Raw genomic sequence first — 56,878 nt, forward strand, 5'->3', positions numbered from 1 at the left:
AGGCCCGCGTTGGGCATGCAGGCCAGCGGGACACGGGAGTTGCGGGCCAGATAGCGCAGGTGCTCGCTCATCTCAGCAGGCCCGGTGGCGCAGTTGAGGCCGATCATGTCGATGCCGAGCGGTTCGAGGGCGGTCAGCGCCGCGCCGATCTCCGAGCCCAGCAGCATCGTCCCGGTGGTCTCCACCGTCACCGAGCAGATGACGGGGAGGCCGGCGCCGGTGGCGTCCAGGGCGCGGCGGGCGCCGAGGATGGCGGCCTTGGTCTGCAGGAGGTCCTGGGTGGTCTCCACCAGCAGCGCGTCGGCGCCGCCGGCGATCATGCCCTCGGCGTTCTGCTGGTAGGCGTCGCGCAGCTTGGTGTACGGGGCATGGCCCAGCGTCGGCAGCTTCGTGCCCGGTCCCATCGAGCCGAGCACCCAGCGCTGCTGGCCGGTGGCGGCGGTGAACTCGTCGGCCACCTCGCGGGCGATGCGGGCGCCGGACTCGGAGAGTTCGAAAACCCGCTCGGGGATGTCGTATTCACCCAGCGCCGCGAAATTTGCCCCGAAAGTGTTGGTCTCCACGCAGTCGACGCCCACCTCGAAGTAGGCCGCGTGGACGGAGCGGACGATGTCGGGGCGGGTGACGTTGAGGATCTCGTTGCAGCCCTCCAGCTGCTGGAAGTCCTCCAGCGAGGGGTCCTGCGCCTGGAGCATCGTTCCCATGGCTCCATCGGCGACCACCACCCGCGAGGCCAGGGCCTCGCGCAGTGCGTCGGCTCGGGATGTGCTGGTGGACGATGGCGTGAACGAGGCCATGGAGGTGCTCCCCTGGTTGCGACGGCTGTCGGCTTTGCACCTTCCGGTAGAAGGCGCACCGGGCCAGGGTAGCTGGCGGCACCCCGCATGGTCAGGTCGCGTCCCAGGGCGTGGACGGCCGTGGAGCGGGGGACGGCAGCGGCACAAGGGGGTAATCGGCTCCGGAGGAAGCCGGTCCGGAGCGCGGTCAAGATCATTGACAGACCTCGATGCGCTCCCCCAGGGTCGGCATCGACCTATATCGTTCAGCATTGTCGAACCGCTCACCTCGGAGGTTGCCCGATGGCACGGACCATCCAGTCCCTTGAGCGTGCCGCCGCGATGCTGCGGCTGCTGGCCGGCGGTGAGCGGCGACTCGGGCTCTCCGACATCGCCTCGGCGCTGGGGCTGGCCAAGGGCACCGCGCACGGCATCCTGCGCACGCTCCAGCAGGAGGGCTTCGTCGAGCAGGACTCCGCCTCCGGGCGCTATCAGCTCGGCGCCGAGCTGCTGCGGCTGGGCAACAGCTATCTGGACGTGCACGAGCTGCGCGCCAGGGCGCTGGTGTGGACCGACGACCTGGCCCGCTCCAGCGGCGAGAGCGTGTATCTGGGCGTGCTGCACCAGCAGGGCGTGCTGATCGTGCACCACGTCTTCCGGCCCGACGACAGCCGCCAGGTGCTGGAGGTCGGGGCGATGCAGCCGCTGCACAGCACGGCCCTGGGCAAGGTGCTCTCCGCGTACGACCCGGTCGCGCACAGCGAGGTGGCCGAGGCCGAGCGGGAGGCGTTCACGCCGCGCACGGTCACCGGCATGGAGGACTTCGAGGGCGTGCTGGACCTGACGCGGGCGCGCGGCTGGGCCGCGGACGTGGAGGAGACCTGGGAGGGCGTGGCCTCGGTGGCCGCTCCCATCCACGACCGGCGGCGGATGCCGGTGGGCTCGGTGGGCATCACCGGCGCGGTGGAGCGGGTCTGCCGGGAGGGCGAGCTGCGGCCGGAAATCGTCGCTGCGGTGCGCGACTGCGCACGCGCCGTGTCCAGGGATCTGGGTGCCGGACGGTTCTGAACCGGTTCCTGACCGCTTTGCCCCGTACGTTCACCTAAGTTTTCAGTCACAGAACCCTTGACGAGGTGCTGAGCGTAAACAAAACTGCCGAGCGTCGGTCGGCATTGTCGAACACCTAACGACAATTCGCGTATGGTGGACACTGCCGCGGGCCGACCAACGCCCTCTCGGAGGGCGCGGACCACCGGAGGGACCCGGGGTCCGCCTTCCCCTGGACCAAGGACAAAGGAGTCGCGGGTGTCCAGCTCCGACATCTTCATCAGCGAGACCATCGGTACCGCTGTTCTGATCCTGCTGGGCGGTGGCGTGTGCGCCGCCGTCACGCTCAAGCGATCTAAGGCGTTCAACGCGGGATGGGTCGCCATCACCTTCGGGTGGGGCTTCGCCGTTCTGACGGGTGCGTACATCGCCGCCAAGTCCGGCGCACACCTGAACCCGGCGGTCACCATCGGTCTCGCGATAAAGGGCGGCACCGAGTGGGGCGACGTTCCGGTGTACCTCGGCGCACAGCTGCTCGGCGCGATGATCGGCGCCGTGCTGGTGTGGCTCTCGTACTACGGGCACTTCCAGGCCCACCTGACCGACCCCGAGATCGTCGGCCAGAAGAGCGGCCAGGAGGGCATGGTCGACAAGGCCTCCGCCCCCAAGGCAGGGCCCGTGCTGGGCATCTTCTCCACCGGTCCGGAGATCCGGAACGTCGTGCAGAACCTCGTCACGGAGATCATCGCCACCACCGTGCTCGTGCTGGCGATCCTGTGCCTGGGACTGAGTGACAACGGCAAGGGCGTCGGCGTCATAGGCACGCTGCTGGTGGCGCTGGTCGTGGTCGGCATCGGTCTGTCGCTCGGCGGCCCGACCGGATACGCGATCAACCCCGTTCGCGACCTCGGTCCGCGTATCGTGCACGCGCTGCTTCCGCTGCCGAACAAGGGCGGTTCCGACTGGGGCTACGCGTGGATCCCGGTCGTCGGCCCGCTGATCGGTGGCGCCATCGCCGGCGGTCTCTACAACGTCGCGTTCGCCTGAGCCGCCCCGCCCGCACACATCAGACTTCTTGGAGCACAGACACACCATGAGCGACATCCACAGCACCGGCCCGTTCATCGCGGCCATCGACCAGGGCACGACTTCCAGCCGCTGCATCGTCTTCGACAAGGACGGCCGGATCGTATCGGTCGACCAGAAGGAGCACGAGCAGATCTTCCCGAAGCCGGGCTGGGTCGAGCACGACGCCTCCGAGATCTGGGAGAACGTCCAGCAGGTCGTGGCCGGTGCGGTCGTCAAGGCGGGCATCACCGCCAAGGACGTCAAGGCCATCGGCATCACCAACCAGCGCGAGACCACGCTGCTGTGGGACAAGAACACCGGTGAGCCCGTCCACAACGCCATCGTCTGGCAGGACACCCGCACCGACTCGCTGTGCAAGGAGCTGGGCCGCAACGTCGGCCAGGACCGCTTCCGCCGCGAGACCGGCCTGCCGCTCGCGTCGTACTTCTCCGGTCCCAAGGTCCGCTGGCTGCTGGACAACGTCGAGGGCCTGCGCGAGCGCGCCGAGGCCGGCGACATCCTCTTCGGCACCATGGACTCCTGGGTCATCTGGAACCTCACCGGCGGCGTCAACGGCGGCGTGCACGTCACCGACGTCACCAACGCCTCGCGCACCATGCTGATGAACCTCCACAAGCTGGAGTGGGACGCGCGCATCCTGGACTCGATGGGCATCCCGGCCGCCGTGCTGCCCGAGATCAAGTCCTCCGCCGAGGTGTACGGCACCACCGCCGACGGCGCCCTGGCCGGTGTGCCGGTGGCCTCCGCGCTCGGTGACCAGCAGGCCGCCCTGTTCGGCCAGACCTGCTTCGAGGCGGGCGAGGCCAAGTCCACGTACGGCACCGGCACCTTCATGCTGATGAACACCGGCGAGGAGCCCGTCAACTCCTACAACGGGCTGCTGACCACGGTCGGCTACCGCATCGGCGACCAGAAGACGGTGTACGCCCTGGAGGGCTCCATCGCGGTCACCGGCTCGCTGGTGCAGTGGATGCGCGACCAGATGGGGCTCATCAAGAGCGCGGCCGAGATCGAGACGCTGGCCTCCTCCGTGGAGGACAACGGCGGCGCGTACTTCGTGCCGGCCTTCTCCGGCCTGTTCGCCCCCTACTGGCGCTCGGACGCGCGCGGCGTGATCGCGGGCCTGACCCGGTACGTCACCAAGGCGCACATCGCCCGTGCCGTGCTCGAGGCCACCGCCTGGCAGACCCGCGAGATCACCGACGCCATGACCAAGGACTCCGGCGTCGAGCTGACCGCGCTCAAGGTCGACGGCGGAATGACCTCCAACAACCTGCTGATGCAGACCATCTCGGACTTCCTGGACGCCCCTGTGGTGCGCCCGATGGTGGCCGAGACGACCTGCCTCGGCGCTGCCTACGCGGCCGGCCTGGCCGTGGGCTTCTGGTCCAGCACCGACGAGCTGCGCGCCAACTGGCGCCGGGCCGCCGAGTGGACCCCCCGGATGGACACGGACACGCGTGACCGCGAGTACAAGAACTGGCTCAAGGCCGTCGAGCGGACCATGGGCTGGATCGAGGACGAGGAGTAATCATGAGCACCCTGCAGAGCGTCCCTGCCCTTGGGACGCATCCGGCTGACGGTTCGACCCCGAGCCGCGCCGAGACTCGGGAGCAGCTTTCCAAGGCGACGTACGACCTCCTGGTGATCGGCGGCGGCATCCTGGGCATCTCCACTGCCTGGCACGCCGCGCAGTCGGGGCTGCGGGTGGCCCTGGTGGACGCCGGCGACTTCGCCGGCGCCACCTCCTCCGCCTCCTCCAAGCTGCTGCACGGCGGCCTGCGCTACCTGCAGACCGGCGCGGTCAAGCTGGTGGCGGAGAACCACTTCGAGCGGCGGGCCGTCTCCCGTGACGTGGCCCCGCACCTTGCGAGCCCGCTCACCTTCTACCTGCCCGTCTACAAGGGCGGCCCGCACGGCGCGGCCAAGATGGGCGCGGGCGTCTTCGCCTACTCGGCGCTGTCCGGCTTCGGCGACGGCGTCGGCCGGGTCATCAGCCCGGCCAAGGCCATCCAGGACGTGCCCGAGCTGCGCACCGACAACCTCAAGGCGGTCGCGGTCTACGGCGACGGCCAGATGAACGACGCGCGCATGGCCCTGATGACCGTGCGGGCGGCCGTCGAGGCGGGCGCCACCGTCCTGAACCACGCCGAGGTCACCGGGCTGCGCTTCACGCAGGGCCGGGTCACCGGTGCGGAGCTCAAGGACCGTATGGAGGGCGAGGAGTTCGGCGTCAGCGCCCGCCTGGTCCTGAACGCCACCGGCCCGTGGGTGGACCACCTGCGCAAGATGGAGGACCCCAACGCGGCCCCCTCCATCCGCCTGTCCAAGGGCGCGCACCTGGTCCTCAAGCGCACCTCCCCCTGGAAGGCCGCGCTGGCCACGGCCATCGACAAGTACCGCCTGACCTTCGCGCTGCCGTGGGAGGACCAGCTGCTGCTGGGCACCACCGACGAGGAGTACGAGGGCGACCCGGGCGACGTCGCGGTCAACGAGAAGGACATCGCGCAGATCCTGGACGAGGCCTCGTACTCGATCCGCGACCAGCAGCTGTCCCGTGACCTGATCACCTACTCCTTCGCGGGCCTGCGGGTGCTGCCGGGCGGCCCCGGCGACACCTCCAAGGCCAAGCGCGAGACGGTGGTCACCGAGGGCACCGGCGGCATGCTGTCGGTGGCGGGCGGCAAGTGGACGACCTTCCGCCACATCGGCCGTACGGTCATGAACAAGCTGGCGGCCCTGCCCGGCCACCCGCTGGCCGACGACATGGAGCCGATGGCGCGGCTGCCCAAGAAGCTGCCGCTGCCGGGTATCGCCAACCCGAACGCGGTCGCGCACCGCCTCCTGGTCGACGGCGGCACCCCGGGTCCGCGGATGGCCCCGGAGACCGCCCGTCACCTGGCCACCCACTACGGCTCGCTGTCCTTCGACATCGCGCGGCTGGCCAACGAGGACGCGGCGCTGGCCGAGCGCATCCACCCGGACGCGCCGGAGATCTGGGCGCAGGTCGTCTACGCCCGCGACCACGAGTGGGCGCAGACCGAGGACGACGTGCTGCGTCGCCGCACCACCCTGACGATCCGCGGTCTGGACACCGAGGACGTACGGGCCAAGGTCAAGGACGTCCTGGCGCAGCGCAAGGGCTGATGGCCACGGCGTGAGTCAAAGGGGCGGCATCCGTTGCGGGTGCCGCCCCTCTCGCATGCCCACGCGGGGCCGTACGGGGTGCCATGCCGCGGACACACTTCGGCAACACGCGGCGGGGACAGTGGGGAAATGCCCTCCTCCGCGCCCGCCGTGCCCCTGTCCGTCCTCGATCTCGTGCCCATCAGCTCCGGCGGCAGCGCGGCCGGCGCGCTGCGCAACACCGTCGAACTCGCCCGCAGCGCCGAGGAGTTCGGCTATCACCGCTACTGGCTGGCCGAGCACCATCTGGCGCCGGGCGTCGCCGGGACCTCCCCCGAGCTGCTGATCCAGCTGGTCGCGCAGGCCACCGAGCACATCCGGGTGGGCTCCGGCGCCGTCCAGCTGGGCCATCGCACCGCGCTGTCGGTGGTCGAGCAGTTCGGGATTCTGGACGCGCTGCACCCGGGCCGGATCGACCTGGGGCTGGGGCGCTCGGGCGGGCGGGGCGAGCCGGGTGCGCGGCGGGAGGAGCCGGAGACGGCCGGCACCTTCACGGACAGCGGGCTGTACGTACCGCCGAGGTTCACCGGGTGGGACCGGCTGCTGGACTCCCCCGCGCACCGGCTGGCCAAGGCGCTGCTCCAGCAGCCCGGGGCGCACACCCCCGACTACGCCGGGCAGGTCCGCGACATCCTCGACCTGATCGCGGGCGGCTACCGCACGCCGGAGGGGACCCGGGCGCACCCGGTGCCGGGCGAGGGCGCCGGTGTGGCGGTGTGGGTCCTGGGCAGCAGTGGCGGGATCAGCGCCGAGGCGGCGGGCGCCAACGGGCTGCCGTTCGCCGCGAATTACCACGTCAGCCCCGGGACCGTGCTGGAGGCGGTGGCGGCCTACCGCGCCGCGTTCCGGCCCGGCGCGCTGGCCGAGCCGTATGTGGTGGTCTCCGCCGATGTGGTGGTGGGTCCCGACGACGACAGCGCCCGTGAGCTGGCCTCGCCCTACGGGCTGTGGGTGCGCTCGATCCGTACGGGCCGGGGCGCGCGGCCCTTTCCCACGCCGCAGGAGGCGGCCGCACACCAGTGGAGCGCGCAGGACCGGGCGCTGGTGGCCGACCGGGTGGAGACCCAGTTCGTGGGCGCGCCGGAGACCGTCACCGAGCGGCTGCGCGCGCTCCAGGAGGCCACCGGCGCCGACGAGTTGCTGATCACCACCATCACGCACGGGCACGCGGACCGGGTGCGCTCCTACGAGCTGCTGGCCCACGCGTGGTGCAAGCAGGCCTGAGAAACACGGACCGCACCCGCTCACCGATCGGTAAGAGGACATGACCGCACCACGTCGGCTGCGTCATCGAGCTGGACGGCGCGGGCGCCCACCCCACCGCGGCACACCGCTCGCTGCCCGCCCAGGAGTACGTGCGCCTGGTGCGCCGGGCCGAACAGGCGCTGCTGGACTTCGTGACCGTGGCGGACGGGCCGGGGCGGCTGGATCCCGCACTGCTGCTGGGGGCGGCCGCCACCGCCACCTCGCGCATCGGTCTGGTGCCGCTGGAGCCGCTGGCTGGCGAGCCGTCGGTGTACGCCGCCCGCGTCGCCACACTGGACCGGCTCAGCGACGGGCGGGCCGGGGTACGGCCCAGGGTGGCGGCGGACTCCGCCGAGCACGACCGCCTCCTGGAGCGGGCCCACACGCCGGAGGGAAAGCGGCACATCGCCGGGCTCTTCGCGGCGGCGGGCCGCTTCCTGGCCCGGGTCGGCGAGGCATGGGACGGCGCGGCCGAGGGGGCCCGCGCTCCTCAAGGGCGGCCTCCCGTCCTGGTGTTGGCCCATGAGTCGGTCCCCTACCGGCTCGCCGCCCGGCACGCCGACGCCGTCTTCGTCACTCCGGCCGACCCCCAGGCGCTGCGCCTGATCCGTACCGAGATCGGCGAGCTGCTCGCCGAGGCGGGCCGACCCGCCGACGCGCTGAAGGGAAGGCGGCGCCGACGGCTTCCGGCTGCGGCCCGCCGTACTGCCCCGGGATCTGTACGCGCTGGTGGACGCGACCGTGCCCGAGCTGGCGCGGCGCGGCCTGCTGCGCCCCGCCTACGAAACCCGCACGCTGCGCGGCCATTTGGGGCTCGCGGGCGGGCGGTGAACCCCGGAAGGGCGCCGCGTGGTGCGCAGGGCGGCGTCCGGTCCGCTGCGGGAGTGCGGCATCCGCTCCGCTGCGGGAGTCGGGAGTGCGGCATCCGCTCGGCCGTGGGAGTGCGGCGCCGGTGGCGTTGTCAGTGGGGCGCACTAGCATCGTTGTCGGATGGATGGCCGGGCCGATCCGGCACCGGTGGTGGAGCCGGGGAGGGGAGACTGCCGTGACCGTACTGACCAGTTGGGCACAGAGCGGACCGACGGCCGTGCTGCGCCGTACCGCCGACCCCGTGGAGATCGCGGCCGCGCTCGCGCCGCTGGGGGTGCGCTACGAGCAGTGGCCGGTGCGTACGCAGGTGCCCTTCGACGCGGACGGCGACACCGTGCTGGCCGCCTATCGCACGGACGTCGACAAGCTGGTGTCCGAGGAGGGCTTCGCGACGGTCGACGTGGTCGCGCTGCACCCCGAGGAGGGCGCGGAGTGGGAGCGCAAGGCCGCGGCGGCGCGCGAGAAGTTCCGCAGCGAGCACACCCACGACGACGATGACGAGGTGCGCTTCTTCGTCGCGGGCGCGGGGGTGTTCTATCTGCACATCGGAGCCGAGGTGCACGCCGTGCTGTGCGAGCGGGGCGATCTGCTGGGGGGGCCGCGCGCCACCGCCCACTGGTTCGACATGGGCGCCCGCCCCTCCTTCACCGCCATCCGCTTCTTCCACGAGGAGGACGGCTGGATAGGCACCTTCACCGGCAGCGACATCGCCGGCCGCTTCCCGGACTTCGACGCGCTGCGGGCCGCGTGAGCGCGCCGGGCGCGGGTGCGCCGCCTGTGGAGGTGGACGCGGTGGTGCTCGACATCGAGGGCACCGTCGGCGCCACCGGCTTCGTCGTGGACGTCCTGTACCCGTACTCCCGCGCACGCCTCGGCGCGCTGCTGGCCGAGCGGGCCCACGAACCGCGGGTGCGGCGCGCGATCGAGCAGGTGCGGGAGCTGACCGGGGAGCCGGAGGCGGACCTCGGCCGCGTCGAGAAGGCGCTGCACACCTGGCTGGCGGAGGACCGCAAGGCGACCCCGCTCAAAACGCTGCAGGGCATCGTGTGGGCCGAGGGCTTCGCGCGCGGCGAGCTGGTGTCGCACTTCTACCCGGACGTGCCGCCCGTGCTCGGCCGCTGGCGGGCCGCCGGGCTGCGGCTGTACGTCTACTCCTCGGGCTCGGTGGCCGCGCAGCGGGCGTGGTTCCGGCACAGCCCCGAGGGCGATCTGCTGCCCCTGCTCAGCGGCCTGTACGACACGGAGAACGCCGGGCCCAAGCAGGCGCCCGAGTCCTACCGCGCCATCGCGGCGGACATCGCAGCCGCGCCCGAGCGGATCGTTTTCCTCTCCGACCGGCGCTCGGAGCTGGACGCGGCGCGGGCGGCGGGCTGGCGGACGGTGGGGGTGCGCCGTCCCGGGGAGCCGTACTACGCGCAGGGGGTGGGCGATCATCCGCAGGCCGGGAGCTTCGACGCGATCCGCCTGGCGGGCGCCGAGGAGCCTTCGGCGGGCGCGGAGGACCAGGGAGCTTCGGCGGCGGGCCCGGGTGACCCGTCGGCGGACGCGGGGATGCCCGCAGCTGTCCGGCGGGAGGCGGGTGATGAGTGAGGTCGGCGGCGTGGAGCTGCGCGAGGCGGGGGCCGTGCTGGCCGCCGAGGCCGCCCGGTTCGCCTCCTTCGGCTGGATGCGCGGCACCTCCGGCAACCTCTCCCTGGTGCTCTCCCGCGACCCGCTGCGGCTGGCGGTGACCGCCAGCGGCCGGGACAAGGGCGAACTGACCGACCGCGACGTGGTGTTGGTGGACGGCGCGGGTCAGGCGGTGGCGGGCGGCAGGCCGTCCGCTGAGGCCGGGCTGCACGCCCGCGTGGCCCGGCTGACCGGCGCGGGCGCCGTGGTGCATGTGCACACGGTCGCGGCCGTGGCGATGGGGCTGCGCCGCCCCGGCGGGATCGTGCTGAGGGACCTGGAGATGCTCAAGGGCGTCGGGCACCCCGCCGAGGGCACGGAGATCACCCTGCCGGTCATCGGCAACAGCCAGGACATGGGGGTGCTCGGCGATCGCCTGGAGCAGGCCCGTGACCCGCGGATGCCGGCCGTGGTCGTCGCGGGACACGGGCTGTACGCATGGGGAGCGGACCCGCTCCAGGCCCGCCACCACACCGAAATAGTGCAGTGGCTGCTGGAGTTGGAGCTGGCCCGGGGCTGATCAGGGCAGCCGGGGGCCGGTCAGGCCAGGCGGTCCGCGGGCAGTTCGCCCGCGGACACCCGCAGCACGCCGCGCTCGGTGACCAGCGCGCTCACCAGGCTCCCCGGAGTGACGTCGAAGGCGGGGTTGTGGCCGCGGGAGACGGCGGGGGCGGTGCGCAGGCCTTGCCACTCCAGCACTTCCTGCCCGTCGCGCAGTTCGATGACGATGTCCCGGCCACTGGCGGTCCCCAGGTCCACGGTCGTGGTGGGCGCCGCGACCATGAACGGGATCCCGGCGTGCGCACAGGCCAGTGCGACGCCCAGGGTGCCGACCTTGTTGGCGGTGTCGCCGTTGGCCGCGATCCGGTCGGCGCCGACGATCGCCGCGTCCACCGCGCCGCCCAGGATCGTGCCCGGGGCCGCGCCGTCCGCCTGCACGTAGTGCTCGATGCCCTCCTGCGCCAGCTCCCAGGCGGTCAGCCGCGCCCCCTGGAGCAGGGGGCGGGTCTCGTCCGCGTACACCAGCTCCAGCCGCCCGCGGGCGTGCAGTTCGCGCACGACGCCGAGGGCGGTGCCCCAGCCCGCGGTGGCCAGGGCGCCGGCGTTGCAGTGGGTGAGGACGCGCAGCGGGCGGTCCGCGTCGCCCGCGCCGGTGGCCTTGACCGCGTCCAGGAGCCAGTCGGCGCCGTACGCGCCCATGGCGTGGTTGGCGGCGATGTCCTCGCGCTGGACGGCGTCGGCCTCGGCGAGCACCGCGGCCAGGCCCGCCTCGGCCTTGGGCAGCACCCGGTCCACGCACACGGCGAGGTTGACGGCGGTGGGCCGGGCGGTGCGGATCCGGGCCACCGCGTCGAGCAGCCGGGGCCGCTCCCAGCCCTCCCTCTCGGCCTGGATCATCGCGACGGCGACGCCGTAGGCGCCCGCCGCGCCGATGGCGGGGGCGCCGCGCACGACCAGCCGCCGGATGGCGTCGACCAGCGCGTCCACGTCCTGGATGCGCAGGGTGCGGGTGTGGTGCGGCAGGGCGGTCTGGTCGAGCAGTTCGAGGGCGCCCTCGCTCCAGGCGACGGCGCGCACCTCCGCTCCGGGCCGACGGGACGAGCCGGACCCGCCGGACCCGCCGGATGCGCTCAACGCGCCGGAAGTGCTGGACGTACCGGATGTGCTGGACGGGCCGCGGTCCGGGCTCATATCGGCGTGCTCCTTCTCATCGGGCGGAATTCCAGCCTCCATCTTCGACATCTTCGCCGGGCGACATCATCCGCATTCCGGTTCCGTTTCGGACAGTTGGTGTGCCGCGCGGGCCGCGCGCGGTGCGGGATGGGTTCGGCGCGGGCGTCCGGTCATAATGAGGCGCAGACATCCGATGTCTGTCTAGGGGCGAACGGGGAGGGCGGGCATGGCGGTCACCGACGAGGCCATCGAGAAGATCAAGGGGATGATCGTCTCCGGCGCGCTGCGGCCGGGTGACCGGCTGCCCAAGGAGAGCGAGCTGGCCGCCGAGCTGGGCCTGTCGCGCAACTCGCTGCGCGAGGCCGTACGGGCGCTCTCGCTCATCCGCATCCTGGATGTGCGCCAGGGCGACGGCACCTACGTCACCAGCCTGGACCCGCAACTGCTCCTGGAGGCCATGAGCTTCGTGGTGGACTTCCACCGCGACGACACGGTGCTGGAGTTCCTGGCCGTACGCCGCATCCTGGAGCCGGCCGCCACCGCGATGGCGGCCGGCCGGATCGGCACCGGTGAACTCGACGCTCTCCAGGCCCAGTTGGACGATCTGGGGCCGCAGCCCTCGGTCGAGGACCTGGTCGCCTGCGACCTGGAGTTCCACCGCACGATCGTGGCCGCCTCGGGCAATTCCGTCCTGTGCTCGCTGCTGGACGGGCTCTCGGGCCCCACCACACGGGCCCGGATCTGGCGGGGCCTGACCCAGAAGGACGCCGTCTCGCGCACCCTGACCGAGCACCGCGCGATCCTGGCCGCACTGCGCGACGGGGACGCGGAGGCCGCGCGGTCGTGGGCGACGGTGCACATCGCGAGCGTGGAGCAGTGGCTGCGCACCACGCTGTGACAACACCACCGCCCCGGCCCGGGCGGCGCCGCGCGCCCGTCAGGCGGCGAACCCGCCGTCCACGGCGATCGCCGCGCCGGTGATGTAGCGGCCGCCCTCCCCCACCAGGTGGGCCACGGTCGCCGCCACATCCTCGGGCCTGCCGTACGTCCCCAGCGCCGTCAGGCCCGCCTGCATCGCGGCACCCTCGCCGTCGGCCGGGTTCATCTCGGTGTCCGTCGGTCCGGGGTGCACCAGGTTGACCGTGATGCCGCGCGGGCCCAGCTCCTTGGCCAGGGCCTTGGTCAGACCCGAGAGCGCGGCCTTGCTCATGGCGTAGAGGCTGCCGCCGGGGAAGGCGACCCGCTCGGCCATGCAGCTGCCGATGCCGACGATGCGCCCGCCGTCGGACAGGTGCACGGCGGCGGCCTGCGCGGCCAGGTACGGCGCCCGGACGTTGACGTCCAGGACCCGGTCGATGTCCTCGATGCCGATGCCCTCGATCGGGCCGATCACGCCCACCCCCGCGTTGTTCACCAGGATGTCGAGCCTGCCGAACTCCGCGGCGGCCCCGGCCACGGCCTGGCGCACCGCCTCCGGGTCCGCGCTGTCGGCCCGCACGCCCCAGGCCCTGCGCCCCAACTCCTTGATACGGTCGGCCACTTCGGCGGCCCGGTCGGCGCGGCTGTGATAGGTGAAGGCCACATCCGCGCCCTCGGAGGCGAGCCGCAGGGCGATGGCCTCGCCGATGCCGCGGCTGCCGCCGGTCACCAGCGCCACCTTCCCGTCGAGCCGTCCGCTTCCGTCGAACTGGGCGGTCATGTCCGTCACCGTTCCTCTCGAGTTGCCTGCCGCCGCGTGTGTGGCGGCATGTCTCGATCGTCGTACGCGGCGCGCGGGCGGGCTGGCGGAAACCGGACGCCGCCATTCGCCCCGGAGGGGCGCCTGAACACCGTCCGGGCACCCTTGGTCCGGCGGCCGGTCTACTGCGGCCGGTCGGTGGCCGGTCGCGCAGTTCCCCGCGCCCCTTTAAGGGGCGCGTCCTATTAAGGGGCGCACCCCAGCCCGTATACCCGGGCCGCGTTCCCCCCGAAGACCATCGCCCTCTCCCCTGCGGACAGGTGTGCCGTGGCGCGCTCCGTGAGCGTCACGACCTCTGCGAAGTCGGCGGCCAGGGTGCACACCGGCCAGTCCGAGCCGAACAGGACGCGGTCCGGGCCGAAGGCGTCCAGGGCGTGGCGGGCGTACGGGAGGAGCCGGTCGGGGTGCCAGGTGTGGTGGCCGGCCTCGGTGACCAGACCGGAGAGCTTGCAGGTGACCTGGGGCAACGCCGCGAGGGCGGCCAGGCCGTCCGCCCAGGGCTGCCAACCGCCGTGCGCGATGGGCGGTTTGGCGGCGTGGTCCAGGACGAAGGAAAGCTCGGGGACGGCGCGGACGGCGTCCAGGGCGGCGGGGAGTTCGCGCGGGGTGATCAGCAGGTCGTAGGTGAGGCCGGCGGCGGCGAGGGTACGCAGGCCGCGCAGCACCTCGGGGCGGGTCAGCCAGCGCGGGTCGGGCTCGTCCTGCACCTGGTGGCGGATGCCCCGCAGCGGCCCGCCGCCCATCCTCGCCAGCACGCCGGGCAGCGCCGGGTCGGTCAGGTCGGCCCAGCCGACCACGGCGCCGAGGGCCGGGGAAACGGCGGCCAGGGCGAGGAGCTCGGCGGTCTCGGCATACGAGGAGGAGGACTGGACCAGGACCGTGGCGTCGATGCGGTGGGCCGCCAGGTGCGGAGCGAGGTCGTCCAGGGTGTAGGTGCGCCGGATCGGGTCCGCCCAGGGGCCGTCCATCCACGGCTGGTCGCGCCGGGCGAGGTCCCACAGGTGGTGGTGGGCGTCGATGCGCATCAGGGGCGGTCTCCCGGGGCGGTGACGGGCAGGGGCAGGTCGGCGTCGAGCAGCCCGCGCTCGACCAGGGCGTGCCAGAGGCCGTCGGGGATGTCGCGGGTGAACAGCTCGGCGTTCTGCGCGGCCTCCCCCGCGGTGGCGGCGCCGACCACGGCCGCGGCGACACAGGGGTGGGCGAAGGGGAACCGCAGGGCGGCGGCGCGCAGCGGCACCCCGAACTCCGCGCAGACCGAGGCCAGTCGGCGCGCCCGCGCCAGCATCTCGGGCGGTGCGGGCGCGTAGTCGTAACGAGCCCCCGGCGACGGGTCGGCCAGCAGACCGGAGTTGTACACGCCGCCGACCACGACCGAGGTGCCGCGCCGCTCGCACACCGGCAGCAGATCGTCGTACGCGGTGCGCTCCAGCAGCGTCCACCGCCCGGCGCACAGCACCACGTCCACCTCCAGTTCGGCGACGAAGCGGGCGAGCGCGCCGCTGTGGTTCATGCCGAAGCCGATGGCCCGTACGACGCCCTGGTCGCGCAGGTCGGCCAGGGCGGGGAAGGCGGTGGCGTACACCTCCCGCTCGCGCCCTTCGACGTCGTGCAGGTAGAGGATGTCCACGGCGTCCACGCCGAGCCGGGCCAGGGAGGATTCGAGGGTGGCGCGGATGCCGTCACGGGTGAGGTCCCACACGCGGGCGCACGGCGGGGTGTCGACGAAGCCCTGCCCGTCGGCTCGTTCGCCGGGCGCCAGCGGCCGCAGCCGTCGCCCCACCTTGGTGGAGAGGGTGTACGTGGCGCGGTCGCGGCCCGACAGCGCGCGCCCGAGGCGCTCCTCGGACAGGCCCAGGCCGTAGTGCGGGGCGGTGTCCAGGTAGGTGGCGCCGCCCTCCAGGGCCGTACGGACCACCTCCTGGGCGCTCTCCTCGGGCACGGCCCGGTAGAGGTTGCCCAGCGGCGCGCAGCCCAGCCCCAGCGGCGGCACCATGACCCCGCTGCGCCCCAACTCCCTTTTCCCGTACGGAATTCGACCCATGGCGCTCAGTCCTGTTTCTCGCCGCTGGTGAACCGCGAGATGGCCAGCGCGAGGATGATGATGGCGCCGTTGAGGAACTGGGTCCACAGCGGCGGCACCCCGCCGAGCGTCATCACGTTGATGACGAGCTGGAGGGTCAGTACGCCGGTGAGCGCGCCGAAGAGCGTGCCGCGCCCGCCCTTGAGGCTGATGCCGCCGATGACGGCGGCGGCGAAGACCTGGAAGATCCAGCCGTTGCCCTGGCTCGCGGAGACCGCGCCGTAGTGGCCCGTGTAGAGGATTCCGGCGAACGCGGCGAGCAGGCCGCCCACGCACAGCACGACCCAGGTGATCCGCTCCACCCGGATTCCGGCGGCGCGCGCCGCCTCCGGGTTGCCGCCGATCGCGTACAGCGCCCTGCCGTGGCGCAGATACCCCAGCGCGGCGCCGCCGGCCGCGAACAGGGCCAGGCAGATCCAGACCGCGGCGGGGACGCCCAGCCACTGGGCCTTGCCGAGGTAGGCGAAGGAGGCGGGGACGCCGCCGATGGACTGGCCCTGGGAGAGGCCGACCTGCAGGCCGCGCAGCGCCGTGAGCATGCCCAGGGTGGCGATGAAGCCGTTGACGCGCAGTGTGAGGACGAGGAAGCCGTTGACCGCGCCGACCGCCGCGCCCACGGCCAGGCACACCGGGACGGCGGTCCAGGCGGGGAGCGCGCCCAGGCCCTCGAAGCGGGCGCCGTGCGCGGGCATGACCAGCCACAGGGCGATCACCGGCGCCAGGCCGATGGTGGACTCCAGGGACAGGTCCATCCGTCCGCTGATGAGGATGAGCGCCTCGCCGAGCACCAGCAGGCCCAGTTCGGTGGACTGCTGGACGACGCCGATGAGGTTGTCCTGGGTGAGGAAGGCGGGCGAGACGATGAAGCCGACGACGCCCAGGGCGAGGATCACCGGCAGGAGGGAGAGGTCGCGCCAGCGCGCCAGGGAGGGCCGGGTGCGGCCGCCCGTCGCGGCGGGTGCGGCCTCGGCGGTCAGCGGTCCCGCGGTCCCGGTCATCGCCCCGTCCCTTCGGCGCCGTCTGCCACGCCCTCCATCGCGGCGACCAGTTCCGCGTCGCTCCAGTGCCTGCCGAACTCGGCGGTCACCTCCCCGTGGAAGACGGCCAGGACGCGGTCGCAGACCCTGAGGTCGTCCAGCTCGTCGGAGACGATCAGGGCGCCGCTGCCGCCCGCCGCGACCCGCGCCACCACGCCCAGCAGCGCCTCCTTGGACTTCACATCGACGCCGTTGGTGGGCCGCACGGCAACCAGTACGGCGGGGTCGCGGGCCAGCGCCCGGGCGATGACGACCTTCTGCTGGTTGCCGCCGGACAGCCCGCCGACGACCTGGCCGGGGCCCGTGGTCCGGATGTCGAGGTCCTCGATCATCCGCCGGGCGAACTGCCGGGTGCGCGAGGGCAGTACGGTCCCGAACGGCCCGAGCTGGTCGGCCACCGTCAAGGTGGCGTTCTCGGCGACGCTGCGGCCCAGGACGAGGCCCTGGCGGTGCCGGTCCTGCGGGACGTACCCGATGCCCGCCGCCACGGCGTGCGGCGCGCTGCCGGTGCGCACGGCCCGGCCGCGCACCTCGATCCGCCCCAACACCGGCGAGCGCAGCCCGGCCAGGGTCTCGCCGACGGCGGTGTTGCCGCTGGCCGTCGCGCCGGCCAGGCCCACCACCTCACCGGCCCGCACGGTCAGGTCCAGCGGTTCGAACTCGCCCGGCACACACAGCCCCCGGGTACGCAGCACCGGCTCCCCCACGGCGCGGTCGGCACCGGCCGCCGCGCGGCTCGGCGGCCCCTGCTCCCCCGTCATCGCCGCCACCAGCTCACCGCGGGGCAGCCCGGCGACGGGCGCGGTCAGCACCCGCCGGGCGTCGCGCAGCACGGTGACGGTGTCGCACAGCTCGTAGACCTCCTGCAGGTGGTGGGAGATGAACAGGAAGGCGACGCCCCTGCCGCGCAGCGCGTGGAGCTTGGCGAAGAGGCGGCCGATGCCCGGCGCGTCCAGGCGGGCGGTGGGCTCGTCCAGGACGATCAGGCGGGCACCGAAGGACAGCGCCCGCGCGATCTCGACGAACTGCCGCTCCTCCACGCCCAGTTCGCCGATGCGGGCGGCGGGGTCGGCGCGGACGCCGTACTCGGCCAGCAGCGCGCCCGCCCGCTCGCGCAGGGCGCGCCAGCGGATGGCGGGCCGGTCCTGGAAGCGCCCGAGGAAGAGGTTCTCGGCGACGGTCAGCTGCGGCACGGTCATCGACTTCTGGTAGACGCAGGCCACGGTGCGCCGCCAGGCCGCGGCATCGCCCCAGCCGGGCGCGGGCCTGCCGTCGAAGGCGATACGGCCGGCGTCCGGGCGCTCCATGCCGGTCAGGACGGACACCAGGGTGGACTTGCCCGCGCCGTTGCGGCCGACCAGGGCGTGCGCCTCGCCGGGCCGTACGGTCAGTGTGACGCCGTCCAGGGCGAGGGTGGGCCCGTAGCGCTTGGTGACGCCGACGGCGTGCGCGGCGGGCGGGGGGTCGCGGTGGTCCATGGCGGCTACTTCTTCTCCAGCTGGTTGGCCCACAGCCTCGGGTCGTCCACGTTCTCCTTGGTGACCAGGGGCGCGGGCAGCTGGTCCTCCAGCCCGCCCGGGATCTTGACGATGACCGAGCCGTGGTCGGTGGGGCCCGGCCGGAAGGTCTTCTTCTCGACCGCCGCCTTGGCGTAGAACAGCGCGTACTTGGCGTACAGGTCGGCGGGCTGGGACAGCGTCGCGTCGATCGTCCCGGCCCGGATCGCGGCGAGTTCGTCGGGGATGCCGTCGTTGGAGATGACGGTGATGTGGCCGGGCGATCCGGCGGGCCGCAGGCGCTTCTTCTGCTCCAGCAGGGCCAGGACGGGCTGGAGGAAGGCGCCGCCCGCCTGCAGGTAGAGGCCGTCGAGGTCCGGGTGCTGGGCGAGCAGGCTCTGCAGCTTGGCGGAGGCCACCTCGCCCTTCCAGTCGGTGGCCAGCTCGTGCACGGTGATGCCGGGGTACGTGCGCTTCATGCAGGCCGCGAACGCCTGCGAGCGGTCCCGGCCGTTGACGGAGCTGAGGTCTCCCTGGAGTTCGGCGACCCGCCCCCGGCCGCCGAGCCTGCGGCCGAGGAAGTCGCAGGACTTGGTCCCATAGGCGCGGTTGTCGGCCCGTACGACCATGTAGACGCGGCCTTCGTCGGGGCGGGTGTCCACGCTCACCACGGGGATCTTCTTCTCCTCCAGGCGCTGGAGCTCGGCGGTGATGGCGCCGGTGTCCTGGGGTGCGATGACGATGGCTTTCGCGCCCTGGCCGGTCAGCGCCTGGACGTTGGCGACGACCTTGGCGATGTCGTTCTGGGAGTTGGACATCGGCAGCGCCCTGGCCTCGCCGCGCTCCAGGGCCCGCTCCAGGTACTGCTGGTAGGAGTTCCAGAAGTCGGTGTCGGTACGCGGCATGTCGATGCCGATCCTGCCCTGGGCCTGGCTGCCGCGGTTGCAGCCGGCCAGCGCTGCGGCGGCGAGCAGGACCGCGCAGGCCGCGGCGGCACTCGTACGCAGGGGCATGGCGGGCGTCTCCCTTCCGGGTCGAAGCCGGAGTCTCGGTCCCTCAGGTGGCACGGCGCGGGCGCAGGCCCTGCATGCCGCCGTCGACGGCGAGCGCGGTTCCGGTGGTGCCGGCGGCGGCCGGGGAGGCCAAGTGGCAGATGGCCGCGGCCACTTCCTCGGGCCGGATCAGGCGGCCGATGGGCTGTCGGGCGCTGAGGGCGGCCCGTTCGGCGGCCGGGTCGGGCGCCTGCTCCAGGAGGCGGCCGACCCAGGGGGTGTCCACGGTGGCGGGGTTGACGCAGTTGACGCGGATGCCCTCGCCCACGTGGTCGGCGGCCATCGCCAGAGTGAGCGCGAGTACGGCGCCCTTGCTGGCGCTGTACAGGGCGCGCCGGGGCAGGCCCGCGGTGGCGGCGATGGAGCAGGTGTAGGTGATGGAGACGGCGCCGGGGCGCTCGGCGGCGGCGCGGCGCAGGTGCGGCAGCGCGGCGCGGGCGCAGCGGGCGGGGCCGAGCACATTGACCTCCAGCACCCGCCGCCACTCCGCGTCGTCGTTGTCCTCGACGGTGCCGATCGCGCCGATGCCCGCGTTGCCGACCAGGGTGTGCAGGGCGCCCAGCTCCCGTACGGCCACGGCGACGGCCTCGCGCACCGCCTGCTCGCTGGTGACGTCGGCCTTGACGGGGAGGGTGCCGGCGGGGGCGCCCGCCGGGTCGCGGTCCAGGACGGCGACGCGTGCGCCGCGGGCGTGCAGCAGGGCGGCGGTGGCCGCGCCGATGCCGGAGGCGCCGCCGGTGACCAGCGCGGCCATGCCCTCGAAGTCGCGTGCGGGGTTCATCCGTTGACCTCCTGGTGACGCGGGCCGGCGGCCCGCCATACCGGTCCGTCGGGGAAGCGGTGGGCGGCGATGGAGTCGGGTTTCATCCGGGCGGAGAAGCCCGGCGCGGCCGGGGCGCGGTAGCGGCCGCGGGTGACGACGGCCGGGTCGGTGAAGTGCTCGTGGAGGTGGTCGACGTACTCGATCACCCTGTCCCGCCGGGTCCCGGACACCGCGACGTAGTCGAACATCGCCAGGTGCTGGACCAGTTCGCACAGCCCCACCCCGCCCGCGTGCGGGCACACCGGCACCCCGAACTTGGCGGCGAGCAGCAGGATCGCGAGGTTCTCGTTGACGCCCGCGACCCGGCAGGCGTCGATCTGTACGTAGTCCACCGCGCCGACCTGGAGCAGCTGCTTGAACACCACGCGGTTGGCGGCGTGTTCGCCGGTGGCGACCGGGACGGGCTGGCCGCTGCGGACGGCCGCGTGACCCAGGATGTCGTCCGGGCTGGTGGGTTCCTCGATCCAGTGGGGGGCGTACGGGGCCAGGTCGCGCAGCCGGCGCAGCGCTTCGGGCACGTCCCAGTGCTGGTTGGCGTCCACGGCGATGCGTACGCCGGGCCCCACCGCGTCCCGGGCCAGCCGCAGCCGCCGCAGGTCGTCCGCGGCGTCCGCGCCCACCTTGAGCTTGATCAGGTCGAAGCCGTCGGCCACCGCCTGCCGCGCGAGGGCGACGAGTTTGTGGTCGCAGTAGCCGAGCCAGCCGGGGGAGGTGGTGTAGGCGGGGTAGCCCTCGGCGCGCAGGCGCTCGGCGCGCTCGGCGCGTCCGGGGCGGGCGGCGCGCAGGATGTCCAGCGCCTCCTGGGGGGTGAGCGCGTCGGTCAGATAGCGGAAGTCGACCAGCGAGACGAGCTCTTCGGGGCTCATCGCGGCCAGGAACTCCCATACGGGCAGGCCCGCGCCGCGTGCGGCCAGGTCCCAGGCGGCGTTGACGACGGCGCCCGCGGCCATGTGCGGCACGCCCTTGTCGGGGCCCAGCCAGCGCAGCTGGGAGTCGTGGGTGAGGTCGTGGTGCACGGCGGCGAGGTCGGCGGCGGTGGCGGGGGCCGCCCTGCCGACGACGTACGGGGCCAGGGCGCGGATCGCCGCGGCCATCACCTCGTTGCCGCGGCCGATGGTGAAGCAGAAGCCGTGTCCCTGGCGGCCCGAGGCGGTGTGCAGCACGACGTAGGCGGCGGAGTAGTCGGGGTCGGGGTTCATGGCGTCCGAGCCGTCCAGCTGCCGCGAGGTGGGGAAGCGGACGTCGTGCACCTCCAGTTCGGTGATCGGCCCGGCGGCGGTCCCGGACACGGCCATGCGCACCCCCATGGGCTCGGCGACGACTGCCCGCCCGCACACAGCGGCAGAACATCGGACCTTTCCCGGTCATCCGATGTATAGCGCTGCCCGATCGGCAACGTCCAGGGTTCGTACGGAAGTTGATCGGGATCCTCCGGCGGACCGGCCGAAACAGATCGGATGAATGGGCAGTCCCTCGTGCAAGGGGGCTGCGGTGGGGAGGCCCGGACGCCGTAGTCTTGGGGGCGCACGCAATGGGAACTGCAACCGGCGGCCGCACGCCGCGGCCGGCCCGGTCGGAAGGAGGCGCTGGGTGATCGAGCTCGAGGGGGTTCCCGAGCTGATCGACCCGGTCATGGTGGCCGCGTTCGAGGGCTGGAACGACGCCGGCGACGCCGCTTCCGCCGCGGTCGCGCACCTGGACCGGGAGTGGAAGGGCGAGGTCTTCGCCGCGCTGGACGCGGAGGACTACTACGACTTCCAGGTCAACCGCCCGACCGTCTTCCTCGACGGCGGCGTACGCAAGATCACATGGCCGACGACGCGGCTCTCGGTGGTCCGTATCGCCGACGCCAACGGCCAGGGCAAGCCGCGCGACCTGGTCCTGGTCCGCGGCATCGAGCCCAGCATGCGCTGGCGCTCGTTCTGCAACGAGATCCTGGGATTCGCCCACGAGCTGGGCGTGGAGATGGTGGTGGTGCTGGGCGCGCTGCTCGGCGACACCCCGCACACCCGGCCGGTCCCCGTCAGCGGTGTCACCTCCGACCCCGATCTGGCGCGCACCATGGACCTGGAGGAGACCCGCTACGAAGGCCCCACCGGCATCGTCGGCATCCTCCAGGAGGCGTGCACCCACGCGGGCGTGCCCGCGGTCAGCCTGTGGGCGGCCGTGCCGCACTACGTCTCCCAGCCGCCCAACCCCAAGGCGACGCTCGCCCTCCTCAACCGCCTGGAGGACCTGCTGGACCTGCGCATCCCGCTCGGTGAGCTGAGCGAGGACGCCCGCGCCTGGCAGCTGGGCGTGGACCAGCTCGCGGCCGAGGACAGCGAGGTCGCCGAGTACGTCCAGTCGCTGGAGGAGGCGCGGGACACCGCCGAGCTGCCCGAGGCCTCCGGCGAGGCCATCGCCCGCGAGTTCGAGCGCTATCTGCGGCGCCGCGACCCGCAGGGGCCTGGCGTGGCGACCGAGGGCGGGGTGGCCGACGGCCGCGACGGCTCGTATCTGCGCGACACGAGCAGCGGCCGCACCCGGCCGCCCAAGCCCGCCCCCAGGGACCCGGCCGAGCCGCGCGAGGCCCAGCCGCGCAAGGAGCCCGAGGAGACCAGGGACCCCAAGGACGCCTCGGCGGCCGGGGAGCAGGACGCGGCCGAGGGCCCGGCGCAGAAGCCGGCGCAGGACCCGGACGAGTCCGAGGAGTGAGGCCGCGGGGCGGGCCCGCCCAAACGGCCCGCCTCGCGCCCCCTGCCGCTGCCGCTACCGCCGCGGGCGGAATTCCTCCACCGCCACCACCGTGTACGGCGTCGTGGGCGTCGGCTCCGTGGAGAAGCGCGCGTTGGGCAGATAGAGCCGGCCCCCGGCCGGGGCCACCGTCGTGGGGATGTCGAAGCGCGGGTCGGTGATGCGGCCCACGGTCCTGGTGCGGGTGAGGCCCTTGTTCACCTTCAGCACGTCCACGGTGTTCTGCCGCTGCTGCACCACGTAGACGTAACCGCCCCGGCTCAGCAGCCCGTCCCCGTTGACCAGCGGCGGGCCCTGGTGGATCAGTCTGCGGCTGTGCCCGGTGCGCCGGTCGACCCAATACAGCGCGCCCACCGCGGCGTTGACCACGAGCAGGTTGCCGTCGGGCGCGTGGGTGATGCCGTTGGCGGTGAAGTCCGCGCCCTGCACCCACTCCCCCGTCAGCGGCAGGGTGACCACCGCGCCGGGCGGCGGCAGTTCCCCGTGGCTCCCGTAGGGCCAGAGGTAGAGCTGGGGCTTGAAGGAGTCGGTGAAGAAGTTGCCGTACCCCGTGCCGACCACGTCGTTGACGAAGGTGCCGGGGCCGCCGACGGTGCACACCCCCAGCAGCCCGCCGCTGGTGGAGACCACCCGCAGCTCACGGCTGCTGCCGCCCGCGATGAACAGCCGGTTCTGCCAGTCGATCTTGAGCCCGACGGCCGGCGCGCCGGTCCCGGCGAAGACCTCGTCGCCCTGGCCGGTGTCCGGCGCGATCCGGTGGATCGCGCCGTTGGCCAGCGACCCGAAGTAGAGGTGCTCGAAGCGGCCGACCGCGATGCCCTCGGGCCGGAAGCCGTCGGGGAGCCGCAGCGTGGTGGGCCAGGGTTCCCCCGCGCCCGTACGGCCCTGGGCGCGGGCCGCCGTTCCCGTCGGCCCCAGCGCCAGCCCAGCTCCCAGGGCGGCCCCGGCGGCCAGCACTCCCCTGCGGGACACCCTGTGCGGCGTGGCTTCCGGGTCCCGGTGCGCTCTTCGCTGCGGCACGAAGCGTTGCATGGCGTACGTCCTTCCGGCGAGAGGTGCTCGGCACCTCACCTCAGCACAGCCCCACCGCCCCCGCAGCCCCCAACGGCCGCTCTCCACAAACGAATCGGGGCGCTCCCCCGGTGTGGAGGGAGCGCCCCGTGCGGAGCTTCGTACGCTCAGGCCGTCACAGCGCCACGCCCATCAGGGCGTCCACCGCGCGCGAGACCAGGCCGGGCGCGCCCTCGTCCGTACCGCCCTCGGCCTGCTGCCGCTCGGCCCAGCGGTCCACCGCGGCGAGCGCGGCGGGCGAGTCGAGGTCGTCGGCGAGCGCCTCGCGTACCTCGGCCAGCAGCGCGTCGGCGGACGGGCCGTCGGGGCGGGAGACGGCGGCGCGCCAGCGGGCGAGGCGCTCCTCGGCCTCCTGGAGCACCGCGTCGGTCCACTCCCAGTCCGCGCGGTAGTGGTGGGCCAGCAGCGCGAGGCGGATCGCCGCGGGGTCCGTGCCGTCCCGGCGCACCGTGGAGACGAAGACCAGGTTGCCCTTGGACTTGGACATCTTCTCGCCGTTGAGGGCGACCATCCCGGCGTGCACATACGCCTTGGCGTACGGGTGCTCGCCGGTCAGCGCCTGGGCGTGCGAGGCGCCCATCTCGTGGTGCGGGAAGGCCAGGTCGGAGCCGCCGCCCTGGACGTCGAAGCCCATGCCCAGGTGCTCCAGGGCGATGGCCACGCACTCGATGTGCCAGCCGGGGCGGCCGCGGCCGAGCGAGGCGCCGTCCCAGCTGGGCTCGCCCTCGCGCGCCGCCGTCCACAGCATCGGGTCCAGGGGGTTCTTCTTGCCGGGGCGCTCCGGGTCGCCGCCGCGCTCGGCGGACAGCAGCCGCATCGCCTCGGCGTCCAGGTGGGAGACCTCGCCGAAGTGCGGGTCGGACTCGACGGAGAAGTAGACGTCGCCGTCCAGCTCGTACGCGGCGCCGGCGTCCCGCAGCCGCTCGACCAGGGGAACGATCGCCGGTATGGCCTCCACGGCGCCGATGTACTGGCGCGGCGGGAGCATCCGCAGGGCGGTCATGTCCTCGCGGAAGAGCGCCGTCTCGCGCTCGGCCAGCTCGGTCCAGTCCACGCCCGTCTCGGCGGCCCGCACCAGGAGCGGGTCGTCCACGTCGGTGACGTTCTGCACGTAGTGCACCTGGCGCTTCGTGTCGAGCCACACGCGCTGGACGAGGTCGAACGCGTTGTAGGTCGCCGCGTGCCCCATGTGGGTGGCGTCGTACGGCGTGATGCCGCAGACGTAGATACGGGCGACGGGACCGGGGGCGAGGGTCACCCGTCCGCCGGTCGCGGTGTCGTGGATCCTCAGGTCGCGGCCCTGGCCGGGCAGGGCGGGGACCTCAGAAGCGGGCCATGCATGCATGCCATGAGCGTAACCGGATGCATGTTCCGTATACGAACCGGACCAGGGGTCTTGGCCGAAATCATGGTCTTGCGTGATCGGTTCGTCCGTGCAGGAGAAACGCTTCTGCACTGTCCGTACCCATATGGCACGGACAGCGCGGCCCCTCGGGCGGGCACGGTCAGACGGGCGGCCAGGGGATCGGCGGCCACTGCCCGCCGGGCTCCGGGTGCAGCCCGGTGCGCAGCAGCGCCGCCACCCGCTCGCGCAGCGCCCCGGTCTCCGCTTCGGTGATCAGGTCCGCCAGAGTGGTGGCGAGCGGCGCCCCGTCGGCCAGCTGGCCGGCGAGTTCCTTCAGGACGGTCAGCGCCTCCTCGGGCAGCGGCTCGCCCGCCCAGCCCCACAGCAGGGTGCGCAGCTTGTCCTCGGAGTTGAAGGTCACACCGTGGTCGATGGCGTAGACGCGCCCGTCGGCGGCGGGCAGCAGATGGCCGCCCTTGCGGTCACCGTTGTTGATCACCGCGTCCAGTACGGCCAGACGGCGCAGCCGCTCGTCGTCGGCGTGCACCAGCAGCGCGGTACGCCCCTCGCCGACCTCCGCGCGCCCCACCGCCTTCCAGCCGGGGCCCGCCTCCTCGGCGTCCACCAGCGCCAGCAGCCCCTCCCCGTCCGCCTCGGGCACCGCCTCGATCCACTCCTGGACCATGCCCTGCCCGTAGGGGCCCTCGCGCAGCACGGTGGTGGGGATCAGGTCCCAGCCGGTGGCCCGGGAGACCTCGTAGGCGGCGACCTCGCGCTGGGCGAGGGTGCCGTCGGGGAAGTCCCACAGCGGGCGCTCGCCGGCCACCGGCTTGTAGACGCAGGCGGCACTGCGCCCCTGGTGGGAGACCGTGCAGTAGAGCACGGCGTTGGAGGCCTCACGGACCTGTCCGCGCACCGTCAGCTCGCCGTGTGCCAGCAGGTCGGCCGCCGCTCCCGGCAGCGCCACAGCGGCCCCCTCGGGGGCCGTCAGGCGTCGCGTCGGTATCCGTTCTGGCGCGGACATACGTGTCCCTCCGGGTCGAGCGGCAAGCTGCACAGCGGGCACGGCGGGCGCCCGGCGTTGACGATTTCCAGGGCCCGCTTGGCGAACGCGCGGGCCATCGTGCCGGTGAGGCGGACCCGCAGCATGGGCGGGCCGTTCTCGTCGTCCTGGAGCAGCCGCTCCTCGGCGGCGGCGAGGTCCTCGTCGGTGTCGGCCTCCAGCTCGACCAGCGCCTGCGCCTCGACGATCATGCGCTGCTCGTCGCCGTCCCAGGCCAGGGCCATGGTGCCGACCCGGAACTCCTCCTCCACCGGGGTCTCCAAAGGAGCGGTGTCGGCCATTTCGGTGGGGGCGACGGCCGGGACGGGCGCGTTGCCGCCGCTGCGCCGCACCACCTCGTCCAGCAGCTCGTCGATACGCTCGGCCAGCGCCGCGACCTGGGTCTTCTCCAGCGCGACACTGGTGGTGCGCCCTGCGGCGGTGGCCTGGAGGAAGAAGCTACGGCGGCCAGGCAATCCGACCGTCCCGGCCACGAAGCGGTCCGGCGCGTCGTAGAAGAACACCTGACGGGACAACGTCCTGCTCCGTTTGCTCGACTGCGGGGTCTGTGTGATCACCGCGATCCTGCGGGCGGATCACGGCCGGCATGGTGGGCGGCGCCGTCGCACCACCCTACTGCGCCCGCTGATCACGGTCCTCCCGCGCCACCTCCGACGGCCGCGTCCCGGTCGTCGGCGGCGCTGCTGCCGTCCTCCCGGGGCGCCAGGCTCCCGAAGTCGCCGGTGTCGCCGAGCCGTACGAGGTAGGGGCGCAGACGGGTGTAGCGGATGACGGTCACCGAGCAGGGCTCGACGGAGATCCGCTGGAAGAGGTCCAGATGCAGGCCGAGGGCGTCGGCGACAAGGGACTTGATGATGTCGCCGTGCGAGCACATGACGTACACCGCCTCGGGCCCGTACTGCTCCTGGATACGGGCGTTCCAGTCGCGTACCGCCGCTGCCGCGCGGTCCTGCATGCCGCGCATCGACTCCCCGCCGGGGAAGGCCGCCGCCGAGGGGTGCTGCTGGACGACCTCCATCAGCGGATGGTCGCCCAGCTCGGCGAGCTTGCGCCCCGTCCAGTCGCCGTAGTCGCACTCCCCGATGCGCTCCTCGGTGTGCAGCGGCAATTCCGGGCGAGCGTCCAGCAGCGGGCGCAGCGTCTCCTGGCAGCGCTGCAAAGGGCTGGAGACCGCGGCGGCCAGCGGCAGCCCGGCCAGCCGGGCGGGCAGCTCGGCGGCTTGGGCGGCGCCCCGCTCGTCGAGGGCTACGCCGGGTGAGCGCCCGGCGAGGACACCGGAGTTGTTGGCGGTGGAGCGGCCGTGCCGCAGCAGGATCAGCGTGGGCATGGCAGCCACCCTACGTTCCCCCTGCACATCCCGGGCGGGAGGCCTGGGACGGGGTGACAATGGCCCATGTGATCGTGGACTGCGCCATCTACTGCCAGGGGCGCCGCACCGGCGGGCCGAGCGACCTGTCGGACGCCTTGGAAGCGGCGCGCGCCGAGGGCCACTCCTTCCTGTGGCTGGGCATGTACGAGCCCACCCAGGAGGAGTTCGACCGGGTCAGCAGCGAGTTCGGGCTGCACCCGCTGGCCGTGGAGGACGCCCTCAACGCCCACCAGCGGCCCAAGCTGGAGGTCTATGACGACTCGCTGTTCATGGTGCTCAAGCCGGTCATCTACGACGAGCGGGCGGACACCGTCAGTACCGGCGAGCTGATGCTGTTCCTGGGCGACTCCTTCGTGGTGACGGTCCGCCACGGCGAGGGCAACCCGCTGCGCGCCGTACGCAAGCGCCTGGAGGAGGACCCCAAGGTGCTGGGACACGGGCCGACCGCGGTGCTGTACGCGGTCAGCGACGCCGTGGTGGACCACTACATCGAGGTGGCGGCCGAACTCCAGGGGGATCTGGAGGAGTTGGAGGCCGAGGTGTTCTCGCCGGTGCGCAAGGACACCAAGAACACCGCGGCGCAGATCTACGCCTTCAAGCGCGAGGTGCTCGAATTCCGGCGCGCCACCGTCCCGTTGACCGATCCGATCACCCGGCTGCAGACCTCCCAAGTGCCCTTCGTGGACGAGGGCTCGCGCCCGTTCTTCCGGGACGTGGGCGACCACCTCACCCGCGCGAACGAGTCCGTGGAGGGCCTGGACCGGCTGCTCTCGGACGTCCTGTCGGCGCATCTGGCGCAGGTGGGGGTGCGGCAGAACGACGACATGCGCAAGATCTCGGGGTGGGCGGCACTGGCCGCGGTGCCCACCATGGTCGCCGGGATCTACGGCATGAACTTCGAGCACATGCCGGAGCTGCGCTGGACCTTCGGCTACCCGGGGGTGCTGCTGCTCATGGTGGCGATCGAGGTGGGTCTGTACCGCATGTTCAAGCGCCGCGGCTGGCTGTGAGCGGCCACCCGCGAGGCCCACGACGGCCGGGTGCCACGGGGTGCCGCACGGGCCGCGGCCAGGGCCTGTCGTCGCCGGGCAGGCGGGACTTTGACGACAGGCCCTAGGCGAACTCGGGGGCGGAGGTGGCGGGTCCGCCCAGTGCGTCGCGCCGCTCGGGCATCGTCAGGCTCACCATCCGGCGCCAGCCGCCGAGCCGCTCATAGGCGTACACGCCGTGGATGCCCGCCTTCAGGGCGAGGGACTTGGCGCGCGGCCAGCCCAGGATGCGCCCCATGTGACTCATCACCGCAAGGCTCACGTCCCGGTAGATCCTGATCTCCGCGAGCGCGCACTCGCGCAGCGTGCGCTGGATCTGGCTGCCGTGTCCGGCGTGGGCCAGGCGCAGCAACTCCTCGTGGCAGTACGCGAGATGGTTGTCCTCGTCGTTGGAGATCATCCGGATCGCCTTGCCCACCTCGGGGTGGTCCCCGAAGTACTTCTTGAGCATCACCATCTGGTCGGCGGCCCGCTGCTCGGTGACCCGGCTGTGCGCGAGATAGGTGACGATGTCGCGCTCGGTGAGCCGCTCCTCGCGGCGCAGCTTGTCGTGGGCCAGGCCGATGCCCTGCCGCTCCAGCAGCATGGTGTAGTCGGTGGCGGCGGGCACCTCGGCGGGCTGAAGGCCCCGTTTGCGCAGCAGGGCGTTGAAGATCCGGCCGTGCTTGTCCTCGTCCGCTCCGTGGCGGGCCACCTTGGGGGCGAGGGCGCGCTGGGAGTCGGGGATCAGCGCGGCGATACGCCCGTTCTCCCAGCCGCCCTGCGACTCACCGCTGGCGGCGATGGAGCAGAACAGCCGGTACGACTCGTCGTTGTCCACGATCTCCTGGAAGAGACTCTTGGCAGAGAGCATCGGTGCCACCTCCGAACGACTACATCCGCAAAGGAAAAGTAAAGTGCGAGGTGGTGTTCAGTGGCAACAGCTGGGTCGGCCAACTCGCCCGTTCGAAGGACATCAGGGCCTTTTCCCTGCGGATTCCCGGCCGTAACCCCCGGGGCCTCCGGGGCGTTGTGATGAGTGACGGCCGTGGCGGGGAAGACCCCCCGAGCCCCCACCACGGCCGCAGGTCTTCCGCCTCCGCCCCCGCGCGTTACGCCAGCCCGGCCCGCTCCAGGGCCTCGACGCCCGCCCGCAGCGAAGCCAGCCGGTCCCCCACCGCGAAGCCCGCGGGGGCGAGGTTCAGCGTCGTCACCCCGGCCTCCGCATAGGCGCGCATCCGGTCGGCGATGCGGTCCACGGAACCGAGCAGCGTGGTGGAGTCGATCAGCTGGTGCGGGACGGCCGCCGCCGCGCCCTCCTTGTCGCCGGCGAGGTACTTGTCCTGGATCTCGGCGGCCTCCTTCTCGTACCCCATGCGCTGCGCGAGCTGGTTGTAGAAGTTCTGCTTGCGGCTGCCCATGCCGCCGACGTACAGCGCGGTGTACGGGCGGAACATGTCGGCCAGCGCGCTGACGTCCTTGTCGCCGCCCTTGGGGCCCACGGCCAGCGGCAGCGTCGGGCAGACGTCGAAGCCCTCCATGGTCATGCCCGCCTTCTCGCGGCCGGCCCGGATCGGGGCGAGCGCGGTGGCCTCCAGGTGCTCGGCCGCGGGGAAGATCAGCAGCGCGCCGTCGGCGATCTCTCCGGTCTGCTCCAGGTTCTTGGGGCCGATGGCGGCGACGTAGAGCGGGATGTGCTCGCGCTGCGGGTGCACGGTCAGCTTGATCGGCTTGCCGGGGCCGTCGGGCAGCGGCAGCGTCCAGTGCTGCCCCTGGTGCGTCAGCCGCTCGCGCGACATCGCCTTGCGCACGATCTCCACGTACTCGCGCGTACGGGCCAGCGGCTTGTCGAACTTCACGCCGTACCAGCCCTCGGAGACCTGCGGCCCCGACACGCCGAGGCCGAGCCGGAAGCGGCCGCCGGAGAGCGAGTCGAGGGTGGCCGCGGTCATCGCGGTCATCGCGGGCGTGCGGGCCGGGATCTGGAAGATGCCCGAGCCGACGTCGATCCGCTCGGTGTGGGCGGCGACCCAGGAGAGCACGGTGGCGGCGTCGGAGCCGTACGCCTCGGCCGCCCAGCACACCGAGTAGCCCAGCCGGTCCGCCTCCTGGGCCACGGCGAGGTTGTCCGCGTCCATGCCGGCGCCCCAGTAGCCGAGGTTGATCCCGAGCTTCATGCCACTCCCCTTACTACCGATCAGTAACGTCGTTGTTGCCGGGACTCTAGCGCGGGTGCCCGGCGGACGTCACCGGTGGGTTGTCCACAGGTCCCCTGAAGCGGGCGGCAGGCCAGTAATCTCAAGGCCCATGGAGCAAAGGCACCTCGGCCGTACCGGCCTGCGCGTGTCCCGCGTCGGCCTGGGCACCCTGACCTGGGCCAGGGACACCGACGAGCGGGACGCCGCCGACCAGCTCAAGGCGTTCTGGGAAGCGGGCGGCACGCTCGTGGACACCGCGGACGTCTACGCGGACGGCGGCGCCGAGTACCTCCTGGGCCGGCTGCTGGAGGGGCTGGTCCCCCGCCAGGACCTCGTCATCGCGACCAAGGCCGGCACGGTCCCCGAGGCGGACCGCCGCTTCGACGGCTCCCGGCGCCATCTGCTGGCCGCGCTGGACGCCTCCCTGGAGCGGCTGGCCACCGACTACGTCGACCTGTGGCAGGTCCACGCCTTCGATCCGTACACCCCGCTCGAAGAAACGCTCCAGGCCCTGGACATCGCCGTCTCCAGCGGCCGCGCCCGCTACGTCGGCGTCTGCAACTTCTCCGGCTGGCAGCTGGCCAAGGCCGCCGCCTGGCAGCTCGCCGCCCCCACGGCGCGCACCCCGCTCGCCGGTACGCAGATGGAGTACTCCCTCCTCCAGCGCGGCGTCGAGCGCGAGGTCCAGCCCGCCGCCCTGGACCTGGGCGTCGGCCTGCTCCCCTCCTCGCCCCTGGGCCGCGGCGTGCTCACCGGCAAGTACCGCCACGGCATCCCGGCCGACTCCCGGGGCGCCTCCGAGCACCTGGCCCCTTTCGTGGCTCCCTACCTCGACGACGCGGCCCGCCGCATCGTCGACGCGGTCGCCACCGCCGCCGACGGCCTCGCCGTCACCACCCTCCAGGTCGCGCTCGCCTGGGTCCGCGACCGCCCCGCGGTGTCCTCCGCGATCGTCGGCGCGCGCACCGCGCCGCAGCTCAGAGCCGCATTGTCAGTGGAGGCCCTTAGTCTTCCTGACGAGATCCGCCGGGCGCTGGACGATGTCTCAGCCCCGGTGCACCGCTATCCCGATCACGACTGGAGCACGCTGTGAGTACCGACCGCCTCCCCCACGAGGCCGCGCCCACCGAAAAGGCCGCGCCCGGCACTACACCCGCCCAGTCCCCCGACCCGGCCAACACCCCCACCCCTTCAACCCCCCAGGCCGACGCCTCTGACGCGCCCGACTCCACCACGACGGCCGACGACAGCCCAGCAAGCACCGCCCCCACCGACACCGACGCGCCGGACGCCCGGGCCACCGCCTCGGACGCGCCCGACTCTGTCACAACGACTGACGACAGCACGGCAAATGCCGAGACCACCGACGCCGACGCGCCGGACGCCCGGGCCACCGCCTCGGACACGCCCGGGTCCACCGCGGCAGCTGACGGCAGTCCGGCGAGCGCCGAGGCCGTGGACACCGGCACACCGGAAGGCGGGGCGGAACCCGACATCGATGGGCCGGACACCGAGGCTTCCGGCGCTGCGGCCACGGCCTCGGCCGACTCGGTCGAGGCCGTCGATGGGCCGGACGGCTCCGGTGACGTGGCAGACGGGTCGGACCCCGCAGGTACGGATCAGGCCGCGGGCGGCAGTCCGGACAGCCCAGCCGCCGAAGCGGATGCCCCCGGCTCCGCCGCAACGACCGACGACGGCCAGGCGAGCGCCCCGACCGCCGACGCCGGAGAACCCGAGCACGGAGCGGACACCGGAGCGCCCGGCACGGCCGCACCGCGGTCCGGCGCCGCCGCCGCTGACCCGGCCGAGGTAGCTGAGGCAGTCGACGAGGCGGGTACCGCAGGTGCGGGTCAGGGCGCGGGGGATGGTTCGGGCGTTGGGGCTGATGTGCCCGGGACTGTTGCGGCAGTTGAGGGTGCCGGGGGCGTCGGCGGGGCCGAGGGGGAGCGGGGCGGCGGTGCTGTGGATGCCGAGGGCGCAGGTGGTGTGGCCGGGCCCAGGTCGGGTGAGGGCGGTGTCGCAGCCAGTGGGGCAGGGGGTTCTGGCGCTGCGGAGCGGGCCGTCGGTGGTGCCGCGGGCGGGGGATCGCAGGGGCGGGAGGAGCCTGCGGTGAGTGCGTCTGCGCTGTTGGCTGCCGTGCGAGCCGTGGAGAGCGGGGAGCGGTCGGCGGACTCGTTCTTCAACAGCCGCTCCCGGCGCGGGGCTTCGGCGCCCGCGGCGCCCGCTTCGGGCTCGAAGGGCGCCGCGGCGGCGCCCGCTGTCCCGGCGGCCGCGCCGCCCGTGCAGGCCGCGCGGCCCGCGTACGACGGAGCGCCTGCGGGTATCGGGCGGCAGTCCGCGAACGGGGACGGCGGCGGGCACGCGCGTACGGCGCCGAGCGCGGGCGGAGGCGAGGTCCAGCACGGGACGCCGCATCCGGCCGTGTCAGGGCCGGTCGCCGCCGGACTCGACGGGGTGCGGCAGACGCTGGCCGCCGGCGGCGCGCCCGAGGCGCTGGCCGAGAAGGCCGCCGAGGCGCTCGGCGAGCGGGCGGCCGAGGCGCTGCGCGAAGACCCGTGGCAGCTGCTCGCGGTGCCCGGCGTACGCCCCGAGCAGGCCGACGGGTTCGCCCGCGCCCTGCTCGGGTCCGCCTGCGGGCCCGGCGACGAGCGGCGTGCCCAGGCCCTGGTCGTCTGGCTGTTGGAGCAGGCCGCGCTGGCCGGGCACTCCGCGCTGGAGGCCCCCGCGCTGCGCGCCGCGCTGGCCCAGCGGTCCGTACCGGACCCGGACGAGGCCCTGCTGTCGGCGATCGCCGACGGTGCGGTGCTGGTCTTCCAGGACGCGATCGAGACGCCCGGGGCGGCCCGCCCGGCGGCCGATGACGAGGACGAGGAGCAGCCGGTACGCGTACTCCTCGGGCTGGACCGCTTCGCCATGGCGGAGGAGAGCGTCGCCGACGGGCTGGCGCGGCTGCTCAACACCTTCGACACCGCCAACAGCGGCGACGAGGACGAGGACGAAAGCCCCGAGGCGGAGGGCGACGGCGCCGACGCGCGGCGCCCCGTGCGGCCCACCGCCGAGGCCTGGCAGGCCGCCGCGGCGGCGGCGCCGTCGCCCTCCGCCGCCGAGCTGATCCGCGCGGCGGCGGGTGCCGGTCTGGTGGCGCACACCGGCGCCGAGGCGGCCCGCGCCGAGCCCGCCGCGCTGATCGCCGCGGCCCGCTCGCTGGGACTGCGGGCCTACGGCGCGACCCACAGCGCCGACGGCCGCCGGCGTCTGGGCCGGCACATCGCCGAGGCCGCTTCCCCGGCCACCCCCGACGGGCCGCAGGCGGGCGGCCCCGCCACCACCGTGTCCGGGCTGCTGGCGGGCCGCGAGGGCCCCGGCCGCGCCGAGGACGGCACCCTCGCGCTGGACCTGCTCGTCGTCCTGGACGCCCCGCAACTGGACCTGGAGACCGCGGCGCAGCTCGTGGAGTCGCTGGCCGACGGCACCCGTCTGGTGCTCAGCGGCGACCCGGGCGTGCTGTGGTCCGCGGGCCCGGGCCGGCTCTTCGCCGACCTGGTGGCGGCCCGCTTCTGTCCGCACATCGCCTCCCGCACCCCGGACTTCGGCCCGATCGGCGAGCTGGTCTCGGGCATCGGCATCGGCGAGCTGACCGCGGTGGACGCCCCCGGCAAGGAGGTCGTGCTCGTACCGGCGCGCGATGCGGGCGAGGCGGTGCACCGCGCCGTACAGCTGGTCGCCGACTCCGTGCCGCGCGCCTTCGGCGTGGCCCCCGAGCACACCCAGGTGATCACCGTGGGCCATGGCGGCTCCGCGGGCACCCGGGCCCTGAACGCCGCGCTCAAGGAACGGCTCAACCCCGGCCCCGGCCGGTTCGGCGGCTTCGACCCCGGCGACCGGGTCGCCTACTCCCCCGCTCCCGGCCGTACGGTGCCCGCCACCGTCACGGGCGCGGACGCCGAAGGGCTGCACCTGGACTGCGGCGGCGCCCCCCTGGTCGTACCGCGCGAGCGCGTCGGCGAAGGGGCCGTACGCCACGGCTGGGCCCTCACCGCCCATCAGGCCGCCGGGATGCGCTGGCCCGCCGCGGTGGTCGTGGTGCCCGGCGACGCGGCCAAGGGCCTGACCCGCGCCTGGGTCTACACCGCCTTCAGCCGCGGCGAGCGCCATCTGTCCGTCGTCCAGGGCGCCGACCAGGCCCTGCCGCGGGCGGTCGCCGAGGTCCCGGCGAAGGAACGCACCACCCGCCTGCGCACCCTCCTGCAGATGCAGAGCGTCGCCACCATGGCCGACGCCGCCGCATCGGCCGGATAGCCCCGCCCGGCGGCCCCCCGGCACCAACTCGGCCGCATCCGGCCGAGTTGGTGCCGCTTCCGGCTCCGAAGAACCCTTCCGCCACGGCGGAGGAAGCGTGACAGCCTCAGGACACCCGAGGTGCCGGGACGTTCACTCCCGGCGCCCCGGCCCCGGATCGACCGCCTCCAGCGCCTCGTCGTCGTCCACTCCGTCATCGACGTCCACCTCGACGTCGTCGTCCACGTCCACCGCGTCGACATCGACATCGTCGTCATCGTCGTCGATGCCCAGCTCCTCGTCGAAGACGGAGCTGACGTCGAAGCGGCAGACGACCCGCTGCGGATCGGTCTGGTCGAAGGGCGCGGCCAGCCACTCGCCCGGCTCCGGGAGGTCGTCGGCGGCCGCCACCCACAGCGTGGAGTCGCCCTCCTCCAGGCCGAACTCCTTGTGCCGGGAGGCGATCTCGTCCGGTTCGTACTCCCCGAAGAGCACCCCCAGGGCCGCGTGGACGCTGCTGCCCACCACGCCCGCCGCGGCGCCGTTGCCCGTACCGCCCGGGGTCACGGTGTCCACGGCCGACTCCGGGTCGAGATCGGCGATGCGCTGCGCCTGCGACAGCAGCCGCTGAGGTTCCACGACGGCGTAGTCGCGCCGGATCAGCACGCTCAGCGCGCTCGGCTCGTCCGGGCCCGCGTAGGCCGGCAGCGTGTCGCTGCCCGGGATCTCGAAGGGGGTGACCTCGTCGTAGGCGTCGTACAGCAGCTCGTCGTACGCCTCGGCCGCCGCGGCGAGTTCGTCGAACGCGGCATAGACGGCCGGGTCGTCCTGCCCCGTGCGGTGTTCGACCGCGTCGAGGTGACGGTCCAGCGCGGCTTTGACCGCCTCGGCGGCGGCACGTACCTCGGCAGCGGAAGGCTGCGCAGCATCAGACATAGTGCAGACGCTATCCGTACAGGGGCCGGTCCCGCACAATAGATGCGATGCCGGAATACGAATTCTGCGATGTGTATGTGCCTCGGGGGGTCTCCCGCAAGGCCGCCACACGCCTGCTGACCGACCATGCCGAGTACGGACACTGGGAGTTGGACCGACTTCGACTCAATCCCGACGGCAGCCGCAAAGTGCGGCTGCGCCGCCGGATCATCAGACAGATCCGCGCCACATGGTGAGCCCACCGGGCCGCACGAGCACAACGGAGCGGGGCCCCCCCCCCCGGGGGCGGGGGGGGCCCCGCTCCGTTCATTGCGGTCCGGCGGGGCCGGACCGGTCCCGCTGTCCGCGCTCGGGCTCAGATCCGCGCGGTGCGCGCGCGGCGGTAGAGCAGCGCGCCTGCGAGCAGCAGTCCGGCGCTGGCCGGTACCGCCAGGCCGAGCTGTCCCGCACCGGTCTGCGCCAGCTGCTCGACACCCTTGGGCGGGGTGACGATCTGCGTGTGCGGCTCGGGCGGCACACCCTGGTCACCCGGAAGGTCCGGGATGCCCGGAATCTGAGGGATGTTCGGGTTGCCCGGGATGTTGGGGTTCTCCGGCGACGGAGGGGTGTGCCCGCCGGGCGGCCTGGGGGTGTCCGGGCCGGTGGGCGGCTGCTGCGGGTCGTTCGGGTGGTTGGGGTTGTCGGGATGGTTGGGGTTGTCGGGATGGTTGGGGTTGTCGGGGTGGTTCGGCTCGTGGGGGGTGCCGGGCTGCTGCGAGCCGGGCGGCGGCGCCGTGGCCGTACCCGTGTTGCTGCAGCCGTTGCCCGAGGCGGAGTTGCCGACGCCGCCGACCGAGACGCTGTTCCCGCAGACGTTCACCGGCACGTCGACCGGCACCTGCACCTCGTTGCCCGAGACGATCCCCGGCGAGTGCTGGGCGTCGCCGTGGGCGCCGGACTGCGTCCCGTGGCCGCCCGTGTCCGTACGGCCGCCGCCCCCCTTGCCCCCCTTCGATCCGCCGGAATCGTTGGTACAGCTGTTTCCTGCGGCGGAATTGAGCAGTCCGCCGACGTTGACGGTGTTTCCGCACGCGTTGACCGGCACGTTCACCGGGAGCTGGACGGCATTCCCGGCCAACACCCCTGGCGAATGTGCCGAGTTGCCCTGGGCGCCGGAGTCCGCGTGCGCGTATCCGCCGGTGGCGGCCAATACGCCGCTCGCGGCGGCCACCGTGATCAGGCCCTTCCTCGCGACCTGTCGCATAGGTTCGTTCCCCTGCTTTCTGCCTTACGGAATACGGGCGGATGTGGTGGCACCCGCCCGCCGAAATGCCCAGCGGCCCCGGAGTGCATGGCGCGCACTCCGGGGCCGCCCGGGATCACACCCTCACGGGTTCAGGCACAGCGTCACTTGTTGACGCAGGAGTTGCCGAAAGTGGGGTTCAGCAGCCCGGCGACGGAGATCGTGTTGCCACAGGCGTTCACCGGGACGTGCACCGGTACCTGGACCACGTTGCCGGAGGCGATACCCGGGGAGTTGACGGCAGCACCCTGGGCGCCCGCGTCAGCAACGGCCAGACCCGCACCGGCAAGCACGAATCCACCAGTGACAGCCGCAGCAGCGACGACCTTCTTGATCATTATTCCTCCTAGTTGGCAATGCAGTCCCAGCCGCGGACTGCACACCCTGTAACGAGGAGGGGTTATTGAAGCTACGAGCCTATGGTTGCATTCACTCTTTTCAGGTAAGTGCGCACTCGTGGACGATTGTTGACGTCTCGTTTCTCCTGCGGAAGGACGCTTCCAGAACGATTCAGCAGCGGCCGATTCCCCTCACCACGGCCCACCGGCGGCCAATCCGCCGCATGTCACGGCACCTCGCACCATTACGTCGCACAGCGATCTCAGCTCTGGTCGATGAACCGGTCGAGCACGCGCACGCCGAACTTCAATGCATCCACCGGCACCCGCTCGTCCACGCCGTGGAACATGCCCGCGAAGTCCAGCTCCGGCGGCAGCTTGAGCGGCGCGAATCCGAAGCAGCGGATTCCGAGATCATCAAAGGCCTTCGCGTCCGTGCCGGCGGAGAGCATGTACGGCACCGCGCGCGCGATCGGGTCCTCGGCCTGCAGCGCGGACTGCATCGCGTCGACCAGCGCACCGTCGAAGGTGGTCTCCAGCGCCTTGTCCGCGTGCACGTCCTCGCGCTTGACCCGCGGCCCCAGGATCCGGTCCAGGTCGGCCAGGAACTCCTGCTCGTACCCCGGCAGGAAGCGGCCGTCGACATGGGCGCTCGCCTGGCCGGGGATGACGTTGACCTTGTAACCCGCGCCCAGCTGGGTGGGGTTGGCGGTGTTGCGCAGCGAGGCGCCGATGAGCTTGGCGATGCCGCCGAGCTTGGCCAGCGTCTCGTCCATGTTCTCGGGGTCCAGCTCGGTGCCGAGCGCGTCCGAGAGCTCGTCGAGGAAGTGCCGCAGCGTCTTGGTCACCCGCACCGGGAACTCATACCGCCCCAGCCGTCCGACGGCCTCGGACAGCTCGGTGATGGCGTTGTCCTTGTGGATCATCGAACCGTGGCCGGCGGTGCCGTCCACGGTCAGCTTCATCCAGTGCATGCCCTTCTGGGCCGTCTCCACCAGATACAGCCGCAGCTTCTCGTTGACCGTGAAGGAGAAGCCGCCGACCTCGCCGATCGCCTCCGTCACGCCCTCGAAGAGGTCCGGGCGGGTATCGACGAGATGCCGCGCCCCGTACGTACCGCCGGCCTCCTCGTCCGCGAGGAACGCCAGCACGATGTCGCGCGGGGGCTTGCGCCCGGAGCGCATCCGCTCGCGCACGACCGCGAGCGTCATCGCGTCCATGTCCTTCATGTCGACCGCGCCACGGCCCCACACACAGCCGTCGGCGATCTCGCCGGAGAAGGGGTGGTGCGTCCAGTCCGCGGCGTTGGCCGGGACCACGTCGGTGTGCCCGTGGATCAGCAGCGCGGGCCGCGAGCGGTCCTCGCCCTCGATACGGGCCACGGTCGAGGCGCGCCCCTTGTGCGACTCGAAGATCTGCGGCTCCAGCCCGACCTCGGCGAGCTTCTCCGCCACGTACTCGGCGGCGGCCCGCTCCCCCGGCCCCGAGTGGTCGCCATAGTTACTGGTGTCGATCTGAATCAGCTCGCGGCACAGGTCGACGACCTCGTCCTCGCCGGTGACCGCACTGTCCGGCTTCGACTCGCTCACACTGCCTCCTCGTCGTTCACAGCCGTGCCGCGCTCCCCGAGAAGCGCGGTCCACGGCGGGTCCACGGCCATACTCTCTCTCCGCGCCCCCGCACCCAAGGCCGCAATACTCCCGACATGCCCTGGTCACAGCCCCGGACCCGGCTCCCCACCGACGTGATCGACCACCCCTGAACGTTTGCTATTGTTTTCCATGTCGCCGCGGGCAAGACCCGCGAAGACAACACCTAGTCCGGGTGGCGGAATGGCAGACGCGCTAGCTTGAGGTGCTAGTGCCCTTTATCGGGCGTGGGGGTTCAAGTCCCCCCTCGGACACAGATCATGACCCCGCGATCTCTTGGAGATCGCGGGGTTTTGTCGTTGTCGGGCGGGGTCACCGCGAATCCGGGGTCTGGGCCGCGCAGGCGCATGGTGACCGAGCCCGGTGCGAGGGCGCAGGAGACCTCGCTCTTGGCCGCGGACAAGGCGCCGAGCAGCGTGAGGCGGGCGGGCGGTGCCCGTTGGCCGGTGAGCCGTCCGGCCAGGGCGCGGGCCGCGTCGCCGCCGGGTTCCGCGGCTGTCACAAGCTCGCGCCGCAGGTTGTCGACATGGGAGCGAGATCCGCGATGCCATTGCGGCACATTTGCGGCGCCATTCAGGGTTGCGAGTGGTGCCATATTGGCGCCACGTCGCGCGAGGGGTGCTACTGACCGGTCAGGTGGAGTTGTATCTCCTGTTCCTGGTCGCCGGGGGCGTAGCCCTGGTCGTGGACGGTGAAGGCTTCGGCCAGTGCTGCCTTCAGGGTGGCGATGGCTTGTGGGGTGCCCTGTGCTGTGAGGTCCACGCGGCCGTGGAGGGTGGGAGGGGTGGGAGGTGGTGCGTTGGTGGCGGGCGGGGTGGAGGTGTCGACCTGTGCGGTCCATACGGTGGGGCGGGGTGGGGCTGGGGAGTTGCCCAGGTGGGCGCCGGAGCCGAAGTGTGTGTCGAGGTGACTCAGGACGGTTCGGGCGTCGTCCGCGGTGCAGCCGGAGAGGGTGACTGTAGTGCGGGAGAGGGGGTTCATCAGGGCAGCGCTCCTGTCACAAGTGGCGTAGGGCGGGCGGGAGTTACCGCTGTGGCCAGGTGAGGAAAGGGTTGTGGTGCTCGCCTCCGATCTGGGCCGTTTCGTACGCGTATCCGTCGTCTCCTCATCCGAAACGCGCTGGTTCCTCGGGGTGCGGGGCGGTGTTTTGCCGCTGGGCTCCGGGTTACCCGGCGGGCTGTCCGATCGCCGCTGCACGGAGAGGAGCCGTTAATGACGGCCGAGGACCGCAAGCAGTCCCAGCGCGAGGCACACCGGGCCGCCGACCCGGCGGCCGGGCCGCTCACCACGGACCAGGGCGTCGAGGTCGACCACACCGACGACGCGCTGACGGCGGGCGAGCGCGGACCGACGCTCATGGAGGACTTCCACTTCCGCGAGAAGATCACCCGGTTCGATCACGAGCGCATTCCCGAGCGGGTGGTGCACGCGCGCGGTGCGGGCGCGTACGGGTACTTCGAGCCGTACGCGTCCTGTGCGGAGTTCACCCGGGCCGCCTTTCTGCAGGATCCTTCGGTGCGTACCCCGGTCTTTGTGCGCTTCTCCACCGTGCAGGGGCCGCGCGGCTCCGCCGACACCGTGCGGGACGTGCGCGGTTTCGCGACCAAGTTCTATACGTCCGAGGGGAATTACGACCTGGTCGGCAACAACTTCCCGGTCTTCTTCATCCAGGACGGCATCAAGTTCCCCGACTTCGTCCACGCGCTCAAACCCGAGCCGCACAACGACATCCCCACCGGCGCCTCCGCGCACGACACCCTGTGGGACTTCGTCTCGCTCCAGCCGGAGACACTGCACGCGATCATGTGGCTGATGTCGGACCGCGCCATACCGCGCAGCTACCGCATGATGCAGGGATTCGGCGTCCACACCTTCCGTTTCGTGGCCGCGGACGGACGCGGCACGTTCGTGAAGTTCCACTGGAAGCCGAAGCTGGGGGTGCATTCGCTGGTGTGGGACGAGGCCCAGGAATGCCAGGGCCGCGACCCGGACTTCAACCGGCGCGACCTGTGGCAGGCCATCGAGGACGGGGAGTTCCCCGAATGGGAGCTGGGCGTACAGCTGGTCGCGGAGGAGGACGAGGCCGCCTTCGGTTTCGATCTGCTGGACGCCACCAAAATCATTCCCGAGGAGCAGGTGCCGGTCCGGCCCATCGGCCGGATGGTGCTCGACCGCAACCCCGAGAATTTCTTCGCCGAGACCGAACAGGTCGCCTTCCACACGGCCAATCTCGTTCCCGGCATCGATTTCACCAACGACCCGCTGCTGCAGGCCAGGAACTTCTCCTATCTGGACACCCAGCTGCTGCGGCTGGGCGGCCCCAACTTCGCACAGATTCCGGTCAACCGGCCCGTCGCCCCGGTCCGTACGAACCAGCGTGACGGCTTCCACCAGCACAGCCTGCACTCGGGAACCAACTACTCCCCCAATTCGCTCGGCGGCGGCTGCCCGGCCCTCGCCGGGCCGGACAGCCGTGCCTTCACGCACTTCACCGAGCGCGTCGAAGGCGCCAAGATCCGCCGCCGCAGCCCCGGCTTCGACGACCACTACAGCCAGGCCGCGCTGTTCTGGCACAGCATGAGCGACTGGGAGCAGCGGCACATCGTCGAGGCGTTCCGCTTCGAGCTGGGCAAGGTGGGGGCCAGGAGCGTGCGGCAGCGCACGGTGGCCGAGCTGGCGCATGTGGACTACGCGCTGGCCACCGCGGTCGCCGCGGGCATCGGCGTCCCCCAGCCCGACCGCGATCCGGCCGCCGCCGCCCACAAGGCCTCCTCCCCCGCGCTCTCGCAGGAGAGCCTGCGCGGTGACGGGTCCCTGCGTACGCGGCAGATCGCGGTGCTGGTGGCCGAGGGTGTGGACGCCGAGCAGCTCGGCGCCGTCCGCGCGGAACTGGCCGATCAGGGCGCGGTCGTGGAGGCCGTCGCGGCCACCGACGGCAAGGTGGCGGCGGCCGACGGGCACCACTACGTCGTGGACCGGGCGCTGCCGACCGTCTCGTCCGTGCTCTACGACGCGGTGCTGGTGCCCGGCGGCCCGGCCCAGGGGCCCGATCTCGGCGACGGCACGGCCCTGCGCTTCCTGCGGGACGCCTACCGGCACGGCAAACCGCTCGGCGCGCTGGGCTCCGGGGTCGGCGTGCTCGCGCGCCTGGACCCGCAGGGCCTGCGGATCGCCACCGAGCCCCGGCACCCGGTCAGCGACCGGGGCGTGGTCACCGACACCTCGACCGGCCCGGACGTCACGGAGTTCACCCGCGCCCTCATCGATGCGGTCGCCGCCCATCGGCACTGGGGGCGGCCGGAGCTGCGGCACTAGGTGTATTGCCCTGTGAGGTGGGGGACGCGGCCGGCGGGGCGGCTCAGCGCTGGCGTGCCCGCCGGAAGGGGCGCGGCCACTTGCGGGTGTCGCGGGGCTCCACGTAGGGCTCTTCCTCCTCGGGGTGGCCGCCTTCGATGGAACGCTCGCGGGCGAGTTCCGCGTCGAACTCCAGGCCCAGCAGGATCGCGAGGTTGGACAGCCAGATCCAGATCAGGAAGACGACGGCCCCGGCCAGCGTGCCGTAGATCCTGTTGTACGAGCCGAAGTCGGCCACGTACAGCGCGAAGGCGGCCGAGGCGGCCGGCCACAGCAGGACCGCGAGGCAGCTGCCGGGGCTGACCCAGCGGAAGCCGCGGCCGCGGCCGTTGGGCGCCGCCCAGAACAGCAGGGCGGTCATCAGCACGACCATGAGCACCAGCACCGGCCACTTGGCGACCGCCCACACGGCCAGTGCCGCGTCCCCGGCGCCGAGCGCCTGTCCGGCCCGCCGGGCCAGCGGGCCGGTGAAGACCACGATCAGTGCGCTGGCGGCCAGCAGCAGCATCAGCACGAGGGTCAGTCCGAGCCGCAGCGGCGTCACCTTCCACACCGGCCGCCCCTCCGGCAGGTCGTAGACCGCGTTGGAGGTACGGATGAACGCGGCCACATACCCGGAGGCCGCCCACAGGGCCGCGGCCAGGCCGACGACGGCCAGCACCCCGCCGGTCCCGCTGCCGCGCTGGAGCTGCTGCACGGCGCCGGTGAGGATGTCGCGGGCGGCGCCGGGCGCCAGTTGCTCCAGGTTGTCCACGATGGCGCGGGTGGCCCGCTCCCCGGCCGCGCCCAGCAGCGAGACCAGCACCAGCAGGGCAGGCAAGAGCGACAGCACGCCGTAGTACGTCAACGCCGCCGCGCGGTCGGGGAGTTCGTCGTCCAGAAACTCCTTTCCCGTACGCCGCAGCACCTGCCCCCAGGCGCGGGCGGGCAGCTGGGCGGGCTCGTCGGGTGCGGCGCGTTCCACCTCGCGGCCGGGCCCGGCGTCGTCCACCGGCTCGCCGGCGTCGCGTTCGTGCTTGCCGGTGCCTGTCATGCCCGGCGGGTAGCCCGCCAGATCACCGCCAACCCCGCGGCCGGAGGGAAGCGGCGCCGGCGGCTGTGCTCTCAACCGGCCCGGCGCCTGCCCTCCAGCGGCCGCTTGCGGAAGGTAGGTGCCGGGTGTCTTTCTCGACGGCGGGTAAACCCCCCGGCGGCAGGCGTCCTGCTGGCACCGCACCCGTGTACGGCCTGCGGCCCGGCCCTTACTACGCGGGAGGCGGGGGCTCCGGCGACGAGCGGGAGGGATCGGCCGCCCCGGAGAAACGCTGCTGGGGGACGCGCTCGGGCAGCGGGCCGTGCGTCAGGGCGGCCAGGGCCACCGTGCGCTCCAGGTTCCCCAGGCGCTCCCGTGCCGTGCGCGAGTCCTGCTCGGCCCTCTCCAGGCGGCTCTCCAGGTCCTGTTGGCGCTGATGGATGTGGACCAGGAAGCGCACCTTGGCGCGCAGGGCCCATGGGTCGACGGGCTTGACCAGGTAGTCGAGGGCTCCGCGTTCGTAGCCGTGATAAACCCAGTCCAGGTCCCGGCCCACGGCGGTGAGCAGGATGACCGGGATCTCCCGGGTCTGCTCCAGGGCCTTGAGGTAGTCGACCACTTCCAGCCCGTCGAGCGCGGGCATCACCACATCCAGGAGTATCGCCGCCACGTTGCCCCGCAGTGCCTGCTTCAGCGCCGCTTCGCCGCTGTCCGCGCGCACCAGCTCCTGGCCCAGGGGCGCCAGGACGGCCTCCAACGCCCGCAGCGAGTCCTCCCGGTCGTCCACCAGCACGATCCTGGACGGCTTCACCATGATCGGTTCCACCTCACACCGATTGCCGAATTACGAGCGTAGGGCGAGACCACGGCGGCAGACAGTTCAGCCGCCTTTTCCGGCGGCCAGAAACGATCCCGCACCCGGCGGCCGCCGCCTCGTCGCGCGGCGCAGCACGCGGGCTACCCGCCGGTAATGTTTGGCTGATCATGACCTCCTCAAAGGTGATCTTGAGTGCTTAGGCTCCGAGCACCTTGGCGGATGGGTGCCACGGCGGCGCCACGGCCCGAGCCCGTATGGAGAATTCATGTCGTTGACTCACCGTTCCCCGCTGCCTCGACGACGGCGGCGGGCGGCGCGCGTGGTGGTTGCCGGGACGTTCGGGGCCCTCGTCCTGACTGCCGCGGTCGGCACCGGAGCGGCCCTCGCCGCACCGGCGCAGCCAAAGCACCCGCGGACGGCGGCAGCGGCCTCGGCCGCCGGGCCTTCGTTCCGGATGGCCGAGCTGCGCATGAAGGACGGGGTGGTGCTCAAGGCGAACGTGTTCACGCCGGGGGCGGCGGGGGCCGATGCGAAGGGGCGGTACCCGGTGATCGTGCAGCCGGCCAGCTGGGCGCAGGACAACCTGGAGTACATCGGGCAGAGCCGGAAGCTGGCGGCCGACGGCTATGTGGTCGTGACGTACACGGTGCGCGGGTTCTGGGGGTCGGGCGGGGCCGTCGACGTGGCCGGGGCCAAGGACACCGGCGACATCTCGACGGTGATCGACTGGGCGCTGGCGCACACTCCGGCCGACCCGCAGCGGGTGGGCATGACGGGGCTGTCGCTGGGCGGCGGGCTGTCGCTGATGGGCGCAGCGGCCGATCCGCGGGTCAAGGCCGTGGCGGCGATGAGCGGCTGGGGAAGCCTGGTGGACGCGCTCTACAGCGGGCAGACCCGGCATCTGCAGGCCGCCGCCATGCTCACCGCGCTGCAGGTGCCGACCGGACGGGCGGGTACGGAGTTCCGGCACACCCTGGAGCGCCTGTTCGCCGACCGGGACATGCCGAAGGTGGTGGAGTGGGCGCGCACCCGCTCCCCCGAGACGTACGTGGACCGCATCAACGCCCATGGCACGGCCGTCTATCTCGCCAATGCCTGGGGCGACAGCATCTTCAACCCCAGCCAGTCCACCGCCTTCTACGAGAAGCTGACCGGCCCCAAGCAGCTGGACCTGCGGCCCGGCGACCACGCCACCCAGGAGGCGCCCGCGCTGATGGGGCTGGGCGACGAGACCTGGCGGCGGGCGCACCAGTGGTTCGACCGGCACCTGAAGGGCGAGGGCGGTGAGCGGCCGCAGCCGGTGGAGCTGGAGGTGCGGCCCACCGGTGCGCGGGAGAGCTGGCCCAGCTGGCGGGCGGCCGGTTCGCGCTCCGTACGGCTGCGGCTGGGCAAGGCCGACGCGTTCGGCACCGGAGCGCTCGGCGGCGCGGCGGGTACGGGGTGGCGCACCTCGGTCACCGGCGGGCTGGACTGCGGCGCGGACGGCGGCATCGTCGAACTGTCCGGGCTGCTCGACCAGATCGCCAAGCTGCCGCCGCTCGTCGAGGTCCCGCTGCTGCCCCGCGCGGCCGGGGCCGTGTGGCAGTCCGAGCGCTACGCCGAGCCGCAGCGCATCCGCGGCGAGGTCACGCTGCACACCACGGTCACCGCGTCGGCGACGCAGGGCACGGTCGTGGCCTATCTGTACGACGTGAACGCCCTCGGGCTCGGCAAGCTGATCTCCCACGCGCCGCAGAGCTGGCACGGCAAGGCGGCCGGGCGCCCCGTACCGCTGGACGTCTCGCTCTTCGCCACCGCCTACGACCTGCCGGCCGGCCACCGTCTGGCGCTGGTCCTGGACACCGCGGACCCGCTGTACGCCACCCGCACCCCCTTGGGCAGCCGGGTCACCTTCGGCTCGCCGCGGCAGGACCCGTCCGAACTGACCGTGCCGCTGCGGTGAGGTGAGACGCCCGGCGCTGCCGGAGTCCGGGGTGTTCCCCGGGCTCCGGCAGCGCCTTCTTCCTGTCCGCGCGGTGCCCGCCGCCGGACGTACGGCCCGCGGTCAGGCGCTCTGCTCGAGCGGGCCGAGGAGCCAGTTGCCCGGGGCGTTCGGGTCGCCGCTCAGGTAGAACTCGGTGATGGCGGTCCTGAATTCGTCGTGGCCGATCACCCCGTCCGCGTCCCGGTCGAGCCGGGCGAACGCCGGCTCGGAGTGCACCGGGGGAACGCCCAGGACGTCGTACATGCGCACGTACTCGGCCCGGCTCAGCACCCCGTCACCGCTGGTGTCCAGCGCCTTCATCAAGGCGTCGGCGATCGCCAGGACGGCTTCCCCGAAATGCCGCGGGTCGGTGACCTCGGCCTCCATGACCCTGATGAACTCCTGACGGGAGATCCGCCCGTCGCCGTCGAAGTCGCCGTGGGTGAGCAGCAGCTGCCACCACGTGCCGAAGGCGTTCCGCATCGCCTCGGCGTTCTCCTTGTCGTCCTCGCGCGCCAGCCCGGCGAACAGCTCGGCCATCGCCTCCAGGTCGTCGCGAGTGAGCAGGCCGTCGTTGTTCTGGTCGAACCAGTTGAAGAGGGTACTGAATTTCTGCTGCCGCACGTCGTGGGCCATTTCTTGACGCCTCCTTTGCGCATTGTCGTCTGCCGTGACGCCTGTTGCGCCGTTCCTGGGACCAAGAGCCGTGCTTCCCGCAGACGTTAGAACCAGAAGAAGGCCATGGCACGGTGATGCGCGTCACCGCTTAATTATTTGCCGGAATGAATAGCTATGGCACGGCAGATGACGTGCACACATTTCGGGGGCGGCCGGCGGCATCGAATATTTTCTGGCCGAATCGCCGCGCGTGTCCGACCGGCCACCCCTGTGCGAGATACGGACAGCGCTGGGCGACTGCCGGATTCGCGCGCCGGCGCACGATGGCCGGAACATTTCGATGGACCGCTACCGGTGCGAAGACAGAACACCTGCGGGAAATCCGGACATTCGCGGTGCGGTAACGTCCTGGAAGCAGTCCGCGAGACCGGCGGGCCGTCCGGGACACCCATCCGGACAAGGCCCCGGCCGTCGGACGCCACCCCAACCACACCAGGTGATCTTCCCTACCGGGGATTTCGCCGACCTTCGCATGCCGTAAAGCAGGAATTGATGCCCGTTCAACCATTGACGGAACTCATACGTTTCGTGCGCCGTCACTCCCCCTTCTATGCCGGTCTCTATGCGGGACTTCCCGACCGCGTCACGGAGCTGACTGAGCTTCCGGTCGTTCCCCAGACCGAGTTCTGGCAGGCCAATACGCCACGGGACAATCGTCTGCTGACCGGGCCGCTGGACGAGGCCGTGGTCTTCAAGAGCGGCGGCACGACCGGTTCCCCCAAGTTCTCCTTCTACACCCGTGAGGAATGGCGGGAGTTCACCACCGCGTTCGGCGCCGGACTTGTGGACACCGGGCTGCGCCCCGGCCACCGGGTCGCCGACCTCTTCTACGCGGGGGAGCTGTACGCCAGCTTCACCTTCATCCTCGACTCCCTGCACCGCGCCCCCGTCTCCAACGTGCGGCTGCCGATCGGCGGCGCCGCGCCCCTGGAGTCGACGGTGCACACGCTGGAGCAATTCGACGTCCAGGTGATCGCGGGCACCCCCACCACCCTGTGCGCCCTGGCCGACCACCTCGTGACCGCAGGGCGCCAGCTCCCGCTGGTGGAGCTGCTGCTCTTCGGCGGGGAGAGCCTGTACCAGGACCAGGAGCCGCTGCTGGCCCGCGCGTTCCCCAACGCCCGCCCCCGCTCGGTGGGTTACGCCAGCGTGGACGCGGGGCTGCTGGGGCGCCCGGTGCCCGGCGCCGACCCGCGTGTGCACCGGGCGTTCACCCCGTACACCGCCGTGGAGATCCTGGACGAGGAGACCGGGGAGCCGATCACCGAGGCCGGTGTGCCCGGCAAGGTCGTGGTCAGCGACCTGCGCCGGCGGCTGATGCCCGTACTGCGCTATCCGGCGGGCGACCGCGCCGAGTGGACCGACGCCGCCGCGGGGCACTTCCGCATCCTGGGCCGCTCGGAGGAGGGCGTGCGCGTCGGCCCGGTCTCGCTCTACACCCAGGACGTGCACGACCTGGTCCGCTGCGCCGACGTGGCGGGCCGGGTGACCGGCGTGCAACTGGTGCTGCGCCACTGGGAAGGGCGCGACGGCCTGCTGCTGCGCCTGGCGAGCGACGGGGACCCGGCCGGGCTCGCGGACCTCGCCGAGGCGATCGGCAAGCAGATCCTGGCGGACCGTCCGCTGTACGGCGAGGCGGTCGAGGCCGGGCACATCCACCCGCTGCGGGTGCAGTGGGTGCGCCACGGCGACCTGGCCGTCAACGCGCGCTCCGGCAAGCTGATCCGCGTCGTGGACGAACGGATGGGGTCATGACCGCGCAGGACACGCCGGGCGGGCAGCCCGCCCCGGCCGCCGACGCCGGACGCCGCGGGCGGCTGCCCGTGGTACTGCGCAACCCGGCCTTCGGGGCGGTGTGGTCCGCGCAGGTCCTCACCCAGGCCGCGGCCCGGATGTTCCAGGTCGGCGTGGTGTGGTGGATCGTCGCCCACGCGGCGGGCGCCGACCGCGGCCTGGCCTCGGGCGCCTTTCTCGCGGTCAGCACGCTGCCCGCGGTGGTGCTGGTCCCGCTGGTCGCCAGGGTCATCGCGCGCTGTGCGCACCGCACGGTGATGGCGGGCGCCGCGGCGGTGGCCGGGCTGGTCGCCACCACGGTCGCCACCTGGACGTACGCGGCCGAACTGCCCACCGCCGTCGTCTACGGCGCCGCCCTGCTGCTGGCCGGCTGCCAGGCGCTGTTCGACCCGTGCCTGACCACCTCGGTGCCCGAACTGGTCGAGGACGCCGACATCGAGGCCGCCACCGGCTTCGAGCTGTCCACCCAGTCCCTGGCCGGGCTGGCGGGCGGCCTGCTGGGCCCGCTGATCGTCGACGCCTGGAACCTGGCGGGCATCGTCGCCGGGTGTGCGGGCGCGTACCTGCTGGCGGCCCTGCTCGTGGCCCTCACCCGCTTCCCGCGGGCCGTCACCGGCCCGGAGGCGAAGGGCGAGGCAGCACCCCGGCGCACCCTGCGGCAGATCCTGGCCGATCTGCCGTTCATCCGGCGGGCGTTGTTCTGCTTCGCCGCGGCGAACGTCTTCACCACCGCCGTGTACGTCGTGATGCCCCTCTACACCCGCTCGGTGCTGCACGGGCAGGGCTCGACCGTGGCCGCGCTGGAGGCGGCGCTGGGCGTGGGCACCCTGCTGGGGTCCTTCACCGGCGGACGGCTGCCCGGCTCGCCCACCGCTGTCGGCGGCGGCTGCCTGGCGCTGATGGCGCTGGCCCTGGGACTGCCGGGGCTGGCACCCGGCCTCGCCGTGGCCGTGGCGTCGCTGGTCATGGCGGGCTGGTGCGTCGGAGTCATCGGCGTACGCTTCGTCGCCCTGTTCCAGCGCTCGGTCCCGGCCGCCGACAAGCCCGGGTTCTTCGCGGTGATGCAGGCCCTGCTGGGCGCCACCTTCCCGCTGTCCTCGCTGGTCTTCGGCATCCTCGGCGACCATCTGGAGCCGCGCTGGCTGTGCGTGGTCCAGGGCGTCGGACTGGTGCCGGTGGCCGCGGCCCTGCTGCTGCTCGGGCGGCGCGGGCACACGGACGCGGACGCCCGGGAAGCCGCGGACGAGCCCGCAGGCGAGGACGCCACCCCCGTACCCGCCGGGGCGGTCCGATGACCGCCGTCCTTACCCCCGCCACCCTCCAGGACATCGCCGAACTGCGGCAGCTGTACTTCGAGGTGTACGGCCACGGCTACCCCGTACCCCTGGGCAGCGACCCCGCGGTGATGCACCGGATGATCACCGATCCGCACACCCACTGGCTCACCGCCCGGATGCCCCGCACCGGGGAGCTGGCGGGCTCGGCCGTCGTGCAGATCGACCCGGGCAGCCGTATCGGCAAGCTGGTCGGCCTCGCGGTCCACCCCGAGCGCCGGGGCGGCGGCCTGGCCGGGCGGCTGACCGGCGCGGTGTGCGGCGCGGCCTTGACCACCGGCACGCTGGACTCGGTGTACGCCACCGTGCGCATGGTCACCGAAGGCCCCCAACAGGTCGTGGTGCGCAACGGGTTCAAGCCGCTGGGCCTGATGCCCAACGCCGCCGAGGTGGCGGGCACCGAGAGCCTGGGGCTGTTCGCCCGCTTCGCCGACGGGGTGCTGGCGCGGCGCGCCGTGGTCCCCCGGGTGCCCGCCGCGCTCCATCCGCTGCTCGCCGCGGCCGAGGCCGGAGCGGGCGTCCCGTACGGATCGGTGCTGCCCTCGGACACCCTGGGCGCCGCCGGTCCCGAGGGCCCCGCCGAGCCGGCCACCGCCGAGCTGGAGGTGGTCAGCGCGCCGGCCTTCGTACGGCGCCGCTTCCTGGAGCTCTTCCCCGACCCGGCCGGGCGCTACTTCCCGCTGCACGCGCCCAACGCCGTACTGGTGCCGCCGGACGGCGCGTTCGAGGCGTACGCGGACCTCGACCCGGTCGCCGGGAGCTGCGCGCTGATCGCCGTGCACCCCTACCCCGCGGCCGTCACCCACGCGCTGGAACCCCTGATGGCGACGGTCTCGCGGGCCGGCGCCGACTACGTCGAGACGCTGCTGCCGCTGTCCGACACCGCGAGCCTGACCGCCTTCCTGGCGGCCGGCTTCGTCCCCGGCGCCGTCTACCCGGCCATGCGCCGCATCGGCGAGAGCTGCCACGACTATGTCGTGCTCTCCCGCACCAGCCGCCAGATCGACTTCCGGTCCATCGCCGTCAGCGGGCCGCTCCAGCCGTATGTGAGCGCCTACTTGACCGCCTGGGCCGCGACCTATCTGCCCCGTCACGAGGTTGCCCTGTGAACACCGAAACACCCGCGCACACCAACCCCCATCTCGCGCCCGTACAGGTCCCCGACCCGCAGGCGCTGGCACACGTCCAGCGGCTGTGCGACCTGACGGCCCCCTATGAGCAGGGGCCCGAGGCCGACGCGCTGTTCGCGGCGGCGATGGCCGAGGCCAACGACTGGCACGCGAACCGCTCCCCGTTCTTCCGCTCGCTGCTCGCCGACGCCCCCGAGGCACCGGCGCCCACGGTGGGCGCCGGGGTGCGCGCCCCGCTGGTGCACGCCACGTTCTTCAAGCGGCACGAGGTGCTCTCCATCCCCCGCGAGGAGGTCTTCCTGCACCTGACCTCCTCGGGCACCACGGGCCAGAAGTCGCAGATGTTCTTCGACCAGTGGACCATCCGCTCCGCGCAGCGGATGGTGGCCCGCATCTTCGACCACTACGGCTGGATCACCCCCGACCAGCCCGTGAACTACCTGCTCTACAGCTACGAGCCCGCCCCGAGCATGAAGCTGGGCACCTCCTTCACCGACAACTACCTGTGCGACTTCGCCCCGGCCAAGGACGTCACCTACGCCCTGCGGCACACCGGCGAGGGCCATGAGTTCGATGTGCACGGCTGCATCAGGGCGCTGCGGCGGTACGCCGAAGAGGGTCTGCCGGTCCGTATCCTCGGCTTCCCCGCGTTCCTGCACTTCACCCTGGAGCGGATGCGCGCCCAGGGAATGCCGCCGCTGCAACTGCCCGCCGGTTCCCTGGTGGTGCTCGGCGGCGGCTGGAAGGGCCACGCCGACCGGCAGATCGCCAAGGCGGAGTTCTGCACGCAGGTCAGCGAGCTGCTGGGGATCGAGCCCGGGCGCATCCGCGACACCTTCGGGTCCGTCGAGCACTGCGTGCCCTACATCGAGTGCGACCACCACCGGCTGCACGTGCCGGTGTGGTCCCGGGCTGCCGTACGCGACCCGCGCACCCTGAAGCCGCTGGGCTACGGCGAGCCCGGCTTCCTGCACCTCGTCTCGCCGTACATCACCTCCGTACCGGCCCAGAGCGTCGTGATGGGCGACCTCGCCTCGCTGCATCCCGGCCAGGAGTGCGGCTGTGCGCTGCCCACTCCGTGGTTCACCATCCACGGGCGCGCCGGGGTCAGCCGCAACCGCAGCTGCGCGGTGGCCGCCGCCGAGCTGCTGAAGGGACGGGCATGAGCACCGTGACGACCATCGGGACGACGAGCAGGGAAGCGACTTCTGCAGTGAGTGGCGAACTTCATTTCTGGCAGGGCGAGTTCATCGACGGCGAGGAGGCCGCCGCCCGTCTGGCCGGCCTGTCCGGCCTCGTCGAGCGGGCACTGGCCGAGCCGCTGTCCACCGAGACGGTGCTGGACGCCTGTGACGCGCTCAGCGCCGCGCTGCTGGAGCCGGGCAGTGCCGTACGCACCCGCCTCGCCGATGCCGTGGGCGCGTCCGAGGAGAGCGCGCAGACGCTCACCGAGCTGGCCGCGGTGCTCGCCCGGCCCGCCCTGGAGCGCAAGCTGCGCCGCGAGCTGGGCGGCCTGGCCCCCGAGCGGCTGACCCGCCCCGACGCCCGTGAGACGGTCTTCGAGGCCTGGGCGCCGGTCGGTCTGCTGGTGCACATCGCCCCCGGCAACGCGGCGTCCGTCGCCCCGCTGAGCGTGGTGGAGGGCCTGCTGGCCGGGAACGTGAACGTGCTCAAGACCAGCAGCTCCGACACGCTGCTGGCCCAGCACCTGCTCGCCGAGCTGGCCGCCGCCGACCCCACCGGAGCGCTGGCCCGGCGCATCGTGGCCCTGCGCTTTCCCTCGGGCCGCCGGGAGTGGCTGCGCCTGATGTGCGAGCCCGCCGACGCGATCGCCGTGTGGGGCGGCGAGGACGCGGTGGCCTCCGTCGCCGAACTCGCGCCGCCCGGCTGCCGGTTGATCGAGTGGGGCCACAAGATCTCCTTCGCGTATCTGACCCGCGAGGCGTGGCAGGACCCGGCGACGCTGTCCGCGCTGGCGGCGGACGTATGCCTGCTGGACCAGCAGGCCTGCTCCAGCCCGCAGGTGGTCTACCTCGACACCGAGGACGCGCGGGAAGTCTTCGCCTTCGCGCGGCAGTTCGCGCCGGTGCTCGCCGAGGCCTCGGCCGCCGCGCTGGCCAAGGCCGCCGCCACGGGCCCCGCGGCGGAGCTGGACGCGGCCGAGCAGGCCGAGATCACCACCACCGAGCTGATCGCCCGCCTCGAACAGCACCTGGGCCTGACCGAGGTCATCGCCGCCGACGACGGCTCCTGGCGGGTGCTGGCCGACGCCCGCCCCGCGCTCACCGCCTCCCCGCTGCACCGCAGCATCTGGGTCAAGCCGCTGCCCGCCGCGCACCTCACCGCCACGCTGCGGCCGATGCGGCGCTATCTGCAGACCGCCGCCGTCGGGGGCAGCCGCGCCGACATCGCCCGGCTCTCGCGCACGTTGCTGACCGCGGGCGCGCTGCGCATCACCCCTGTCGGCGCGATGCTGGACAGTTACGACGGCGAGCCGCACGACGGCGTCTACGCGCTCCAGCGCTACAGCCGCCGGGTCAGCGTCCAGGCCGGCGCCTCCTTCAAGTCCACCGCCTGCCTGGACGACCTGGTCGCCGCGGCGCCCACCCCCGCCCCGCCGGCCGGGCCCCTGCTGGACAAGGCGGGCGTACAGGAGCAGTTGGCCACCCTGGCACCCGAACACGCCCACCTGTACTTCCGCAGCGGCGGCACCACCGGCGCCCCCGCCCTGTCGCTGTTCACCAACAACGACTACGACACCCAGATGCGGGCCGCCGCGCACGGGCTGCTCGCCGCGGGCTTCGACCCGGCCCGCGACCGCGCCGCCAACCTCTTCTTCTGCGGCGGCATGTACGGCGGGTTCATCAGCTTCTTCTCCATCCTGGAGCGGCTGAACGCCACCCAGATCCCGATGGCGGCGGGCACCGACCACGCCGCGGTCGCCCGGGCCCTGATCGACTACCGCGCCGACACCGTCTTCGGCATGCCCTCCTACCTGTGGCAGCTCTTCCACTCCCAGGGCGAGGCGCTGCGCTCCTACGGCGGCATCCGCAAGGTGTTCTACGGCGGCGAGCACTTCACCGCCGAGCAGCGCCGCATCCTCACCGACACCTTCGGCGTCGAGGTCATCCGCTCCGCCTCCTACGGCAGTACGGACCTGGGGCCGCTGGGCTACCAGTGCACGCACGCCGAGGGCTCGGTGCACCACGTCCTGACCGAGCTGCACACGCTGGAGATCCTGGCCCCCGAGGCCGACGAGCCGGTGGCGCCCGGCGAGGCGGGCCGCCTGGTCTTCACCAGCCGCGCCCGCGCCGGCCAGCGCCTCGAGCGCTACCAGATCGGCGACCTGGGCCGCGCCGTCGAGGGCGTCTGCCGCTGCGGCAGCCACGCCCCGCGCATCGAACTCCTGGGCCGCTACGGCGATGTGATGCGCATCGGCACGTACTTCTACAACTACCGGCGCTTCGTGGAGACGGCGCAGCAGCAGCTGGGCTACCGCGGGGAGCTCCAGCTGGAGCTGAGCAACGGCGCCTCGTGCGAGCACCTGGTGGTGCGGATGGACCGGAGGTATGCCCCGGATCCGCAGCGGGCGCGCGAGGTGTTCCTGGCGGCCATCGCGGAGCTGGGCCACGCGGTCACCGACGAGGCGCTGCTGACCTGCGCGGTCGAGGTCGTGGACGGCGAGCGGATGGAGCGTACGGCGGGCAGCGGCAAGCTGCGTACGGTCATCGACCGCAGGACGGCGTCGGCGTAACCCGCGCGAGCACCCCACGAAACCGCCGAAGTCCGGGAGGATTTCGGCGGTTTTCGTCTTGGCATATGCCAGACGCATGCACAGGTTCGTCAAATCGGAGACTACCCGGCGGTACGGAAGTGGGGAGGAAGGGATCGAGTCTGCCTTCGGCGTCATAGGACATAAATGCTGCGGAATCAGGTAATTGGGATAGCTGGTTTCAGTTCGACTTGATGCTGAGTAGGGTGTGCCCTGCTGCCGGTGGAGCCGCTGGGAAAGTTCCGGCTGAATTCGGCATGAGTTCCAGGTGTGCGTGTGGTGAGTGCGAGCGGTGTCGTCGGCAGGATCGGCAGGGGAACATGGCCGCTGGATTATTCGAGGGGCAGTACGTGTGGCATCCGGCAGCCGACGACCGCCAGCTGGCGCGGGCCTGCGTCGACGTACGGGCGGGCCGCTATCTGAGCGCCCATGAGGCCCTCAGGGAGGCCGGGGACGACTTCGGCGTGCGCGCGCACCGGTCACTGGTGCTGGCCTCGGAGGCCGCCGACTCCGACCTGGCCGAGCGCTGGCTGGCGGAGGAGCCGGGCGTGGAGGCGGCGCTGCTGTGGGCGCGGGTGGCGGTGCACCGGGCGCTGCGCGCGGCCGACGCCCAGGACCGGCGGGCCGTCGCGCTGGAGCGGATCGCGCGCACCGCGTGCGACCGGGCCGCCGAGATGTGGCCGCAGGACCCCACCCCGTGGGTGGCCAAGCTGGCGCTGGCCCGCCTCCAGCGGCCCCGCGACCCCGCGCCGCAGGGCATGCTCACCGCGCCGCCGGGCCCGTGGGGCCTGTTCACCCACATCCTGCGCCTTGACCCCTGGCACCGCGAGGCCCACCACCGGTTCCTGTCGTTCTTCTTCGCCCGCTACGGCGGCTCGGCCAACGAGGCCTGGGACGTGGCGGCCTTTCTGGGCCAGCGGGCCCCGGCGTCCTCGCCGCTGCGGCTGCTGCCGCTGGTGACGCTGGTGGAGGAGTACAACCCCGACACCCTGCTGGCGGACCGCACCTGGGAGCAGCCGCAGTGGAAGTCCACGGCGCTGGGGATTTACCGGCACTGGCTGCCCGAGGTGGCCGGGTACCGCTTCACCCCGGTGCTGGACCTGGCGTATCTGGCGCACGCGCTGTACATGGCGCAGTGCGAGTTCGAGGCGCGGGCGGTCTTCATGACGATGGGCCCGTACGCCTCCCGCATGCCCTGGAGCGCGTTCGGCGAGCCCGAGGAACAGCTGACCCGGGCCAGGCGCTGGTGCGGGCTCCCGGTCCCCGGAGCCGCCTGAGCGCCCACCCCACGGCCGATGGCCGACGTCTTCGCGCACCCCCCACCAGAAAGGTTGCGGTTGTGTCCGACCCCGCATTTGCCGCCCGTACGAGAACCCGCACGCCCTCGGCGCCCGCCGCGCTGGACGACGACGCGACGCTGCACGCCATGGGCTATCCGCGGAAACTCACCCGTCGTTTCCGGGCGTTCGACAATTTCGCGATATCTTTCACCATCATCAATATCATATCCGGGATTTTCTCCTCCTTCGGATTCGGAATGGGGGCGGGCGGTCCGCGGATTCTCATCTTCGGCTGGATCGCGGTCTCGGTGATGGTGCTGTTCGTCGGTGCCGCAATGGGCGAGATAGCCTCCGCCTATCCGACCAGCGGCGCGCTGTATTTCTCGGCGGGCAAGCTCGCCAAAAGACATAAGGGCGCCTGGTCGTGGTACACGGGCTGGCTGAACTTCGTCGGCCAGGTCGGCGGAACGGCCGCCACCGGTTTCGCCGCCGCCACCTTCATCCAGGCGTTCATCGCGATGCAATGGCCGTCGTACGAGGTCACCACCCAGCACACCGTTCTGATCACCGCGGCGATCCTGCTGGTCCAGGCACTGGCCAATACCTACACGGTGCGTCTGGTGGCCATTGTGAACCGGATTTCGGTGTGGTGGCTGCTGATCGGCATGGT

Annotated in this window: 49 protein-coding genes and 1 tRNA gene (1 of these 50 cut by a window edge); 25 read left to right on the top strand and 25 right to left on the bottom strand. The window is 72.6% G+C overall.

Translation table 11 applies throughout. The features are described from left to right. Window positions 1–797 (bottom strand): homocysteine S-methyltransferase family protein (locus AC4IJH_RS25230; protein ID WP_490854133.1); only part of this gene is annotated, 797 nt, incomplete at its 3' end. A gap of 282 nt (window positions 798–1,079) precedes the next feature. Between AC4IJH_RS25230 and AC4IJH_RS25235 the strand changes: the two genes are divergently transcribed. The 9 genes from AC4IJH_RS25235 to mtnB all read left to right on the top strand — a co-directional run bounded on the left by AC4IJH_RS25235 (window position 1,080) and on the right by mtnB (window position 10,401). Beyond that, entirely contained in the window at window positions 1,080–1,844 is a 765-nt protein-coding gene (locus AC4IJH_RS25235) for an IclR family transcriptional regulator (protein ID WP_490854134.1), read from the top strand. 237 nt (window positions 1,845–2,081) lie between these two features. Continuing rightward, window positions 2,082–2,870: an MIP/aquaporin family protein gene (locus AC4IJH_RS25240; RefSeq protein ID WP_490854135.1), complete on the top strand. Its 789-nt coding sequence runs from the start codon at window positions 2,082–2,084 to the stop codon at window positions 2,868–2,870. Between the two features lie 46 nt (window positions 2,871–2,916). Next, on the top strand, window positions 2,917–4,443 hold the full coding sequence (glpK, locus tag AC4IJH_RS25245; RefSeq protein ID WP_490854136.1) for a glycerol kinase GlpK: 1,527 nt from the start codon (window positions 2,917–2,919) through the stop codon (window positions 4,441–4,443). A 2-nt stretch (window positions 4,444–4,445) separates the two neighbouring features. Then, window positions 4,446–6,059, top strand: coding sequence for a glycerol-3-phosphate dehydrogenase/oxidase (locus tag AC4IJH_RS25250; protein WP_490854137.1), 1,614 nt, complete (start codon window positions 4,446–4,448; stop codon window positions 6,057–6,059). A 129-nt stretch (window positions 6,060–6,188) separates the two neighbouring features. Beyond that, window positions 6,189–7,322 carry an LLM class flavin-dependent oxidoreductase gene (locus AC4IJH_RS25255; RefSeq protein WP_490854138.1) on the top strand — a complete coding sequence of 378 codons (1,134 nt, stop codon included), beginning with the start codon at window positions 6,189–6,191 and terminating at the stop codon, window positions 7,320–7,322. Window positions 7,323–7,453: 131 nt separating this feature from the next. Continuing rightward, entirely contained in the window at window positions 7,454–8,392 is a 939-nt protein-coding gene (locus AC4IJH_RS25260; protein ID WP_490854139.1) for an LLM class flavin-dependent oxidoreductase, read from the top strand. Further along, a complete protein-coding gene (locus tag AC4IJH_RS25265; RefSeq protein ID WP_490854140.1) occupies window positions 8,389–8,964 on the top strand; it encodes a 1,2-dihydroxy-3-keto-5-methylthiopentene dioxygenase in 576 nt (191 codons plus the stop codon). Before AC4IJH_RS25260 ends, AC4IJH_RS25265 begins: the two co-directional genes overlap by 4 nt. Before the next feature lie 26 nt (window positions 8,965–8,990). Next, entirely contained in the window at window positions 8,991–9,803 is an 813-nt protein-coding gene (gene mtnC, locus AC4IJH_RS25270) for an acireductone synthase (protein WP_490854141.1), read from the top strand. Further along, window positions 9,796–10,401, top strand: coding sequence for a methylthioribulose 1-phosphate dehydratase (gene mtnB / locus AC4IJH_RS25275; RefSeq protein WP_490854142.1), 606 nt, complete (start codon window positions 9,796–9,798; stop codon window positions 10,399–10,401). The genes mtnC and mtnB overlap by 8 nt, the downstream gene beginning before the upstream one ends. A gap of 20 nt (window positions 10,402–10,421) precedes the next feature. Here the strand turns inward: mtnB and mtnA are convergent, their stop codons facing one another. Then, window positions 10,422–11,615, bottom strand: a complete 1,194-nt coding sequence (mtnA, locus tag AC4IJH_RS25280) for an S-methyl-5-thioribose-1-phosphate isomerase (RefSeq protein WP_490854143.1) — start codon at window positions 11,613–11,615, stop codon at window positions 10,422–10,424. Between the two features lie 166 nt (window positions 11,616–11,781). On the opposite strand from mtnA, the gene AC4IJH_RS25285 reads away from it, so the two are divergent. Then, complete coding sequence (locus AC4IJH_RS25285) at window positions 11,782–12,453, top strand: FadR/GntR family transcriptional regulator (protein ID WP_490854144.1); 672 nt, start codon at window positions 11,782–11,784, stop codon at window positions 12,451–12,453. A 39-nt stretch (window positions 12,454–12,492) separates the two neighbouring features. On the opposite strand, the gene AC4IJH_RS25290 is transcribed toward AC4IJH_RS25285, so the two are convergent. The 8 genes from AC4IJH_RS25290 to AC4IJH_RS25325 all read right to left on the bottom strand — a co-directional run bounded on the left by AC4IJH_RS25290 (window position 12,493) and on the right by AC4IJH_RS25325 (window position 21,076). Continuing rightward, window positions 12,493–13,254, bottom strand: coding sequence for an SDR family NAD(P)-dependent oxidoreductase (locus AC4IJH_RS25290; protein ID WP_490854145.1), 762 nt, complete (start codon window positions 13,252–13,254; stop codon window positions 12,493–12,495). Window positions 13,255–13,478: 224 nt separating this feature from the next. Beyond that, a complete protein-coding gene (locus AC4IJH_RS25295) occupies window positions 13,479–14,318 on the bottom strand; it encodes an amidohydrolase family protein (RefSeq protein ID WP_490854146.1) in 840 nt (279 codons plus the stop codon). Continuing rightward, a complete protein-coding gene (locus AC4IJH_RS25300) occupies window positions 14,318–15,334 on the bottom strand; it encodes an aldo/keto reductase (RefSeq protein WP_490854147.1) in 1,017 nt (338 codons plus the stop codon). Before AC4IJH_RS25300 ends, AC4IJH_RS25295 begins: the two co-directional genes overlap by 1 nt. A gap of 5 nt (window positions 15,335–15,339) precedes the next feature. Beyond that, window positions 15,340–16,371: an ABC transporter permease gene (locus AC4IJH_RS25305; RefSeq protein ID WP_490854148.1), complete on the bottom strand. Its 1,032-nt coding sequence runs from the start codon at window positions 16,369–16,371 to the stop codon at window positions 15,340–15,342. Further along, complete coding sequence (locus tag AC4IJH_RS25310) at window positions 16,368–17,888, bottom strand: sugar ABC transporter ATP-binding protein (RefSeq protein ID WP_490854149.1); 1,521 nt, start codon at window positions 17,886–17,888, stop codon at window positions 16,368–16,370. Before AC4IJH_RS25310 ends, AC4IJH_RS25305 begins: the two co-directional genes overlap by 4 nt. 5 nt (window positions 17,889–17,893) lie before the next feature. Further along, complete coding sequence (locus tag AC4IJH_RS25315) at window positions 17,894–18,919, bottom strand: sugar ABC transporter substrate-binding protein (protein WP_490854150.1); 1,026 nt, start codon at window positions 18,917–18,919, stop codon at window positions 17,894–17,896. A 43-nt stretch (window positions 18,920–18,962) separates the two neighbouring features. Further along, window positions 18,963–19,739: an SDR family NAD(P)-dependent oxidoreductase gene (locus AC4IJH_RS25320; RefSeq protein ID WP_490854151.1), complete on the bottom strand. Its 777-nt coding sequence runs from the start codon at window positions 19,737–19,739 to the stop codon at window positions 18,963–18,965. Continuing rightward, window positions 19,736–21,076, bottom strand: coding sequence for an enolase C-terminal domain-like protein (locus AC4IJH_RS25325; RefSeq protein WP_490854152.1), 1,341 nt, complete (start codon window positions 21,074–21,076; stop codon window positions 19,736–19,738). Before AC4IJH_RS25325 ends, AC4IJH_RS25320 begins: the two co-directional genes overlap by 4 nt. 295 nt (window positions 21,077–21,371) lie before the next feature. Here AC4IJH_RS25325 and AC4IJH_RS25330 point away from each other — a divergent pair, with 295 nt between their 5' ends. Then, on the top strand, window positions 21,372–22,478 hold the full coding sequence (locus AC4IJH_RS25330) for a PAC2 family protein (protein ID WP_490854153.1): 1,107 nt from the start codon (window positions 21,372–21,374) through the stop codon (window positions 22,476–22,478). 54 nt (window positions 22,479–22,532) lie between these two features. Here AC4IJH_RS25330 and AC4IJH_RS25335 read toward each other — a convergent pair whose 3' ends face one another. The 5 genes from AC4IJH_RS25335 to AC4IJH_RS25355 form a co-directional block, all read right to left on the bottom strand. After that, window positions 22,533–23,549 carry an SMP-30/gluconolactonase/LRE family protein gene (locus AC4IJH_RS25335; protein WP_490854154.1) on the bottom strand — a complete coding sequence of 339 codons (1,017 nt, stop codon included), beginning with the start codon at window positions 23,547–23,549 and terminating at the stop codon, window positions 22,533–22,535. 154 nt (window positions 23,550–23,703) lie between these two features. After that, entirely contained in the window at window positions 23,704–24,933 is a 1,230-nt protein-coding gene (gene mshC, locus AC4IJH_RS25340) for a cysteine--1-D-myo-inosityl 2-amino-2-deoxy-alpha-D-glucopyranoside ligase (RefSeq protein WP_490854155.1), read from the bottom strand. 160 nt (window positions 24,934–25,093) lie between these two features. Then, window positions 25,094–25,957, bottom strand: a complete 864-nt coding sequence (locus tag AC4IJH_RS25345; protein ID WP_490854156.1) for an SCO1664 family protein — start codon at window positions 25,955–25,957, stop codon at window positions 25,094–25,096. Then, window positions 25,921–26,511: a DUF3090 domain-containing protein gene (locus AC4IJH_RS25350; RefSeq protein WP_490854157.1), complete on the bottom strand. Its 591-nt coding sequence runs from the start codon at window positions 26,509–26,511 to the stop codon at window positions 25,921–25,923. The genes AC4IJH_RS25345 and AC4IJH_RS25350 overlap by 37 nt, the downstream gene beginning before the upstream one ends. 113 nt (window positions 26,512–26,624) lie before the next feature. Further along, window positions 26,625–27,323, bottom strand: a complete 699-nt coding sequence (locus AC4IJH_RS25355; RefSeq protein ID WP_490854158.1) for a histidine phosphatase family protein — start codon at window positions 27,321–27,323, stop codon at window positions 26,625–26,627. 59 nt (window positions 27,324–27,382) lie between these two features. On the opposite strand from AC4IJH_RS25355, the gene corA reads away from it, so the two are divergent. After that, a complete protein-coding gene (corA, locus tag AC4IJH_RS25360) occupies window positions 27,383–28,375 on the top strand; it encodes a magnesium/cobalt transporter CorA (protein WP_490854159.1) in 993 nt (330 codons plus the stop codon). Window positions 28,376–28,478: 103 nt separating this feature from the next. Here corA and AC4IJH_RS25365 read toward each other — a convergent pair whose 3' ends face one another. Both AC4IJH_RS25365 and AC4IJH_RS25370 read right to left on the bottom strand, forming a co-directional pair. Continuing rightward, a complete protein-coding gene (locus AC4IJH_RS25365) occupies window positions 28,479–29,267 on the bottom strand; it encodes a ferritin-like domain-containing protein (protein WP_490854160.1) in 789 nt (262 codons plus the stop codon). 238 nt (window positions 29,268–29,505) lie between these two features. Beyond that, entirely contained in the window at window positions 29,506–30,570 is a 1,065-nt protein-coding gene (locus AC4IJH_RS25370) for an LLM class F420-dependent oxidoreductase (RefSeq protein WP_490854161.1), read from the bottom strand. Window positions 30,571–30,700: 130 nt separating this feature from the next. Here AC4IJH_RS25370 and AC4IJH_RS25375 point away from each other — a divergent pair, with 130 nt between their 5' ends. After that, window positions 30,701–31,684, top strand: coding sequence for an aldo/keto reductase (locus tag AC4IJH_RS25375; protein WP_490854162.1), 984 nt, complete (start codon window positions 30,701–30,703; stop codon window positions 31,682–31,684). A gap of 869 nt (window positions 31,685–32,553) precedes the next feature. Then, window positions 32,554–34,890, top strand: a complete 2,337-nt coding sequence (locus tag AC4IJH_RS25380) for a helix-hairpin-helix domain-containing protein (RefSeq protein WP_490854185.1) — start codon at window positions 32,554–32,556, stop codon at window positions 34,888–34,890. A 132-nt stretch (window positions 34,891–35,022) separates the two neighbouring features. On the opposite strand, the gene AC4IJH_RS25385 is transcribed toward AC4IJH_RS25380, so the two are convergent. Beyond that, window positions 35,023–35,805 (bottom strand): hypothetical protein, encoded by a 783-nt coding sequence (locus AC4IJH_RS25385; RefSeq protein WP_490854163.1) that lies wholly within the window; start codon window positions 35,803–35,805, stop codon window positions 35,023–35,025. Between the two features lie 47 nt (window positions 35,806–35,852). On the opposite strand from AC4IJH_RS25385, the gene AC4IJH_RS25390 reads away from it, so the two are divergent. After that, a complete protein-coding gene (locus tag AC4IJH_RS25390; protein WP_030252120.1) occupies window positions 35,853–36,041 on the top strand; it encodes a DUF5703 family protein in 189 nt (62 codons plus the stop codon). Window positions 36,042–36,160: 119 nt separating this feature from the next. On the opposite strand, the gene AC4IJH_RS25395 is transcribed toward AC4IJH_RS25390, so the two are convergent. From AC4IJH_RS25395 to AC4IJH_RS25405, 3 genes are all read right to left on the bottom strand, one after another. After that, on the bottom strand, window positions 36,161–37,048 hold the full coding sequence (locus tag AC4IJH_RS25395; protein ID WP_490854164.1) for a chaplin: 888 nt from the start codon (window positions 37,046–37,048) through the stop codon (window positions 36,161–36,163). Between the two features lie 143 nt (window positions 37,049–37,191). Further along, complete coding sequence (locus tag AC4IJH_RS25400) at window positions 37,192–37,425, bottom strand: chaplin (RefSeq protein ID WP_490854165.1); 234 nt, start codon at window positions 37,423–37,425, stop codon at window positions 37,192–37,194. 263 nt (window positions 37,426–37,688) lie between these two features. Next, window positions 37,689–39,014: a M20/M25/M40 family metallo-hydrolase gene (locus AC4IJH_RS25405; protein WP_490854166.1), complete on the bottom strand. Its 1,326-nt coding sequence runs from the start codon at window positions 39,012–39,014 to the stop codon at window positions 37,689–37,691. Window positions 39,015–39,243: 229 nt separating this feature from the next. Here AC4IJH_RS25405 and AC4IJH_RS25410 point away from each other — a divergent pair. Then, a tRNA-Leu gene (locus AC4IJH_RS25410) sits at window positions 39,244–39,328 on the top strand. 367 nt (window positions 39,329–39,695) lie between these two features. On the opposite strand, the gene AC4IJH_RS25415 is transcribed toward AC4IJH_RS25410, so the two are convergent. Next, complete coding sequence (locus tag AC4IJH_RS25415; RefSeq protein WP_490854167.1) at window positions 39,696–40,055, bottom strand: hypothetical protein; 360 nt, start codon at window positions 40,053–40,055, stop codon at window positions 39,696–39,698. A gap of 231 nt (window positions 40,056–40,286) precedes the next feature. Between AC4IJH_RS25415 and AC4IJH_RS25420 the strand changes: the two genes are divergently transcribed. Continuing rightward, the gene (locus AC4IJH_RS25420) at window positions 40,287–42,389 is read left to right on the top strand and encodes a catalase (RefSeq protein WP_490854168.1); all 2,103 of its coding nucleotides are present in this window, start codon (window positions 40,287–40,289) and stop codon (window positions 42,387–42,389) included. A gap of 43 nt (window positions 42,390–42,432) precedes the next feature. On the opposite strand, the gene AC4IJH_RS25425 is transcribed toward AC4IJH_RS25420, so the two are convergent. Further along, entirely contained in the window at window positions 42,433–43,461 is a 1,029-nt protein-coding gene (locus AC4IJH_RS25425) for a YihY/virulence factor BrkB family protein (protein WP_490854169.1), read from the bottom strand. Between the two features lie 211 nt (window positions 43,462–43,672). After that, window positions 43,673–44,254 (bottom strand): response regulator, encoded by a 582-nt coding sequence (locus AC4IJH_RS25430; protein ID WP_490854170.1) that lies wholly within the window; start codon window positions 44,252–44,254, stop codon window positions 43,673–43,675. 268 nt (window positions 44,255–44,522) lie between these two features. Here AC4IJH_RS25430 and AC4IJH_RS25435 point away from each other — a divergent pair, with 268 nt between their 5' ends. Then, window positions 44,523–46,199: a CocE/NonD family hydrolase gene (locus tag AC4IJH_RS25435; RefSeq protein WP_490854171.1), complete on the top strand. Its 1,677-nt coding sequence runs from the start codon at window positions 44,523–44,525 to the stop codon at window positions 46,197–46,199. Window positions 46,200–46,301: 102 nt separating this feature from the next. On the opposite strand, the gene AC4IJH_RS25440 is transcribed toward AC4IJH_RS25435, so the two are convergent. Beyond that, entirely contained in the window at window positions 46,302–46,856 is a 555-nt protein-coding gene (locus AC4IJH_RS25440; protein ID WP_490854172.1) for an EF-hand domain-containing protein, read from the bottom strand. A 534-nt stretch (window positions 46,857–47,390) separates the two neighbouring features. Here AC4IJH_RS25440 and AC4IJH_RS25445 point away from each other — a divergent pair. The 7 genes from AC4IJH_RS25445 to AC4IJH_RS25475 all read left to right on the top strand — a co-directional run. Next, the gene (locus AC4IJH_RS25445) at window positions 47,391–48,653 is read left to right on the top strand and encodes a phenylacetate--CoA ligase family protein (protein ID WP_490854173.1); all 1,263 of its coding nucleotides are present in this window, start codon (window positions 47,391–47,393) and stop codon (window positions 48,651–48,653) included. Then, window positions 48,650–49,987: an MFS transporter gene (locus AC4IJH_RS25450; protein ID WP_490854174.1), complete on the top strand. Its 1,338-nt coding sequence runs from the start codon at window positions 48,650–48,652 to the stop codon at window positions 49,985–49,987. Before AC4IJH_RS25445 ends, AC4IJH_RS25450 begins: the two co-directional genes overlap by 4 nt. After that, the gene (locus AC4IJH_RS25455) at window positions 49,984–51,135 is read left to right on the top strand and encodes a GNAT family N-acetyltransferase (RefSeq protein ID WP_490854175.1); all 1,152 of its coding nucleotides are present in this window, start codon (window positions 49,984–49,986) and stop codon (window positions 51,133–51,135) included. The genes AC4IJH_RS25450 and AC4IJH_RS25455 overlap by 4 nt, the downstream gene beginning before the upstream one ends. Continuing rightward, window positions 51,132–52,322, top strand: coding sequence for a LuxE/PaaK family acyltransferase (locus AC4IJH_RS25460; RefSeq protein ID WP_490854176.1), 1,191 nt, complete (start codon window positions 51,132–51,134; stop codon window positions 52,320–52,322). The genes AC4IJH_RS25455 and AC4IJH_RS25460 overlap by 4 nt, the downstream gene beginning before the upstream one ends. Before the next feature lie 47 nt (window positions 52,323–52,369). Further along, complete coding sequence (locus AC4IJH_RS25465) at window positions 52,370–54,910, top strand: acyl-CoA reductase (RefSeq protein WP_490854177.1); 2,541 nt, start codon at window positions 52,370–52,372, stop codon at window positions 54,908–54,910. Window positions 54,911–55,248: 338 nt separating this feature from the next. Further along, complete coding sequence (locus tag AC4IJH_RS25470) at window positions 55,249–56,205, top strand: hypothetical protein (protein ID WP_490854178.1); 957 nt, start codon at window positions 55,249–55,251, stop codon at window positions 56,203–56,205. Window positions 56,206–56,354: 149 nt separating this feature from the next. Next, window positions 56,355–56,878: the beginning of an amino acid permease gene (locus tag AC4IJH_RS25475; protein WP_490854186.1), read on the top strand. The gene runs 931 nt beyond the window's last position; 524 of the gene's 1,455 nt are visible here — the first part of the coding sequence; its start codon is at window positions 56,355–56,357; its stop codon lies beyond the right edge, outside the window.

Source organism: Streptomyces sp. UF-297, assembly GCF_058245575.1.

Coding starts and splice junctions, on each gene's coding strand:
- AC4IJH_RS25345 (WP_490854156.1), bottom strand. CDS start 25,957: ATGTCCGCGCCAGAACGGATACCGACGCGACGCCTGACGGCCCCCGAG.
- AC4IJH_RS25365 (WP_490854160.1), bottom strand. CDS start 29,267: ATGCTCTCTGCCAAGAGTCTCTTCCAGGAGATCGTGGACAACGACGAG.
- AC4IJH_RS25255 (WP_490854138.1), top strand. CDS start 6,189: ATGCCCTCCTCCGCGCCCGCCGTGCCCCTGTCCGTCCTCGATCTCGTG.
- AC4IJH_RS25375 (WP_490854162.1), top strand. CDS start 30,701: ATGGAGCAAAGGCACCTCGGCCGTACCGGCCTGCGCGTGTCCCGCGTC.
- AC4IJH_RS25300 (WP_490854147.1), bottom strand. CDS start 15,334: ATGGGTCGAATTCCGTACGGGAAAAGGGAGTTGGGGCGCAGCGGGGTC.
- mshC (WP_490854155.1), bottom strand. CDS start 24,933: ATGCATGCATGGCCCGCTTCTGAGGTCCCCGCCCTGCCCGGCCAGGGC.
- AC4IJH_RS25445 (WP_490854173.1), top strand. CDS start 47,391: ATGCCCGTTCAACCATTGACGGAACTCATACGTTTCGTGCGCCGTCAC.
- glpK (WP_490854136.1), top strand. CDS start 2,917: ATGAGCGACATCCACAGCACCGGCCCGTTCATCGCGGCCATCGACCAG.
- AC4IJH_RS25455 (WP_490854175.1), top strand. CDS start 49,984: ATGACCGCCGTCCTTACCCCCGCCACCCTCCAGGACATCGCCGAACTG.
- AC4IJH_RS25290 (WP_490854145.1), bottom strand. CDS start 13,254: ATGACCGCCCAGTTCGACGGAAGCGGACGGCTCGACGGGAAGGTGGCG.
- AC4IJH_RS25295 (WP_490854146.1), bottom strand. CDS start 14,318: ATGCGCATCGACGCCCACCACCACCTGTGGGACCTCGCCCGGCGCGAC.
- AC4IJH_RS25395 (WP_490854164.1), bottom strand. CDS start 37,048: ATGCGACAGGTCGCGAGGAAGGGCCTGATCACGGTGGCCGCCGCGAGC.
- AC4IJH_RS25400 (WP_490854165.1), bottom strand. CDS start 37,425: ATGATCAAGAAGGTCGTCGCTGCTGCGGCTGTCACTGGTGGATTCGTG.
- mtnB (WP_490854142.1), top strand. CDS start 9,796: ATGAGTGAGGTCGGCGGCGTGGAGCTGCGCGAGGCGGGGGCCGTGCTG.
- AC4IJH_RS25470 (WP_490854178.1), top strand. CDS start 55,249: ATGGCCGCTGGATTATTCGAGGGGCAGTACGTGTGGCATCCGGCAGCC.
- AC4IJH_RS25250 (WP_490854137.1), top strand. CDS start 4,446: ATGAGCACCCTGCAGAGCGTCCCTGCCCTTGGGACGCATCCGGCTGAC.
- AC4IJH_RS25385 (WP_490854163.1), bottom strand. CDS start 35,805: ATGTCTGATGCTGCGCAGCCTTCCGCTGCCGAGGTACGTGCCGCCGCC.
- AC4IJH_RS25320 (WP_490854151.1), bottom strand. CDS start 19,739: ATGAACCCCGCACGCGACTTCGAGGGCATGGCCGCGCTGGTCACCGGC.
- corA (WP_490854159.1), top strand. CDS start 27,383: ATGGCCCATGTGATCGTGGACTGCGCCATCTACTGCCAGGGGCGCCGC.
- AC4IJH_RS25435 (WP_490854171.1), top strand. CDS start 44,523: ATGTCGTTGACTCACCGTTCCCCGCTGCCTCGACGACGGCGGCGGGCG.
- AC4IJH_RS25325 (WP_490854152.1), bottom strand. CDS start 21,076: ATGGCCGTGTCCGGGACCGCCGCCGGGCCGATCACCGAACTGGAGGTG.
- AC4IJH_RS25305 (WP_490854148.1), bottom strand. CDS start 16,371: ATGACCGGGACCGCGGGACCGCTGACCGCCGAGGCCGCACCCGCCGCG.
- AC4IJH_RS25420 (WP_490854168.1), top strand. CDS start 40,287: ATGACGGCCGAGGACCGCAAGCAGTCCCAGCGCGAGGCACACCGGGCC.
- AC4IJH_RS25450 (WP_490854174.1), top strand. CDS start 48,650: ATGACCGCGCAGGACACGCCGGGCGGGCAGCCCGCCCCGGCCGCCGAC.
- AC4IJH_RS25430 (WP_490854170.1), bottom strand. CDS start 44,254: ATGGTGAAGCCGTCCAGGATCGTGCTGGTGGACGACCGGGAGGACTCG.
- AC4IJH_RS25335 (WP_490854154.1), bottom strand. CDS start 23,549: ATGCAACGCTTCGTGCCGCAGCGAAGAGCGCACCGGGACCCGGAAGCC.
- AC4IJH_RS25315 (WP_490854150.1), bottom strand. CDS start 18,919: ATGCCCCTGCGTACGAGTGCCGCCGCGGCCTGCGCGGTCCTGCTCGCC.
- AC4IJH_RS25310 (WP_490854149.1), bottom strand. CDS start 17,888: ATGGACCACCGCGACCCCCCGCCCGCCGCGCACGCCGTCGGCGTCACC.
- AC4IJH_RS25370 (WP_490854161.1), bottom strand. CDS start 30,570: ATGAAGCTCGGGATCAACCTCGGCTACTGGGGCGCCGGCATGGACGCG.
- AC4IJH_RS25285 (WP_490854144.1), top strand. CDS start 11,782: ATGGCGGTCACCGACGAGGCCATCGAGAAGATCAAGGGGATGATCGTC.
- mtnA (WP_490854143.1), bottom strand. CDS start 11,615: ATGGAGGCTGGAATTCCGCCCGATGAGAAGGAGCACGCCGATATGAGC.
- AC4IJH_RS25415 (WP_490854167.1), bottom strand. CDS start 40,055: ATGAACCCCCTCTCCCGCACTACAGTCACCCTCTCCGGCTGCACCGCG.
- AC4IJH_RS25355 (WP_490854158.1), bottom strand. CDS start 27,323: ATGCCCACGCTGATCCTGCTGCGGCACGGCCGCTCCACCGCCAACAAC.
- AC4IJH_RS25390 (WP_030252120.1), top strand. CDS start 35,853: ATGCCGGAATACGAATTCTGCGATGTGTATGTGCCTCGGGGGGTCTCC.
- AC4IJH_RS25425 (WP_490854169.1), bottom strand. CDS start 43,461: ATGACAGGCACCGGCAAGCACGAACGCGACGCCGGCGAGCCGGTGGAC.
- AC4IJH_RS25235 (WP_490854134.1), top strand. CDS start 1,080: ATGGCACGGACCATCCAGTCCCTTGAGCGTGCCGCCGCGATGCTGCGG.
- AC4IJH_RS25440 (WP_490854172.1), bottom strand. CDS start 46,856: ATGGCCCACGACGTGCGGCAGCAGAAATTCAGTACCCTCTTCAACTGG.